50 protein-coding genes and 6 pseudogenes are annotated in these 57,671 nt (G+C 42.3%); 21 read left to right on the top strand and 35 right to left on the bottom strand.

The genetic code is table 11. The features are described from left to right. Nucleotides 1–2,570, bottom strand: a 2,570-nt coding sequence (locus tag V7K60_RS03710) for a CHAT domain-containing protein (protein WP_334923038.1), incomplete at its 3' end; no start/stop codon positions are given. Nucleotides 2,571–2,651: 81 nt separating this feature from the next. Beyond that, the gene (locus V7K60_RS03715) at nucleotides 2,652–2,978 is read right to left on the bottom strand and encodes a hypothetical protein (protein ID WP_334923039.1); all 327 of its coding nucleotides are present in this window, start codon (nucleotides 2,976–2,978) and stop codon (nucleotides 2,652–2,654) included. A 336-nt stretch (nucleotides 2,979–3,314) separates the two neighbouring features. Between V7K60_RS03715 and V7K60_RS03720 the strand changes: the two genes are divergently transcribed. Together V7K60_RS03720 and V7K60_RS03725 are read left to right on the top strand one after the other, a co-directional pair. After that, nucleotides 3,315–4,019, top strand: coding sequence for a mobilization protein (locus V7K60_RS03720; protein ID WP_334923040.1), 705 nt, complete (start codon nucleotides 3,315–3,317; stop codon nucleotides 4,017–4,019). 185 nt (nucleotides 4,020–4,204) lie between these two features. Next, nucleotides 4,205–4,927 (top strand): class I SAM-dependent methyltransferase, encoded by a 723-nt coding sequence (locus V7K60_RS03725; protein ID WP_334923041.1) that lies wholly within the window; start codon nucleotides 4,205–4,207, stop codon nucleotides 4,925–4,927. A gap of 8 nt (nucleotides 4,928–4,935) precedes the next feature. Here the strand turns inward: V7K60_RS03725 and V7K60_RS03730 are convergent, their stop codons facing one another. The 3 genes from V7K60_RS03730 to V7K60_RS03740 all read right to left on the bottom strand — a co-directional run bounded on the left by V7K60_RS03730 (nucleotide 4,936) and on the right by V7K60_RS03740 (nucleotide 7,188). Then, nucleotides 4,936–5,493: a YidH family protein gene (locus V7K60_RS03730; RefSeq protein WP_334923042.1), complete on the bottom strand. Its 558-nt coding sequence runs from the start codon at nucleotides 5,491–5,493 to the stop codon at nucleotides 4,936–4,938. Nucleotides 5,494–5,759: 266 nt separating this feature from the next. Next, on the bottom strand, nucleotides 5,760–6,464 hold the full coding sequence (locus tag V7K60_RS03735) for a hypothetical protein (protein ID WP_334923043.1): 705 nt from the start codon (nucleotides 6,462–6,464) through the stop codon (nucleotides 5,760–5,762). 13 nt (nucleotides 6,465–6,477) lie between these two features. Beyond that, nucleotides 6,478–7,188, bottom strand: a complete 711-nt coding sequence (locus V7K60_RS03740; protein WP_334923044.1) for a cadmium resistance transporter — start codon at nucleotides 7,186–7,188, stop codon at nucleotides 6,478–6,480. Nucleotides 7,189–7,406: 218 nt separating this feature from the next. Between V7K60_RS03740 and V7K60_RS03745 the strand changes: the two genes are divergently transcribed. Beyond that, nucleotides 7,407–8,417 (top strand): LysR substrate-binding domain-containing protein, encoded by a 1,011-nt coding sequence (locus V7K60_RS03745; RefSeq protein ID WP_334923045.1) that lies wholly within the window; start codon nucleotides 7,407–7,409, stop codon nucleotides 8,415–8,417. Between the two features lie 139 nt (nucleotides 8,418–8,556). Here V7K60_RS03745 and V7K60_RS03750 read toward each other — a convergent pair whose 3' ends face one another. The 4 genes and pseudogenes from V7K60_RS03750 to V7K60_RS03765 form a co-directional block, all read right to left on the bottom strand. After that, entirely contained in the window at nucleotides 8,557–8,925 is a 369-nt protein-coding gene (locus tag V7K60_RS03750; protein WP_334923046.1) for a pentapeptide repeat-containing protein, read from the bottom strand. Next, nucleotides 8,915–9,229, bottom strand: coding sequence for a hypothetical protein (locus V7K60_RS03755; RefSeq protein WP_334923047.1), 315 nt, complete (start codon nucleotides 9,227–9,229; stop codon nucleotides 8,915–8,917). The genes V7K60_RS03750 and V7K60_RS03755 overlap by 11 nt, the downstream gene beginning before the upstream one ends. Nucleotides 9,230–9,376: 147 nt before the next feature. Then, nucleotides 9,377–9,907 carry a hypothetical protein gene (locus V7K60_RS03760; protein ID WP_334923049.1) on the bottom strand — a complete coding sequence of 177 codons (531 nt, stop codon included), beginning with the start codon at nucleotides 9,905–9,907 and terminating at the stop codon, nucleotides 9,377–9,379. A 220-nt stretch (nucleotides 9,908–10,127) separates the two neighbouring features. Next, nucleotides 10,128–10,307: pseudogene (locus tag V7K60_RS03765) on the bottom strand (hypothetical protein); the annotation flags it as partial. Between the two features lie 141 nt (nucleotides 10,308–10,448). Between V7K60_RS03765 and V7K60_RS35080 the strand changes: the two are divergent. The 5 genes and pseudogenes from V7K60_RS35080 (at nucleotide 10,449) to V7K60_RS03795 (ending at nucleotide 14,923) form a co-directional block, all read left to right on the top strand. After that, nucleotides 10,449–11,792, top strand: a pseudogene (locus V7K60_RS35080) (AAA-like domain-containing protein). Beyond that, nucleotides 11,789–13,571: pseudogene (locus V7K60_RS35085) on the top strand (ATP-binding protein); the annotation flags it as partial. The pseudogenes V7K60_RS35080 and V7K60_RS35085, both read left to right, overlap by 4 nt. Then, nucleotides 13,561–14,106 (top strand): annotated as a pseudogene (locus tag V7K60_RS03785) (response regulator). The pseudogenes V7K60_RS35085 and V7K60_RS03785, both read left to right, overlap by 11 nt. Then, nucleotides 14,069–14,491: a hypothetical protein gene (locus V7K60_RS03790; protein ID WP_334923054.1), complete on the top strand. Its 423-nt coding sequence runs from the start codon at nucleotides 14,069–14,071 to the stop codon at nucleotides 14,489–14,491. The pseudogene V7K60_RS03785 and the gene V7K60_RS03790 overlap by 38 nt, the downstream one beginning before the upstream one ends. A gap of 39 nt (nucleotides 14,492–14,530) precedes the next feature. Continuing rightward, a complete protein-coding gene (locus V7K60_RS03795; protein ID WP_334923056.1) occupies nucleotides 14,531–14,923 on the top strand; it encodes a GGDEF domain-containing protein in 393 nt (130 codons plus the stop codon). Between the two features lie 75 nt (nucleotides 14,924–14,998). Here V7K60_RS03795 and aat read toward each other — a convergent pair whose 3' ends face one another. Then, entirely contained in the window at nucleotides 14,999–15,574 is a 576-nt protein-coding gene (gene aat / locus V7K60_RS03800) for a leucyl/phenylalanyl-tRNA--protein transferase (RefSeq protein ID WP_334923058.1), read from the bottom strand. 103 nt (nucleotides 15,575–15,677) lie between these two features. Here aat and V7K60_RS03805 point away from each other — a divergent pair, with 103 nt between their 5' ends. After that, entirely contained in the window at nucleotides 15,678–16,007 is a 330-nt protein-coding gene (locus tag V7K60_RS03805; protein WP_012410384.1) for a hypothetical protein, read from the top strand. Nucleotides 16,008–16,069: 62 nt separating this feature from the next. On the opposite strand, the gene rpsN is transcribed toward V7K60_RS03805, so the two are convergent. From rpsN to V7K60_RS03835, 6 genes are all read right to left on the bottom strand, one after another. Next, entirely contained in the window at nucleotides 16,070–16,372 is a 303-nt protein-coding gene (rpsN, locus tag V7K60_RS03810) for a 30S ribosomal protein S14 (protein WP_292869287.1), read from the bottom strand. Between the two features lie 37 nt (nucleotides 16,373–16,409). Continuing rightward, nucleotides 16,410–17,138: an endonuclease III gene (gene nth, locus V7K60_RS03815; RefSeq protein ID WP_334923060.1), complete on the bottom strand. Its 729-nt coding sequence runs from the start codon at nucleotides 17,136–17,138 to the stop codon at nucleotides 16,410–16,412. After that, complete coding sequence (gene rseP, locus V7K60_RS03820; RefSeq protein ID WP_334923062.1) at nucleotides 17,114–18,214, bottom strand: RIP metalloprotease RseP; 1,101 nt, start codon at nucleotides 18,212–18,214, stop codon at nucleotides 17,114–17,116. The genes nth and rseP overlap by 25 nt, the downstream gene beginning before the upstream one ends. A 103-nt stretch (nucleotides 18,215–18,317) precedes the next feature. After that, a complete protein-coding gene (serS, locus tag V7K60_RS03825; protein ID WP_334923064.1) occupies nucleotides 18,318–19,598 on the bottom strand; it encodes a serine--tRNA ligase in 1,281 nt (426 codons plus the stop codon). Nucleotides 19,599–19,791: 193 nt separating this feature from the next. Further along, on the bottom strand, nucleotides 19,792–20,133 hold the full coding sequence (locus V7K60_RS03830; RefSeq protein ID WP_292869300.1) for a hypothetical protein: 342 nt from the start codon (nucleotides 20,131–20,133) through the stop codon (nucleotides 19,792–19,794). Between the two features lie 317 nt (nucleotides 20,134–20,450). Then, complete coding sequence (locus V7K60_RS03835) at nucleotides 20,451–21,029, bottom strand: DUF3611 family protein (RefSeq protein ID WP_334923069.1); 579 nt, start codon at nucleotides 21,027–21,029, stop codon at nucleotides 20,451–20,453. 620 nt (nucleotides 21,030–21,649) lie between these two features. Here V7K60_RS03835 and V7K60_RS03840 point away from each other — a divergent pair. Both V7K60_RS03840 and V7K60_RS03845 read left to right on the top strand, forming a co-directional pair. Next, a complete protein-coding gene (locus V7K60_RS03840) occupies nucleotides 21,650–21,997 on the top strand; it encodes a PadR family transcriptional regulator (RefSeq protein WP_334719820.1) in 348 nt (115 codons plus the stop codon). Between the two features lie 52 nt (nucleotides 21,998–22,049). Beyond that, nucleotides 22,050–22,580: a cofactor assembly of complex C subunit B gene (locus tag V7K60_RS03845; protein ID WP_334923071.1), complete on the top strand. Its 531-nt coding sequence runs from the start codon at nucleotides 22,050–22,052 to the stop codon at nucleotides 22,578–22,580. A 449-nt stretch (nucleotides 22,581–23,029) separates the two neighbouring features. Here V7K60_RS03845 and V7K60_RS03850 read toward each other — a convergent pair whose 3' ends face one another. Next, the gene (locus tag V7K60_RS03850) at nucleotides 23,030–23,347 is read right to left on the bottom strand and encodes a DUF3155 domain-containing protein (RefSeq protein WP_041566316.1); all 318 of its coding nucleotides are present in this window, start codon (nucleotides 23,345–23,347) and stop codon (nucleotides 23,030–23,032) included. Between the two features lie 288 nt (nucleotides 23,348–23,635). Between V7K60_RS03850 and V7K60_RS03855 the strand changes: the two genes are divergently transcribed. Beyond that, nucleotides 23,636–24,991, top strand: a complete 1,356-nt coding sequence (locus tag V7K60_RS03855; RefSeq protein ID WP_334923073.1) for a GAF domain-containing sensor histidine kinase — start codon at nucleotides 23,636–23,638, stop codon at nucleotides 24,989–24,991. Between the two features lie 245 nt (nucleotides 24,992–25,236). Here V7K60_RS03855 and V7K60_RS03860 read toward each other — a convergent pair whose 3' ends face one another. The 3 genes from V7K60_RS03860 to V7K60_RS03870 all read right to left on the bottom strand — a co-directional run bounded on the left by V7K60_RS03860 (nucleotide 25,237) and on the right by V7K60_RS03870 (nucleotide 28,181). Continuing rightward, nucleotides 25,237–26,124, bottom strand: a complete 888-nt coding sequence (locus V7K60_RS03860; RefSeq protein WP_334923075.1) for an aldo/keto reductase family oxidoreductase — start codon at nucleotides 26,122–26,124, stop codon at nucleotides 25,237–25,239. Nucleotides 26,125–26,369: 245 nt separating this feature from the next. Further along, nucleotides 26,370–27,125 carry an SDR family oxidoreductase gene (locus V7K60_RS03865; RefSeq protein ID WP_334923076.1) on the bottom strand — a complete coding sequence of 252 codons (756 nt, stop codon included), beginning with the start codon at nucleotides 27,123–27,125 and terminating at the stop codon, nucleotides 26,370–26,372. A gap of 90 nt (nucleotides 27,126–27,215) precedes the next feature. After that, nucleotides 27,216–28,181 (bottom strand): quinone oxidoreductase family protein, encoded by a 966-nt coding sequence (locus V7K60_RS03870; RefSeq protein ID WP_334923077.1) that lies wholly within the window; start codon nucleotides 28,179–28,181, stop codon nucleotides 27,216–27,218. A gap of 343 nt (nucleotides 28,182–28,524) precedes the next feature. Between V7K60_RS03870 and V7K60_RS03875 the strand changes: the two genes are divergently transcribed. Next, the gene (locus tag V7K60_RS03875) at nucleotides 28,525–29,382 is read left to right on the top strand and encodes an AraC family transcriptional regulator (protein ID WP_334923078.1); all 858 of its coding nucleotides are present in this window, start codon (nucleotides 28,525–28,527) and stop codon (nucleotides 29,380–29,382) included. Nucleotides 29,383–29,774: 392 nt separating this feature from the next. On the opposite strand, the gene V7K60_RS03880 is transcribed toward V7K60_RS03875, so the two are convergent. From V7K60_RS03880 to V7K60_RS03895, 5 genes and pseudogenes are all read right to left on the bottom strand, one after another. Beyond that, nucleotides 29,775–31,016: an S-layer homology domain-containing protein gene (locus V7K60_RS03880; RefSeq protein ID WP_334923079.1), complete on the bottom strand. Its 1,242-nt coding sequence runs from the start codon at nucleotides 31,014–31,016 to the stop codon at nucleotides 29,775–29,777. Nucleotides 31,017–31,429: 413 nt separating this feature from the next. Further along, nucleotides 31,430–32,059, bottom strand: a pseudogene (locus V7K60_RS03885) (S-layer homology domain-containing protein); the annotation flags it as partial. Between the two features lie 366 nt (nucleotides 32,060–32,425). Continuing rightward, nucleotides 32,426–33,436 (bottom strand): annotated as a pseudogene (locus V7K60_RS35090) (right-handed parallel beta-helix repeat-containing protein); the annotation flags it as partial. 268 nt (nucleotides 33,437–33,704) lie between these two features. Next, nucleotides 33,705–34,427, bottom strand: coding sequence for a conjugal transfer protein TrbI (locus tag V7K60_RS03890; protein WP_334923080.1), 723 nt, complete (start codon nucleotides 34,425–34,427; stop codon nucleotides 33,705–33,707). A gap of 392 nt (nucleotides 34,428–34,819) precedes the next feature. Then, nucleotides 34,820–37,096 carry an NACHT domain-containing protein gene (locus V7K60_RS03895; RefSeq protein WP_334923082.1) on the bottom strand — a complete coding sequence of 759 codons (2,277 nt, stop codon included), beginning with the start codon at nucleotides 37,094–37,096 and terminating at the stop codon, nucleotides 34,820–34,822. A gap of 162 nt (nucleotides 37,097–37,258) precedes the next feature. Here V7K60_RS03895 and V7K60_RS03900 point away from each other — a divergent pair, with 162 nt between their 5' ends. Both V7K60_RS03900 and V7K60_RS03905 read left to right on the top strand, forming a co-directional pair. Continuing rightward, entirely contained in the window at nucleotides 37,259–37,447 is a 189-nt protein-coding gene (locus V7K60_RS03900) for a hypothetical protein (protein ID WP_334923083.1), read from the top strand. A 380-nt stretch (nucleotides 37,448–37,827) separates the two neighbouring features. Then, nucleotides 37,828–40,854, top strand: a complete 3,027-nt coding sequence (locus tag V7K60_RS03905) for an SMC family ATPase (RefSeq protein WP_334923085.1) — start codon at nucleotides 37,828–37,830, stop codon at nucleotides 40,852–40,854. 50 nt (nucleotides 40,855–40,904) lie between these two features. Here the strand turns inward: V7K60_RS03905 and V7K60_RS03910 are convergent, their stop codons facing one another. Continuing rightward, the gene (locus V7K60_RS03910) at nucleotides 40,905–42,326 is read right to left on the bottom strand and encodes a peptidoglycan-binding protein (protein ID WP_334923087.1); all 1,422 of its coding nucleotides are present in this window, start codon (nucleotides 42,324–42,326) and stop codon (nucleotides 40,905–40,907) included. Nucleotides 42,327–42,594: 268 nt separating this feature from the next. On the opposite strand from V7K60_RS03910, the gene V7K60_RS03915 reads away from it, so the two are divergent. Beyond that, nucleotides 42,595–44,361, top strand: coding sequence for an MHYT domain-containing protein (locus V7K60_RS03915; protein ID WP_334923089.1), 1,767 nt, complete (start codon nucleotides 42,595–42,597; stop codon nucleotides 44,359–44,361). 76 nt (nucleotides 44,362–44,437) lie between these two features. Here the strand turns inward: V7K60_RS03915 and V7K60_RS03920 are convergent, their stop codons facing one another. Further along, nucleotides 44,438–44,947 carry an SH3 domain-containing protein gene (locus V7K60_RS03920; protein WP_334923114.1) on the bottom strand — a complete coding sequence of 170 codons (510 nt, stop codon included), beginning with the start codon at nucleotides 44,945–44,947 and terminating at the stop codon, nucleotides 44,438–44,440. 288 nt (nucleotides 44,948–45,235) lie between these two features. Further along, nucleotides 45,236–46,747 (bottom strand): AAA family ATPase, encoded by a 1,512-nt coding sequence (locus tag V7K60_RS03925; protein WP_334923091.1) that lies wholly within the window; start codon nucleotides 46,745–46,747, stop codon nucleotides 45,236–45,238. 312 nt (nucleotides 46,748–47,059) lie between these two features. Here V7K60_RS03925 and V7K60_RS03930 point away from each other — a divergent pair, with 312 nt between their 5' ends. Both V7K60_RS03930 and V7K60_RS03935 read left to right on the top strand, forming a co-directional pair. Then, complete coding sequence (locus V7K60_RS03930; protein ID WP_334923093.1) at nucleotides 47,060–47,512, top strand: hypothetical protein; 453 nt, start codon at nucleotides 47,060–47,062, stop codon at nucleotides 47,510–47,512. Between the two features lie 9 nt (nucleotides 47,513–47,521). Beyond that, nucleotides 47,522–49,636, top strand: coding sequence for an NACHT domain-containing protein (locus tag V7K60_RS03935; RefSeq protein ID WP_334923095.1), 2,115 nt, complete (start codon nucleotides 47,522–47,524; stop codon nucleotides 49,634–49,636). Between the two features lie 191 nt (nucleotides 49,637–49,827). On the opposite strand, the gene V7K60_RS03940 is transcribed toward V7K60_RS03935, so the two are convergent. From V7K60_RS03940 to V7K60_RS03970, 7 genes are all read right to left on the bottom strand, one after another. After that, the gene (locus V7K60_RS03940; RefSeq protein ID WP_334923097.1) at nucleotides 49,828–50,343 is read right to left on the bottom strand and encodes a YceD family protein; all 516 of its coding nucleotides are present in this window, start codon (nucleotides 50,341–50,343) and stop codon (nucleotides 49,828–49,830) included. A gap of 154 nt (nucleotides 50,344–50,497) precedes the next feature. Then, nucleotides 50,498–51,025 (bottom strand): Jag family protein, encoded by a 528-nt coding sequence (locus tag V7K60_RS03945; RefSeq protein WP_334923099.1) that lies wholly within the window; start codon nucleotides 51,023–51,025, stop codon nucleotides 50,498–50,500. Continuing rightward, nucleotides 51,022–52,173 (bottom strand): membrane protein insertase YidC, encoded by a 1,152-nt coding sequence (gene yidC / locus V7K60_RS03950; protein ID WP_334923101.1) that lies wholly within the window; start codon nucleotides 52,171–52,173, stop codon nucleotides 51,022–51,024. Before yidC ends, V7K60_RS03945 begins: the two co-directional genes overlap by 4 nt. 154 nt (nucleotides 52,174–52,327) lie before the next feature. After that, nucleotides 52,328–52,720 (bottom strand): PH domain-containing protein, encoded by a 393-nt coding sequence (locus V7K60_RS03955; RefSeq protein WP_334923102.1) that lies wholly within the window; start codon nucleotides 52,718–52,720, stop codon nucleotides 52,328–52,330. Next, nucleotides 52,707–53,129 carry a ribonuclease P protein component gene (rnpA, locus tag V7K60_RS03960; RefSeq protein WP_334923104.1) on the bottom strand — a complete coding sequence of 141 codons (423 nt, stop codon included), beginning with the start codon at nucleotides 53,127–53,129 and terminating at the stop codon, nucleotides 52,707–52,709. Before rnpA ends, V7K60_RS03955 begins: the two co-directional genes overlap by 14 nt. A gap of 26 nt (nucleotides 53,130–53,155) precedes the next feature. Next, on the bottom strand, nucleotides 53,156–53,290 hold the full coding sequence (gene rpmH / locus V7K60_RS03965; RefSeq protein WP_099102484.1) for a 50S ribosomal protein L34: 135 nt from the start codon (nucleotides 53,288–53,290) through the stop codon (nucleotides 53,156–53,158). A gap of 113 nt (nucleotides 53,291–53,403) precedes the next feature. Further along, on the bottom strand, nucleotides 53,404–53,916 hold the full coding sequence (locus V7K60_RS03970) for a DUF2808 domain-containing protein (protein ID WP_334923106.1): 513 nt from the start codon (nucleotides 53,914–53,916) through the stop codon (nucleotides 53,404–53,406). 813 nt (nucleotides 53,917–54,729) lie between these two features. Here V7K60_RS03970 and V7K60_RS03975 point away from each other — a divergent pair. Genes V7K60_RS03975 through V7K60_RS03985 form a run of 3 tightly spaced genes read left to right on the top strand, consistent with a single transcriptional unit; the run spans nucleotide 54,730 to nucleotide 57,625 of the window. Then, nucleotides 54,730–55,896 (top strand): Re/Si-specific NAD(P)(+) transhydrogenase subunit alpha, encoded by a 1,167-nt coding sequence (locus V7K60_RS03975; RefSeq protein ID WP_334923108.1) that lies wholly within the window; start codon nucleotides 54,730–54,732, stop codon nucleotides 55,894–55,896. Between the two features lie 32 nt (nucleotides 55,897–55,928). Beyond that, nucleotides 55,929–56,222 (top strand): NAD(P) transhydrogenase subunit alpha, encoded by a 294-nt coding sequence (locus V7K60_RS03980; RefSeq protein WP_273766159.1) that lies wholly within the window; start codon nucleotides 55,929–55,931, stop codon nucleotides 56,220–56,222. After that, nucleotides 56,219–57,625, top strand: coding sequence for an NAD(P)(+) transhydrogenase (Re/Si-specific) subunit beta (locus V7K60_RS03985; protein ID WP_334923110.1), 1,407 nt, complete (start codon nucleotides 56,219–56,221; stop codon nucleotides 57,623–57,625). Before V7K60_RS03980 ends, V7K60_RS03985 begins: the two co-directional genes overlap by 4 nt. The last annotated feature ends 46 nt before the right edge of the window (nucleotides 57,626–57,671 follow it).

The raw sequence follows: 57,671 nt of genomic DNA on the forward strand, positions 1-57,671 counted from the left end.
GCCTTGCCTTGGACATTGCCGATTTGTTCTTTGATAGCAAGGGATTGTTGATAAAGGGCGATCGCTTCTTCGATTTCTCCGCTATTGGCTTTGAGTATTCCTAAATGGTGACTAATTGATGCTTGTTCTTGTTTATCTTCTAAGGGACAAAGGCTTAATGCTTGTTGATAATGCTTCAGTGCCTGAGCAACCTCACCAACTTGGCTCTCACAATAAGCCATCTCTTTAAGAACGCGATAATCTTCAGTAATTTCTAAGGTTGATTTGCACAGTTGCACTGCTTCCCTAAATCGACTTTGATGCCACCAGTGATTTGCTAAACTGCTTGCTAATTCTGCAACTTTTTTTTCTTCCTTCCCCAACAAAGCCAGCCGATGAATTTCTAAGTGTTGTTCCTCACTTGCGGTTTCCGCTTCTTCCCACCACAGACGATACAACACCTCAGCCGCTTGCCTATGCAAAGCTTCCCCATCTTCCGCTAACTGCACTGGCAAAATGCGCGGCACTCGTAACGCCTGATCGTGGCTCACTTCCAACAGCCCCAACGCCACTGCTCGGCTAATATAATGTTCCAAATTGGGGATATTCTCACAAACTGCGGCTAAAGCTTCCCTTGGTACTGGTAACTCAAACACCAAACCCCGTGACAACATTTCCCGCATGGTTGTATCCATCTGTTGCAACAGTGCCTCTGCCAAAACTTGCTCTCGCAACTCCACCGGATCTGCTGCCAACCGATTTAAAATTGCCGCCACATCAACAGTTGTATTTTGCAGAATCTTATCCAACCATTCCAGCAAGCGGGGATTACCATCCGCCAACTTCTGCGCCTGCGATTTTAATACCTCATCCACCTGAGATTTAGCACTAAAGGCTGTGAGGCGATCGCACTTTTTTTGCAAATCTGCGCCTTGCAGTGCATCCAACGGCTGCTTTTGGAAATACTGCAACTGAGTAAATTCAAAATCGTAACGACAGGTAATAATGATGCGGTGGGAAGTGGAATTTTCTCTAATTGCCCAAACTAAAGCCGTCAACACCTCTGCTGCAACCGTAAGCAGCACATAACTCTCATTGCGGGGTTCTAAATTCACTTCAAAGTTATCTAGCACCAATAAAAATGGCTTTGCTCCCTCATGCAACTGCTGAAAAACTCGCCGCAGCCGAAATCTTAATTCTTCATCGTAATTTTGTAAGCTTTTGCGTTGTTCATTGTCATCCAACTTTTCCGCCAAGCGACTCACCAAACTAGCCTCATCAATTCTCCCCACCCAAACGACGCGCTCAAAATTCGGCAGTCTGTCACACAGCCTAGCTGCTAAACTACTTTTACCCAAACCGCCCATACCATAAATCAACACCCCCACTTCATCGCTTGATTGTGTGAGCACTCGCAAACAATTTTGCAATTGACGGCGACGACCAACAAAACTCTCCCGCGTCGCGACTTTCACCTTACCCGCAAGGTCTAAAAACTGGGTAGAAACAGAAGGCGGTGGTGCTGGTTTACGTCCACGAGTCCGCAAGGGTGTGACTAATGAACCTGGTAAATTGCCTGCTGCATACAGCCGCAACAAATGCCAATCCCGCGCCTTGTTCTCAATTAATGCTTGGTAAGTACTAGCAACAGCCTCAGTGATTTGCTTTCCAGCTGACAATTCTTGATACAATGCGGCAGCTGCGGCTGTCGCATCAGGATCTAAAACCTTTTGACCCCAACCCAAAACCGCTTTTGCACCCGATTGCAGTAATTCTTCAGCCATTGACGGCACAGAACCGGAATTGCCTGCTTGCCCAGTGCGACAACCAGAGAGGAAGATCAGTTTAGGCAGTCGAAATTGTAATTCTTGAGCTATATTCCCAGCACTTGCATAGAAAGCTTCACCGATTTCGGTTTCTGTAATGAAGCGGGGTTGCCCATCTTGTAAAGTAGCATGACCCGTCAGGTGTAAAACATCAAAATAATCACTGTCGTAACCATCGACTAAATAACCCAACTCCAACAAATAGCCGCTTTCTTCCACCGTCAGGGCTAAAGGTTGCCGCGCCGTTGCTTCTAAAATTCGTGCTTCCTCCCCCTCAAAATCCAGTACAGGTTCTACATCCAGGGGCGAAGTAGCCATAAACAAAACTTGCAGCGCCCGGTTTTCTGCTTCCCCTTCAATGGTCAATTTTTTTACCGTGCTATCTGACACCCAACGCACCGGGACAATAGCCGGGACTCGCTGCACCAAAAAGCTAACGCCATCGTGCAGCACTTCCCAAGGGAGATGGGCAAGTTTTTCTGTTGCGGCGATCGCTAACACAATCCCCTCATGCCGATACTTATCTAGTAAGGGTTGCAGAGTGCGATCGCTCCCATCCAACCAGTTATACAACCGCCGCCCAGTTACTTTATAATCCTCTGGTAAATCTGCAACGTAATAATCTCGTTCCGCCAACTGAATCAAATCGGCGATTTCTGTTAGAGGAAGCGATCGCTTTTGATACTGGTTTGGATTCTCAATAAAGTAACGTAACTCTACGTAATTGTCATTAACTGGTTTGAGGCCGAGGTGGAGGGTTTGCACGTTCTCAATCTTGAGACTTTAGTATTTACCCCAAGTCTACCACCCCCAATTCCGTAGCAACAGACGCGATTAATCGCGTCTCTACGATTCTAAAATTTGGCGAATCTGTTCCAAGGTTGCATCCTCTAAAAGAAGTCGCCTACCATTGCGCCCGACAATCAACACCTTTTCAATTTTTTTACCAGACTGTTTGGCTTTATACTCTTGATACCACTTGCGGATTTGTTCAGCAATGGCGATCGCACCCCCAACAATACCAACGATGGTAGCAACTGTTGCTGTTACTCCTTCTCTTTCCGCTGCATCTGAACTGACTGCATAGTTACCAGATATACCAGGAATTGCCAAAAGCGCCTCTGTTGCTGCGATCGCATCTTTACCCTCAATCGCCAACTGAATTTCTGCCATAGTGTTGATCTGCAAGTAACTCCAGGCTTATTTTAAACAACATCCCAAAGCAATTTCTTCTAAAAATTCCTAATTCTTGTCGTCAAGAATGTCTGGAAACCTAAATTTTCGGTTTCTAGTTCTCAATCAACTTATAACAAGGGGCTTAAGCCCCTTGTTTTGTCTTAGTCTGCGCAGACTGACTTTAACTGTGTAAAATGAGACTGTTGAAAAACTATATCCAAATCACGGTTATACTTTCTCATAAAACCACCAAAATACTTGGGGGCAATGGCCAAAAAGTTCTTAGTTTAGGAAAGATATATCAGACTTTAATAACTATTAGAGGTGGCTGTAATGCCGACGATTCATTTTGTGGATGGTGAAAAAGGCGGGGTAGGAAAGTCTCTCTTTGCCAGGACAATGATTCAGTATTGTCTGGATAAGAGAATCCCATTTGTACCAGTGGAGACAGATAGATCGAATCCAGATGTTGCAGGGGTATATAAGGAGATATGTAAGTATGCTGTGTTTAGTGAGAATGAACGACAGGCAAATAAGGCAGATAGAATATTTGAGTGGGCGATAGAGAAGCCGGTAATTGTGAATTTAGCCGCACAATCGCATAGAGCAGTACAAGCGTGGATTGAATCTAATCAATTACTTGAACTAGGAAGTTCGCAGGGAGTTTTGTTTTGCAAATGGTTTGTATCAACAGGAGGATATGACAGCATCAACCTGTTTACTCAGTCAGTGAATACTTACGGTGATAAAATTCCTCATATTCTGGTGAGGAATTTAGGGCTGTGTGATGATTGGGAGCATCTAGAGTCAGACTCCAACTATCAGAACATAGTAAATAAATATCAGATAAAAGTTATAGATTTTCCAAAGTTAGCATACAGAGAAAGAAACATAATTGACCAAAATCGCCTGACTTTTGCCGAGGCTAGAGAGTATAAAGAATTTGGAATAATTGGGAAACAGAGAATAGTGAATTTTCTGAAGCTTGCTTATGGTGCTTTTGAGAAAGTAGGTATCTGGTATGAAAAAGTTGAGTAGCAGTCATTAGTCACTTGTACTGAGCGTAGTCGAAGTATTTGTCCGAAGTCATTGGTCATTACTACCAATGACTTCGGACAAACCTTAGCAGGAGATTGGATGGGGTGCGATGGTGTACCCGCCCGCCGTAGGCGATCGCTTTGCGAATTTGACTACAATGCTTAGAAAGAGTAGCAAAAACCTAAATGTCTAAAAAGTCTGATTCTCAGTTTCAAAATCTCTTTAGTTCACCCAAATCAACTAACTGGGACGAAAGATTAGCTCAAATAGCTTATCGCTTTAACCGAGAATATCAACGCGAAACCTTTGAACTCCCAGCGGAAGTACAGGCGATGCCGATATTCCGTGAGTGGATTGCTGGGAGTTTCTCAGGAAGAATTGCTTCCCCTTTTTGGGAAATTGTTAAACCTCAAAAAAACCAACACTGTATAGATATTGGCTGTGGTATCAGCTTTTTAATCTATCCTTGGCGGGATTGGCAAGCATTTTTTCATGGGCAAGAAATTAGTAATGTGGCACGCGATACCCTGAATTCTCGTGGACCGCAGTTGAATTCTAAGCTGTTCAAAGGTGTTGAGTTGGGAGCAGCCCATCAGTTAAACTATTCATCAGAGCAATTTGACCTGGCGATTGCCACAGGATTTAGCTGCTATTTTCCCCTCGAATATTGGAATGCTGTACTAGCAGAAGTCAAGCGGGTGTTAAAACCAGGCGGACATTTTGTATTTGACGTTCTCAATCCAGAACAACCTTTAGCGGAAGATTGGGCAGTTCTGGAAACCTATTTAGGGGCTGAGGTGTTTTTAGAGCCTTTGGCTAAGTGGGAAAAAACGATTAAAGCCGCTGGTGCTAAAGTCGTAACGCATAAATCAGGGGAATTATTCGAGTTGTATAAGGTGCGATTTTAAAAATCTTATTACTCAGGGATAAGTGGACTCATTGGATCTAAAGAAGTTGTAAAAACAAAATAGATTACCCCAGCGCCGAGAATCATCACAGCCAAACTAAACAGTAACACCCATCGGTCTGTTGGTTCGTAAGTATCTTCTTCAATATCACGACGGACAGCAAAATAGTGTACTGTTGAGAGCCACACCGTGATTAAACCCACCAGCGAGAAGACTAAACCTAACTTCCAGCCGTTACCAGGACGGGGTACTAAAGGTACTTGGAAGGCACGCAAACGCACGATGACGACACCAAAACCTAAGAGAGCGATCCCTGTCCGCATCCAAGCGAGGTAGGTACGCTCATTTGCCAAGTGATCTCGGATTCTGGACGGATTCAGTCGTCCTGCCTTTTTTTTATCTTGATCTTCTTCTGTAGGTTTCAATTTTAACTGCATCAATAACACCCTTATCCCCAAAGCGGCTTTTCTCAAAAAAATGCGGAGGTAGTAGGAAATCTCTTTCCAGATGACTTGCAGCCAGCGCAATAGTTGCGCTACTGAAATATGCCTGTTGTGATTGTACATTTTTTCCAAAATTTATTTTAATGCAGATATCGAAATAAAACAAGCCTGACTAAATAATTCGGAATTCGTAATTGATGTTATGGAGTAACTGTAAGTAATAAGGATTCATAAAGAAAACAGCCAATTTCAGAGAGATTTTTCACCAGTGTTTGTCCTGTTTTTCTCTGAAATTGGCTGTTACCCTGTTGAAATTGAGAACAATCTATAAACAGTTACAAGTCTAAATTTTTTACCATACGCCTAGTAACTGTTTAGTGTTCAATGATTTAAGACTTCATGGTAGGCGCGTTGGAAACGCGTGTATTTATTATAGCCTGTGAGACATTTGGAATAAACCAGTTAACCTCATTAGCTTTGACAATTTGAGCATTAGGAATGTTGATTTCAATTGCAGCAGTATCTAGATTAGTCTTAATCGCTAACTTACTGCCATCAGGTATTTTAATAGCTACTGCCTCTGGAAATTCTTGAGCTTGTCCATCTGCGGTTAAACCTGCAATTGTGGCATCATTTGGCAGATAGAAACCATCACAATCCCAGTTATTTCTAGTGGATTGACCATCAGCTAGAAAATATAGACCGTTCTCGTATATGGCATCATCATCCTCTTCCTCATTTGGTCTTTTGCCATATACTGCTATGGTGTTACCTGTTTTGTTTTCGCATTGACCCCAATTAATTCCTGTCTCTAAAGCATATTTTTGGAATGTTAACTCATCGATTTTCTGCTGAATTTGCTCTGGTGTAATACCTTCTACTTGAGTTTGGGCTTCTTTGACCTTAGTTAGTTCATTAAGTGTTTTCGTGACTTCGATGTAATCAGGATTTTTGCTAAATTTTGGTCTATCAGCAAAAGAAGGTTGAGCAAAGGCGAAATTAGCGACAATCATTAAGAGAATTAGCAGAGATTTCCAGATTTTCATGTTTTGATTCCTGTTGATGGGTAAAAGATTTTGCTGTTGGAAATTCATAATGCACTTCTTTTTAGACAATAAATTTTTCTTGTTCTTCACTTGATGGCTGAGTATTGAAACCTAAAATTAATGAGAATATATAACTAGAAACTACAGATAAAAGAGTCCAAGTAACATTTTCTGTGACAATAAACACGCCCAAACCAATCAAGATACAAGGTACAAAAGTATTGCCATTTTCAGTTAAAAAGTTTGCGATCGCAGGTAAATAGGTTAACTTGTAAGCGGTATAACACCATACACCTACTAGGGTAAAGAATACACTTAGTATCACCAGCAGACTATCTAATTCTGAGTTGGCAAACAGGGGTACATAGACACTGATATTATCACTCCCATTAGCAAAGGCGATCGCAGCTACATTACAAGTTTGTGGAGAGAGAAAACTGCTAACTATAGAGGGACAAGACGGCTCGGTTTCTTCTTCGGCTTCCTCAGATGAATCCTCTTCGCGTTTTAGTAAACCGCTCACACCAATGATTATTGGCATTAAACCAAGTAGTCTAATCCAGTCCTGCGGTATGATTAGTCCACCGAAGAAACCAGGAAGGCTAGCAACGATCAATGCTGCAAAACCGAGATACTGACCAGCAAAGATGTGACGACTGCGAAACGTTGTACTTATTTGTGAAAAAAACAACGTCAGAATGACAATATCATCAATGTTGGTGGCAGTGAATGCGGTAATCCCTGTGGTAATTGCAGTTAATAAATCGTTCATTTGTGGATGTCCTTATATTCATGCTTGGGCATTGGGCATTGGTTGTTCTCCCTCTGCTTCCCCTGCTTCTTTTGCTCTCTACTTGGGCGTTTGATTCCGTGCCTAAGCTTTGATTTATACTTTAGTCAAACTAACCGATAGAATCAAATGCTTTTATTTGTCAAAATGATAAATGAAAGTGATTAAAATTTTGACATTAAGTCTTAGGGATACGATAAATGGCAGGAATGACGCTTGAGCAGCTAAAAATATTTCTGGCTGTGGCGCAGAACTTACACTTTACTCGCGCAGCAGAGGAGCTTTATATTACACAACCTGCCGTCAGTGCAGCGATCCACAACTTAGAGCAAGAATACGGAGTGAAACTATTCCATCGAATTGGTCGCCATATCGAGATTGCTGAAGCGGGTAAATTACTGCAAGTGGAAGCGCAAAAAATTCTCGATCAAGTTTCCTTGACAGAAAGGGGATTGCGAGAATTGAACAATCTGCAACGAGGTGAATTAAAATTAGGGTCGAGTCTGACAATTGGCAACTACTGGCTACCAAGTAAGATTAGTGAGTTTAAGAGCCAATATCCTGGTATCCAGATTGACTGTACCCTTGCCAATGCAGAAACGATTTGTGTCGGTACAGCGATGGGACAGTTTGATTTAGGTTTGGTAGAAGGAGATGTGAAGCCAGCGCTTCAGAATACTCTAGAGTACGAAATAGTGGCGAGCGATCGCTTACAAATTGTGGTTGGTCAAAAACACCCTTGGTTTGAGTGGGGAGAAATTGATTTAAGCCAGCTAACTCAAACTCCTTGGGTAATGCGGGTGCGGGAATCTGGTACACAGCAAAGGTTTGAGGAAGCGTTGCAAAATTGGGGGATCAACCTCAGTGAACTGAATGTAATTTTAGTGTTCACCAGTGGTGAGATGGCAAAAGCCGCGATTGAAAATGGTGTAGGCGCAACTGGAATTTCTGAGTTGATGGTAAAAAAAGAAATCCAGTTGGGGACTCTGCGGGCAATTCGAGTTATTGATAACCGAGAAGGCAACGGTGCGATGCCTACGGCGGTCACTGAGCCTGTCCTGAGCGTAGCCGAAGGGCGCAGCCGAAGTGCGGGCTACGCCTACGCAGAAATAGTTCGACCTTTTTTCAAAATCAAGCATCGTCAGCGTTTTCAAACTGCTCTTTCCAAAGTCTTTGAACAAATGTTGATATCATCTATGTTGGATGGTTAACCTCAACATTTATCAGTTATTTAAAGGAGACTGGGCATTGGGCATCGGCAAAGAGGAGGCAGGAGGCAGAAATTCTTTAATTTTGAATGCGTGAATTTTGAATTGATTTCTCCCTCATCTCCCCTAGTCCCGATCTCCTTCACATCTTCTGCATATTTCTACTGATGGGGTCAAAACCTCTAGAAAACCGCGTACTTTCATCATAGTAAGCGCCAGTTAGATTAGCTCCATACAACTTGGCATAATTGAGTTTTGCTCCTCGGAGATTTGCTTCATTCAGATTGGCACCGCTCAAATTAGCTCTGGTCAAATTCGCTTTGGCTAAATTAGTTCTACTCAAATCTGCTCCCCAGAGTTTAGCTTTAGCTAGGTTAGCTCCACTCAAGTCAGATCCCCATAAGTTAATTCCAGGCAAATCGGCTCCAATCAGCTTGTCCCGACTCAAGTTGACAGCTGGAAAATATCTTTCTCCTGCGGCAAAACGCCTTTTTAATTCTTCAGCATTCATGCGTCACGTTGACCTTCTTTAGCAATACAGAAGTTATTTGTTCCCATTCCTGGCTTAGTTCTCCTGAAAATTCTGGCTGACGACTGCGTTGATACCAGAAATGGGCATTTTTCAAATCGCCTTCTTTGCGGTGCAGATAAGCATGAACCCAGGCACTGTCAGCATCACTGGCATTTGCAACTATTTCATCAGCCTTGCTCCAATCACCTTTGTTGTCATACCACATTGCTTGCAGCCCTTTTGGTAGTGTCTGAGGACATGGGCGCTGCTTTTTGATCAATCGCAGGAATTCCTCTGTATTCACGATCGCCACCTAACAAGAATCAAACTTCTATCTCTAAGATACTCCTCAGTTTCAGGGGAGGATGGCGAGATAAAGAAGACAAGAGATACAAGAGATAATTATTAAACAAGTTTCTTCCCAATCTCCAATCCCCAATCCCTTTCACATCTACTTAACTGGAATAACTTCAAACTGGAAAGTACCGATCAAACGGTTATCAATATAGACTTCTATTCTATGCTTACCAACTGGATCGCCAGGGGCGATTGTCCAAAAATTTTCAATTACACCTTCTGGAGCCGACTGTGTGCGCCGTGTTACAGATGTCTTACCGTCTACTGATATTGAGAAATCTTCACCATTATCTGTACCCCAAGTTTCTGGAGGTTTTGGTAAATACAAGACTTCACGCCATTTCACTTCACCTTGGTAGTTTTTGAGTTTAATCCGCCACCCGTAGGTGTTTCCTTCCTGAAGTGGCACTCTTGTTGTCTGGAAAATGGTAACGTTTCCTTTGGAGTCAACTCTCTTCAAACCAAACTCGGTGTTACTGACAGTAATCTGTTTTGCATTCGTTGATGCCAGAGATGATATGGCATTTTCTACCAAAACAGAAGTAGCGTTGATTGGCTCAGAACCGATGACCCCAGATATTAGCCAAAAAGCAGCTAGCACAGCAGTAGTAGTCCAAATTCTCATTAGTATAGTTTTCCTGTCAGACTTTTGGTACTTATTCAAGTAATCTGCCATATTTTCCGGGTCAAGGTTAGCGATGATTAGACAAAGACGAAATTGCTTTCATAAATTTGGCGGATTTACAGCTATTTTCAGGTAAATAGACCACGCAGTAGGGGCACAGCAATGCTGTGCCCTTACGACAGATGTGGTTCAAATACATAAAAACTGCTGTAATCAACCTACTGACTTTGGTCAACATCCAATCTAAAATCAGTAAATCATAATCTTTGTGAAAGGCAAACCATTGCGCCGCTGTTTCTCCATCTGCGTAGGCGTAGCCCGCCCTTCGGCTGCGCCCTTCTCTACGAGAGGCTGCGCCAACGGCTACGCTCAAGACAGGCTCAGTGACCGCTGTAGGCATCGCATTTACTGCATACCCATTCATCACCGTCTTACTCTACGAGACACTTCACGAATGCGACAGTGTGGCATGGATATAGTATCCTGAATTCTGAATTCTGACTCCTTCTTTATATCTTCCTTTTCTAATCACACTTTGCACATGAGATACCAAGTTGGCGGTAGCCTCCACAGTGACGATCCTACTTATGTTGTGCGTCAAGCTGACGAAAAACTTTATAACAGTCTCAAAGATGGTGATTTTTGCTACGTCTTCAACTCTCGCCAAATGGGTAAATCATCCCTACTACAGCGAATAAGTCGTCGTCTCAAGTCAGAAGGCTATAAATGTGTTTACTTAGACGTGACGCAATTGGGTAGCGAGGATACCACATTAGCACAATGGTATAAAGGAATCATTATCAACATGTTCTACGGGTTAAATCTGGCGGAACACGCCAACTTTAAGCAATGGTGGAATATGCAAACAGGTCTTTCTCCTGTACAAAAACTACACCAGTTTGTTGAGGAAGTATTGCTGCTAAATGTTAAGAGCGATTGTGAAGGAGGCGGCGAAGCTAAAGGCATTTTCATTTTAATTGATTAAATTGATAGTTTGCTGAGTTTGAATTTTTCGGTCAATGACTTTTTTGCCTGGATTCGTCATTGCTACAATCAGCAGGCAGACGATCCGAATTTTCAACGCCTGGGATTTGCATTGTTTGGAGTCGCCAGTCCATCTGACTTAATTGCTGACAAACGTCGGACACCTTTTAACATTGGGACAGCTATAGAGTTATACGGCTTTCGATTGGATGAAGCTAGCCCATTGCTAAATGGGTTACAGGGAGCAATCAGTCAACCAGAAGTGGTGCTACAAGAGGTGATCTATTGGACAGGGGGACAACCGTTTCTCACTCAAAAGCTTTGTCAATTAGTTCTCCAAGCTGCTTTAAAGACATCAGAGCAGAAAATTGTCCTATCTGCAAAAACTGAGGCGTATTGGGTAGAAGAATTGGTGCGATCGCACATTATCCAACACTGGGAATCACAAGATGAACCCGAACACCTCCGCACGATTCGCGATCGCCTACTTTTCAACCAACAACAAGCCGGACGGTTGTTAGCTCTTTATCAACAGGTATTGCAAGCAGAGGAAATAGAGGACGCAAAGAATGAAGACACTAGCGACTCTTGCTATCCTTTACCTCCAATATCTCCCGTGCCTACCGATGATAGCCGAGAACAGACGGAGCTTTTACTATCGGGATTGGTCGAGAAGCGCAACGGCTATCTCAGAATTAAAAATCCCATCTACCGGAGTATTTTTAATGCTGAATGGGTGTTAAAGCAGTTAGACAATCTGTGCCCTTATTCACAGCCATTCAATGCTTGGGTAGCATCGGGCTTTCAAGATGAGTCACGCCTGCTGCGGGGAAATGGGTTACAAGAGGTCTTGGACTGGACTCAGCGTAAAAATCTCAGCGATTATAACACTGGAAAATAGTGATCGCTCGTTTGCAATATAAACCTTGGTCTATGTTGTTTGCACAACCCCTTGCCGTTGCTCTAGCACCTGTTGAAAAGCAAATTCGTGACGCAATTTTTGTATTTGCATTTATCGCTGGACTAGTGACAATCATCGCTTTTGCCATTGGACAACTGCTAACAAAACCAATAATTCATCTTACCAATATAGTTTTCCAGTTTACTGCAGGTAACTTAGATATCCGTGCCAAAAATAACTCAAAAGACGAAATAGGTCAACTGGCAAAATCGTTTAATAATATGGCACTTCAGTTACAAACATCTTTTGAAACTTTGGAACAATGGGTACAGGAGAGAACAGCAGAGTTAGCCATTGCTAAAGAAAAAGCCAAAGTAGCAAATCAAGCTAAAAGTTTATTTATTACTAATATGAGTCATGAATTGCGATCGCCCCTCAATGCTGTTCTAGGTTTTTCTCAATTAATGTTACGCGCTAAAAACTTGCCTGCCAATCATTATGAAAATGCTGGGATCATTTATCACAGTGGTAATTATTTACTAACGCTGATTAATAATATTCTCGATTTATCAAAAATAGAAGCGGGTAAAACTACTCTTCACCCCAGAGACTTGGACCTGTGTCATTTGCTGGATGACTTAGAAGATATGCTGTATTTACAGGCAAGTAATCAAGGTTTAAATTTAATATTTCAACGTAATGAAAATCTCCCATTTTATATTTGCACAGATGAGTAAAAACTGTGGTAAGTATTGATTAATTTGATTAGTAATGCCATTAAGTTTACTCAAAAAGGAACAATTAGTCTAACAGTAAATAATACTAATGAAGAAATCACAGATATTTTAACTCTTGATTTTAAAGTCTGTGATACAGGAGTGGGGATTGCAGCCGCAGAATTACCTAAACTATTTAATGCTTTTTCTCAAGCACAAGCTGGAAAAGAATCCCAAGAAGAAACGGGTTTAGGTTTAGCAATTAGTCGTAAGTTTATTCAGTTAATGGGAGGAGATATTTCTGTTGAAACTAAATTAGGAGTAGGGACAACTTTTAAATTTTATATTCAAGCAAAATTACGTCAATAAACCAATAAAAATATTTTAGAAGCACATCCAAAAGTATTAAAACTTGCATTAGGACAACCTATATATAAACTATTAATAGTAGATGATAAAGCAATTAATCGCCAATTATTAATTAAACTTTTACAATCGTTAGGTTTTGAGATGAAAGAAGCTAGAATGGCAAAGAAGCGATCGCTATTTGGAATGAATGGGAACCCCACCTGATTTGGATGGATATGCGAATGCCTGTCATGGACGGTTACGAAGCTACAAAATATATCAAGTTCACTACCAAGGGGAATGCTACAGCTATAATTGCTCTGACGGCGAGTGTTTTAGAAGAAGAAAAAGCAATCGTCCTTTCAGCCGGGTGTGATGACTTTCTCCGCAAACCTTTTGCAGAACATACAATTTTTGACACACTAGCCAAATATCTTGGTATCAAATATATATTTGCTGAAAATAATTATTTAAATTTGGAATATACAGAAAAAATCTTTTAACATCTAACAATCTAATTTATATGTCTCAAGAATGGATTAATCACTTCTATGAAGCTGCTTTATAAGCAAATACTAATCGTATCATAGAATTAATTAGAGATATTCCCAAAACAGAAACTTTTTTAATTCAATCTTTAACAAAACTTGCTCATCAATTTGAATTTGAGGAATTAGTTGATTTAGCCGAACCCCTGATAAGCAATGAATTTTGATTTTGATAAAGAAAATAAAGGTAATATTCTCCTAGTAGACGACAGTCCCAAAAATTTACATTTATTAAGTGATTCTCTGGTCAAACTCGGCTACACTGTTCGCAGCGTCACAAGTGGGCGTATGGCACTAAAAACAGTAAAGGCGAAGCGACCAGATATCATTCTTTTAGATATCAAGATGCCATAAATGGATGGCTATCAAGTTTGTATAATTCTGAAAGCAGATAAAGTTCTGCGCACCATTCCCATTATTTTTATCAGTGCTTTAGATGATGTTTTCGATAAAGTGATAGCCTTTGAGTCAGGGGGCATAGACTATATCACCAAACCCTTTCAGATGGAAGAAGTTGTAGCGCGTCTAGAAAATCAGTTAACCATTCAACGCCAGCAACGGCTTCTAGAACAAGAAAATATTAAGCGTAGGGAAACAGAAGAGATACTGTATCAGTCTAGGGCAATGCTAGCCAGTATTTTAAATACTGGATGGTATTGCCGCTATGCAAGCTGTCTGCAACTCTGCAACTGGGGACATTGAGGATTTCTGTTGCTTAGTTATTAATCCTGTTATTGCTAAAGCCTTCGGAAGTAAATGTGAAGAAATAATCGGCAAATTAGTACTCAAAAAACTTTTAGCCTGTCTAGAACCAGAACTTTTTAATCACTTCGTTAATCTTGTTGAAACGGGGGAAGCTTTAAAACAAGATTTCTACCATCCATTAGGCAATTCTTGCTGGTATCACTTTGTTGCAGTCAAACTAGATGATGGTTTTGCTATTACCATACGCGACATCACTGGACGTAAACAAATTGAATTGGCTCTCCAAGATGCAAATCAGAAACTAGAACAACTGGCAAATTTCGATAGCTTGACTCAGGTGGCTAACCGTCGTTGCTTTGATGCACAACTGCAAGTAGAATAGAGACGCCTTGCACGAGAACAACAACCTTTGTCACTGATTATGTTTGACGTTGATAAATTCAAACTTTACAACGATTACTATGGTCATCTTGCAGGCGATAATTGTCTAATGAGGATAGCGCAAACAGTGCAACAGACAATTCATCGTCCAGCCGATTTAGTGGCACGTTATGGTGGAGAAGAATTTTTGGTACTCTTGCCCAATACTGACTTAGCGGGAGCGATTAAAGTAACGCAAAGTATTCAGCAAGCAATTCATGCTCTGGCTATTCCCCATATACAGTCTGATGTCAAGAATATGATCACCGTTAGTTTAGGAATTACCTCTGGCATACCCATTTGGAACATCAAGCCAGATATACTCATTGCCTCAGCAGATAAAGCACTGTACCATGCCAAACAAAATGGGCGCGATCGCTATTGTAATGATTAAAACATTTTTTATGGCAATACCTTCATTCCCGGCAGTACTACATCAGTAACAATTACATCCGGCTTTTCTGCAAAATTATACTAAGTTATAAGTACGTTGCAACGCTTGCTCAAGTAAAGATTGATATTCTTCATCCCCAACCCGATAAGCACCAAACCTTTCCAAATGCGGATTCATCATTTGGGCATCAAAAAACACAAATTCCCTCTGACGCAATCTTTCTACCAACTTTACCATCGCCACCTTTGAGCCTTCTGGGATGCGGTAAAACATCGACTCGCCAATAAAAGCCCCACCAATCACAATCCCTAAAATTCCCCCAGCTAATTCGTCACCTTGCCAAGTTTCAAAACTATAAGCGTAACCCTTCTGGTAAAGCAGCCAGTAAATCTTTTGCAACTCCGGTGAAATCCAAGTTGTCTCTCTGTCAGCACAGCCAGCCACTACAGCCTGAAAGTCTCGATTAATCGCCACAGTAAACCGCTCTTGATTCAGAACGCGCTGCAAAGACTTGGGGTAGCGAAACCTCTCATCCAAAGGAATCAAAGTCCGATTGCAACTTGCGTACCAACTCAAGCGATCGCGCTCATCAGCCATGAGAAAATAGCCTTGTGCATAGCCCTCAACAATAGCGGCGATATCATATTGCATAAATAAATATAAAAAAACACTCTTAGAAACGCAATTTGATGCTAAAAAGTCAACCTCAGCGTTCCTCTGCGTTTCCCTCCGCGTCCCTCTGCGTTAAAAAAAAATGACTCAACCAATTCCACCCATCACCCTACCACCCCCTGAAAACCCCCTGCTCGAAGGTGAATGGTTAAGAGAACGCTTACAACGGTGGCTAGATACAGAATTTATCCCTGAAGCAGTCAACCAAAATATAGCCCAACGAGCCGCACAGATTTTTGTGCGTCAACGGATGGAAGGAGAAAATGACCTTGGTTCTCTGGTAATTGCTATTGTCACAGAGATGCAGTCCTATGATTTTTCCAATAGCTTCTACGGAGAGTTTGCGATCGCCAACGCCGTCAGCGATCTACTCTTAGAAAGTCTGGGAATTGATAAGTGTTGTGGTCAATAATTTTTGTCATTAGTCATTTGTGCTTTGTCCTTTGCAAATGACTAATGACTAATGACTCTTGACTACCAACTAGCCTTAACAACTCCAGGTAAAAGACCTTCATGCGCCCATTCTCGCAGTACGTTTCGAGATAACCCAAAATCGCGGTAAACACCTCTAGAACGACCAGTCAACCAGCAACGGTTGCGGTGGCGGGTGGGCGCACTATTCCGGGGTAGCTGTTGAATCTTCCGGTGGATTTCTAGCTTATCCAAAGGAGATGCTGCACTTCTAAACTCTTCCAAAAGAGCTTCTCGCTTGTCAGCATACTTTTCTATCAACTTGGTGCGCTTTTTCTCGCGCTCAATCAAGCTCTTTTTTGCCATATATTCTCTAACTTATTTAAAGACACCGTTTTCCATTCTACAGTCTCTCCATCAATTCTGGAGTTACTTGTGTCGCTGACCCTACAACCACTGGCTTATTTGCAGCAGGACATAAATCGGCAAGCTCACAAGCAACACAGACGGGAGAGCGGGCTTTACAAATAGCACGGCCGTGATAAATCAGCCGAATTGACCAATTTTCCCAATCAGGCTGAGGCAATAAACCCATTAAATCTTGCTCAATCCGAAGGGGATCTTTTGCTTCAGTTAAACCCAAACGTTCGCACAGGCGCTTAACGTGAGTATCTACTGTCACCCCAACATTAATGCCATAAGCATGACCCAGGACGACATTTGCTGTCTTGCGCGCCACACCTGGAAGCTTTAATAATTGCTCCATTTGGTTAGGGACAACAGAGTTAAACTCAGTGACAATCATCCGACAGGCGGCTTGAATGTTCTTGGCTTTATTGCGATAAAATCCGGTTGAACGCACCAAGTTTTCTAATTCTACTAAGTCAGCGATCGCTAAACTCTCAGCATCAGGAAACTTACCAAATAAAGCTGGTGTCACCTTATTTACCCGCTCATCAGTACACTGAGCAGAGAGAATAGTTGCCACTAACAGTTGTACTGGCGTTGAGTAGTTCAAAGAGCAAGTAGCATCTGGATAAAGACGCTTCAGACGAGCTAAAACTTCTAGCGCCCGTTGCTTTTTAGATAACGATTTGCGGGTAATGCTCACTGGAACAATTTTTGTACCCACTCCAATTGGCTAGTTAATTGGGTGGTTTCTTTGACTATGAGAAAAATTCCTAACCCTAAGAGTAACACCAAACCGGTTTGCATTACACCTTCTTGAATACGGGCGGGTACAGGCTTACCGCGTAAACCTTCAATCAGTAGAAAAGCGAGTTGTCCACCATCCAAAGCTGGCAAAGGCAAAATGTTGATAATAGCCAAGTTAATGCTGATAATTGCCGCAAAAGATAACAAGTTTACGGTATTGTCCTCAGCTAATTTTGCACCTATTTTAACAATATTAACTGGCCCAGAAACTTGTCCAGCAGTTTGTTGAAAGTTGGTAATTAACTGCCCAAAACCGCTGAGTGTCCCAACAAATAATTGTTGAAATCTGTTAGCAGCAATGCCAAAAATTTCAAAAGGACTATTAGGACGGCGATAAACTGCTGTAGCATTTGGACTAAGTGCCACACCAACTACACCTTTGCCATCGGCTCCTAGTTTTGGCGTTAATTTCAGGGTTTGTTGTTGGTTTTCACGCAGAATTTTCAGTTCGATTTGCTGATTGGGATGAGTTTGAATTTCTTTAGTCAGCAAAGGAGTTGATTTATCAGAAGCCGGGAGTTCTTGACCGTTAACAGCCAGAATAATATCTCCTTCTCGAATTCCTGCTTGATAGGCAACAGATTCTTGATTAACAGGCTGTACAACGACACCAGCTTGATAGTTTAATTCCTTGGGAATGCCAACAATACCCAATTGCAGAGCCAACACCAAGTAGGCAAATATTAAATTGGCGATCACTCCGGCACTGATGACAATCGCCCGGTCTAAAACTGGACGGTTACGCAGCAGATTTGGGTCATTGGGTGGAACATCGCTATCGGGATCATCATCGGGAAAGCCCACAAAGCCGCCCAAGGGAAAGGCGCGGACAGCATATTCGGTTTGTGAACCTTGGTACTTCAAAAGAACTGGGCCAAAACCTAAAGAAAAACGGTTAACGAGAATGCCTTGAGAACGTGCTGCAACAAAATGTCCCAACTCGTGTACCAAGATCAAAACAGCCAAGACTGCGATCGCTGCTAAAACTGACATAGAGTAAATTAGTGAAGATATTAAGCTATAGTTATCTCCATTCTAATTGGGCATTGGGCATTGGGCATGGGGCATGGGGCATGGGTAAAAGACTAAGAACAAATTACAAAACTTCACGTCCCAAGTAAGGTTGCAACACTTCTGGTATCTTCACCGTCCCATCAGGTTGTTGATAATTCTCCAAAATTGCTGCCATCGTCCTTCCCACTGCCAAACCCGAACCATTTAGAGTGTGTACAAACTGAGTACCTTTCTTCCCCGCCTCTTTGAAGCGAATATCAGCCCGTCGTGCCTGGAAATCTATAGTATTGGAACAACTAGAAATTTCGCGGTATTTGCCAGAAGAGGGCAACCAAACCTCTAAATCATAAGTTTTGGTAGAGGCAACTCCCAAATCCCCAGTACTTAAATTTACTACTCGGTAAGGCAACTGCAACCCCTGTAAAATTGCTTCTGCATTCTCCACCAGTTTCTCCAGTTCATCAAAAGACGTACTGGGTTCGACAAACTTCACCATTTCCACCTTGTTAAATTGATGGAGGCGAATTAATCCCCGCATATCGCGCCCATAACTACCAGCTTCACGGCGAAAACAGGGAGTAAAAGCGCAGTGGTAAATAGGTAAGTCTTCAGCAGCGAGAATTTCACCCCGATAGAGGTTGGTAAGTGGAACTTCTGCTGTAGGAATCAGCCATAAGTCATCATCAGCGCATTTAAAGCTTTCTTCCGCAAACTTGGGTAACTGACCGGTTGCTGTCAAAGACTCAGTATTCACTAACAGCGGCGGACTGACTTCTACATATCCAGCTTGAGTATGGAGAGTCAACATAAATTGAATTAATGCCCTCTCCAATGCCGCACCAGCGCCCATCAGCGTCACAAAGCGACTTTGGGCAACTTTTACAGCTCGTTCAACATTGAGAATACCCAGCTTTTCGCCAATTTCCCAGTGAGGAAGAATATTCGGGTTTTGGGGAATGTACTCATCACCCCAACGCCGCACCTCTACGTTATCTTCCTCATTCTTACCAAAGGGTGTAGAGTCGCTTGGCAAGTTGGGAAGCGCCAACACAAGTTGAGCAATTTCAGCTTTGAGGTCTTTTTCTTGGGGTTCGAGTTGACTCAACGTCGCTTTGAGAGAGTTACCTTCATCCCGCAAAGCTTGAATTTCTGGATCTTGAGGATTGATCCCAGATTTAATCTTCTGGCCAACAATTTTACCAATTTCGTTGCTCCGGGCTTGAAGTTGACTACGCGTCCCTTCAAGTTCCCGTTGTTGCCGATCTAACAGTAATATCGGTTCGATGTCGTATTTACCACTACGACTATTCAATCGTTCTTGAACTAATTGCGGATTTTCCCGTATTTGCTTAATATCCAGCACAGATTTTTCTCAGTTTTTAGCCTAAAATCTTCCTGTCAATACAGTTAACATATAAGCATTTAGCATATAGTAATTTTGCTTGGCTGTAACTGCAAAAACAAAGTTTATTAGAAAAATCAGTCTCAATCTCTGAGCAAGATTTTACCCTAGCATCACTGCCAGGGCTAAGAAACTATATAATGCATTAAACTAATCATGAATTCGTATTTTGAGTCACTGTCGTTTCAGAAACCTGAGCAAGACTCTGATCATTACCATTATTGTTATCAACGGCTGCAAACGTCCTTTGAGTGATATTCGGTGGTTCCTTATCGTCTCTAGTTTGTCCAGGTGAAGGTAACCAGTATGCAAGCACACCTGATAAACCACCCCAGTAAAGCGCAATATTCTTGTCGTCCTCTGCTGGCGAGCCAAGCTTGAAAATGCACAGCCCCAACACGATGCTACTAAAGAAAACCTGTACGCCAAATCTCCATACGTCTTGATTAAATTTCTGTGCTGGTTGATTTCTCATGGTGTCAAATTGATTTTTCATGGTGTCAGACTTCTAAAAAAGGTACATATTATCCCTGTGCTAGTTTTGGCATCACCTACTACTACAGCTTGGCAAAATTCCTAATTACGTTCGCAGCTTTACAGGGATCTTGTTACGCACAGCGTGCCGCTCTCCTGACTCGCTAACGTAATTTGTAATTCCTATACCGCAAGCGTTCCATTGATTTGAATTACGCAGTGCTGTACTAGTAAGATGTTTTTCAAGGATTATGTAGTTGTCTTCACACCCAGTTTTGTCCGTTTCGGAAAAATTCTGATTAACTTCTTTAGACTTTGGAAAACTCAGCACTGATAATATTAGGGTCGGTTAATCCGATTGAGCAACCAAAGTGACGCAATAAGCCCTGCAAAGTGGGCTGAGACGGTGTTAGTGTTTGCCTGTACTACAAGCATATCTAGACCGCTAATAATTCGGGTAGGGTCAAAAAATTGGGTAGTTATAGCTTGGGGAGAAATGGATCTTGCTACCAGTGTTCCAACGATCGCTTGCGCCCCCAAAAGAGTCACTAGGGTTCCTCCTAAATTCACCCACACCCCTAAGCGTAATACTTGCACAGTTTCGCTTTTCCGAGGCCGATTGCTGGGATTGGAGGATTCCAATTGCTTGCCAATCCTTGTGTAACGGTAAGCTAAATAAATACCCCCAGCTAAAACAACCAGTCCACAAATTGCTAAAAATACGCCAAAGCCAGTTCCAGGATTATTACTAGAACTGCCAGTTCTTTGATTAAAGATGGCGAACAGCAGCACAATTATGCTAGAAACAACGCCTAGTACTAGCTGAATCCAGAAGCTAATCCAACCTGTAAGGCGAAAAGTTTGGGCAATTGCCCTAAGAGTTGAGGAAGATGATGGGGCATCGGGAGTTTGTGACATAGCGATCGCCAATGTGCTGGGTGCTTGATTAAGGGACGCGAAGACGAGGGGACACGAAGAGTTCTTTTCCTAGTCTTTAGAGCCTTCTTTGATAAATTTACTATCACACTTGCCAAATAAGACAAGAAATTCTGCGATCGAGGAAATCAGAAATGGTTACTGCTTAAGTGTGTATACCGACGTAGCAGATCAATCCCAGATATATCCTTTAGCTTAAGATTTTAGAATTTGCATTGGGAAAATCACTGTAAAACAAAGTGTTTATTAAGTTTTACAGACAAAATAGCATTTTACCTGTAAAATTTCTTCGATGGCATTTTATTGCTTAAGCAGTTCTAACTAGCTCGGCATCACTTAACACCAAGATAGTGACTTCCTCACTGTCTATTTGCTCCTCACCACACTGTATCGAGCTTGAGTGGGAGTACATTATTTTGTACTCCTAAAACTCGCAAACTCGCCCCACAACTTCACAGGCGTGGGTAATTGTTTGATGTTTACGCAATGGATATCTAGTCTAAGTAGCTTTATATGTATTACTCATGTAGTAGTAGCACTGTATACTGGCTACAAGGATTGTAGACTTTACCCTAAGGCCTTTTTTTAGCCATTCACTAACCATGAAACTTGAGGATATATATCAATTTTTTGAGAATCCTCCGCCAACTTACCTTTGTCAGGAACTAGCAGTTTGTTACATACTGTCTGTTTTATTACAAGGTGAATCCTACGGAACCGAGTTGATCGAGCAATTAGAAACTGAGTATCCCGTCTATCGGCTTTCAGATACCGTACTTTACAGTGCAATCAAATTTCTAGAAGACCAAAGGGCAATCACTGGATATTGGAAGAAACTCGAAGGACGGGGACGCCCCAGGCGGATGTACCAAGTTTCTCCCGAATGGCAAGTTCAAGCTCAGGATTTAGCTTTTCAATGGCTTGACTACATCAACGGGAGGAAAAAGTAACGAATAATTGATAATGAATAAGTCTCCTCCAGTCAAACACTAACAATTAGTTATGGATACTGCTATTCTGCCATCTACGTTCCTGCTAACCTTGTTGTTATCGGTTGGGCTGTTTTTCTTTATTCGTGCCTCGACTAAAGACCGTACAGAAATGGCCCAACTAGTATCTGAGCAAGATGAAGCTGTTTTAATGTCTCAATTAAAAGAGTATTTTCGATCGCGGTCTTACCAAGTGGCAGTGGTAGACCGAGAACAAAATCAGGTAACTTTTGAAGGTAATATTCGCCCCAGCTGGTTCTTAGCTATATTTCTAACTTTACTGACAGCTACTGGGATTGTTTGTCTATCTTTGGTCGCATCCCTGCTTTTTCCTAGCCTCAGTACCCTTGTTCTGGCGATGGTACTGCTGTCGCCTTTAAGTGGTCTATTTTATTGGAAAAAATCTGGAAGACTTGAGAAGGTGTCGCTCAAAGTAGAAACAACTCAGAGCGAACAAACCTCCTCAAGTAAGATCACTGTAGTTGCCCATCGAGATGAACTCAGTGAGTTACAGAGGACTCTACAGCTCAAGCCTGGGAAATAATTGTTGATTCTTACGACCATCTCTTAACTATGATATGCAGACTTCTGACCTAACCTACTCTTTAGGCAATGGAAAGTAGTCAGGAGAAAATCAAGACTGCTGCTTTGCCAGTTTTCCCCACGACCTAAATCGTGGGGAAAAATTTAAATTCATTAACTTAAATTCATTGACAGAGCTTACTTAACCATTTACGGCATAAGAGCGCAACTTTACTCTTCCTTTTAGACGCGCTTGGCTCTATACCCACTTCCTTCTGCATCATCAAAGTAGTATCAACCCATGCAATCTAGCGTGGTTTGAGACAAGTTAACTTTCCAACTACCTGGACTAGATTTACTGGCAAATCAGCTACAAACTAAAAAAAAATTAAATTTTGCATAAACTTAGCAATTTTGCCAGTTAATAATAGTCAGGAGCCACATTCAATGCCCAAGATGACCATCTATGGTTCACCGACTAGCTAAAGCAAGAGGTTCTTGACCTGGTGAAGGTTCTAACACCCTCAAACTAGGAAACAAGAAATGGTTTTCCTCTACGTATTGAGCACCAAACAGTCCCTTTTCTGCCCAGAAATAACGATCTGTAGTGTGTTCATTTCGCTTTACAAGTAGCAACGCCGGTGGCAAAATCCCTTCAGCTTGAATGAATCTTCTCGCTGCTGTCACAGGCTTTTCTTCGCCACTTTCGATGCTATATTGAGGCACGTGCTCCAAAATGCGCCGTCCTTCCTGACGACGACGACTCTTCCTTTTGCGTCTCCTTGCCAATCTATTGTCCTCCTCTTTCAAGCTTATAGATTGTAGTGATAGCTACAAAATACGTCGTCATTATATAGGTTCTAGTTCAGAATATCAATAGTTTTTAACCTTTTAATATAAGAAAGTTAATATATTTGAAACATAGAGAAAACAAAATTACCTAAGAATATAATCTCCTAGTACAAACCATCTCTAAGAAAATTTTAGTTAAGCTTTATTAAATGAGTGAGGTAAAAATTTAAGTATCCTCTCTTACATCATGCCTCAAAATCTATAATCTTGAGCAAAAGCTAAAAAATGTTAATGTCTGCCAGTTCCGATTTTCTTGCTCTGTGTCGAGAGCAAATAGCGCTACTAACCCAAGGGCTGGGAGCAACTTTGAGTATTGTATACCTAACACAAGAATTGGTAGATACTCCTTCCGGCGATGCCAAACTGATTCCTGTGGTGATTTACCCGGAAACAGCATTATTGCCACCAGGGGAGGAAACTATCGAAGCGACGGCATACAAGCAGCTTCAAGTTGGAAATGCGTTTATATTACCCAATCATCAGGGAAGGTTATTGACAGCAGGTTCAGAATCTTCAACTTCGTCACGTGAGTCTGAAATACCAGATGCGTCTCAACCCGATCTTAAAGAGGAATACCTACTTAGTAGTAACCAAATTGTTTTACCTCTGATTTATGAGGGTGTGATGATGGGGTTACTGGTGACACGCAGGAAAGACCGGGCATGGAATGAACACGAGCAAAGTCAGATTCAACGGATAGCCCAAACATTAGCGATCGCTTGTATTTTAGATCAGCGACGAGCATGGTTTGAGCAGCAGTTACATGAACAACAAATACTCCAAGAAAAACAGCGGGATTTGTTGGATAACCTGTTGCATCAGTTTCGTAACCCATTAACGGCGTTGCGGACTTTTGGCAAACTGCTATTGAAGCGACTACGACCAGCAGACGCTAACCGAGATGTGGCAAATAGTATTGTCAGAGAAAGCGATCGCCTTAAAGAATTACTGCAACAATTTGAACAAGTAATTGACTTGACAGAGGCAGATTTAGCACCACTACATCTACCGGAAGAAGGAGTATTTGTAGAAGCAACTATCCAAAAATCCGCTAAACCGCCGCTATTATTACCGGGAACGCGAGATAAAGCAGTTGACTGCTCCCTAGCAGATATATTAGAACCATTATTAATATCAGCCAAAGCGATCGCCCAAGAGCGAAAGCTAAAACTAATAACTGAAATTCAAGAAAATTCATCTCTAGTACGTGCCAATGTCAAAGCATTACGAGAGGTGTTAACCAACATCATCGATAATGCTTTGAAATATACTCCCACTGGCGGCAAAATTTTGATTCAGGCTGGGCAAGAAAAAGCTAATTTTCAAGGAATAATCATTAGTGATAACGGGCCTGGCATTCCACCCCAGGATTTACAACATCTTGGAGAACGGCATTATCGGGGTGTACAAGCGCAAACAGAAATCCCTGGCACAGGTTTGGGGTTAGCGATCGCTAAACAATTAATAGAGCAAATGCAGGGCGAAATCGAGGTTTTCAGCCCTGCAATCAACTCTAAGCTAACTTCACCCGATGCGCCGGGAACTACGTTTATTATTTGGTTGCCGGAAGTTGAGAATTAGTCTATTGAGAACGGGTTATCCCATTTTCCTTTAACCTTTAACGATCAATCAGATTCTTTAGTAAGCTGATGCGCGTCTAGATTGTACATTTTTGCACTTAGACCGTCCTAAGTCAATTAGTTATCTGGACTTTGAAATACAAATGACTAATGACCAATGACAACCTTCACTGCTAAGTCAAGCCGCAACTTAATTGACTTCATTAGTTCTTCGCTGAAGTGACTTAGCCTTGGACAATAATGTTTTCACTGAACCGCAGTTGTAGCGATCGCGTCGATATCTGTGATCGTTTGCAGTGAAAGTTGCAGATCTGCTGCTTTGATGTTTTCGTGCAGATGACTAATGGATGACGTTCCGGGAATTAACAGGATGTTCGGCGATCTCTGAAGCAGCCATGCCAAGGCGACCTGCATCGGTGTGGCTCCAAGTGATGCTGCGACAGCATCGAGCGCTGACGATTGCAACGGATTGAACCCGCCCAGTGGGAAGAACGGCACATAAGCAATTCCTTGCTTCGCGAGGTCGTCAATGAAAGCGTCATCTTCCCGGTGCGCTACGTTGTACTGATTCTGCACGCAGACAATTTCTGTGATAGTTTGCGCTTTTGCCAATTGTTCAGGAGTGACGTTGCTCAGACCCAGGTGACGGATCAACCCCTGTTTTTTGAGTTCGACTAGGGTCGTCAGCGGCTCTGTAAGAGAACCCTCCGATAGTCCATGACCGTCACCCATCAGTCGGAGATTAACAACATCGATTGTCTCGAGTCCGAGGTTACGCAGGTTGTCATGAATCGCTTCGGTCAGTTCCTGCTGCGACATCGCGGGAACCCACGATCCATCTTCAGGACGACGCGCCCCGACCTTGGTGACAATCACCAAATCTTTCGGGTAGGGATGCAGTGCTTTTCGGATAATCTGATTCGTGATGTGAGGTCCGTAGAAGTCGCTGGTATCGATATGATTAATGCCAAGTGCGATCGCTTCGCGCAAAACAGCAACGGCTGCATCCATATCTCGCGGCGCACCCCATACATTTGGACCGGCGAGTTGCATGGCACCATAGCCTGTGCGCTTCACTGTGATTGAAGTGTTCGGCAACGTAAAAGTGCCGCCAAGGTTCGTTTGCTCAGACATATTGCTATTTTCTCCAAGAATTTTTTAGTGATTTAACGAAAGCAATTTTGAGAATCCATTTCTCATTGAGGGACTTCCAAAAAATAAATTATCCAATTTACTCAGATAATATTTTTCTCCCCCAGCTAAGAGCTCCCTGCCCCCCTGCCTCCACAGCGATAGGATATTTTTTTAGTCGGAAGTCCCTGATGTCGCTGCGTGCGATCAAAGCCCTCTCTTGCTGATCGATAGATTCTTATCGCTTGTCATTGTTCGTTGCGGCTAGCGAATATTTGCTCATAGTCACCGTTCCGTTCGGCAAATCGTAGTGCTTTAGCACGATCAACCAGGATTTCGCCGTGGGGCGGGTTTGGAGTGCTGAGAATCTGCATCACTTCAGCAATATAGTCAGCCAGTGGCATTGCGGCAGGATCAGTCGCCTGACTTGCCCCGCCAAGCTCCGTCTGTACATAGGGTGGAACAAGTTCGAGAACCTCCACGGAGGTTTCCCGGAGCTGAACGCGGAGCGACTGCAACCAGGAGTGCAGAAAAGCCTTGCTCGCGCAATAGGTCGGGTATGGACTGATGGGAAGGAAAGCCAAGCCGGAGGTCGTGGTGATGATCGTTGAATGCGGTTGCTGTTTGAGAGTCGGGAGGAGTAACGCCGTGAGGTGAAGCACACCGACAATGTTTGTCTGAATCGTAGACTGTATCACGGAGAAATCGATCGAGTCTGAGGTGAGGTCTTCCGTCTTACTAATTCCGGCATTATTGATCAGAATATTGAGTTTAGGGAACTGCTCTCGAATGCGGGAGGCAAAGGCTTCGATGTCCGCCGGGTCTTGGACATCAAGTTGAATCCCGTGCATCCCGGAGTGAGCGGTGGTGATTTCGTCGAGGAGTTGCTGACGGCGACCTGCGATGATGACTTGATTCCCGCGTTGATAGAACGCCTCGGCAAGCGCACGACCGATGCCGCTTGTGCCTCCAGTGATCAGGATGGTGTTGTCCGTCAGATTCATAGGTATTTTTCCTGCAAAGATGTCAAAATGAATGATGTCAGAGTTTGTTGAGAGTAAAGTTGTTGTAAAAGCCGGAAATTCAATCAGCGCTTATTCGCCGCTCACGCGCAACACGATTTTGCCCAGATAGTGCTGTTTCATCGCATACTGCGCTTGTGCCGCCTCTTCCAGCGTAAACGTCTGGGCGATGTGAACTTGAAACTCACCGATACCGATCAATCGGTTAAGTTCGTCTAACAATATCGGGTCGGCGAAGCCATTTGCCTTCTTGAGTTCCACCCCGTCGGGCGCTTTGGGTTCGGGCATCACGCCATTAGGAAAGGCGATGATTCCGCCCTGACGCACCAAACTCAGCGTGGATTGAACGGTGTAGCCGCCCACCAGCACCAGCGCCGCATCGAAGCCGTCGGGTGCAAAGGCGCGGGCACGTTGGGCAATGTCGTCGCTGTGTCCGTCCACCACTTCATCAGCACCCAATTGCTTAACCAACGCTACGCCGTCTGCACCCGATGCGATCGCAAACACGTGTGCCCCCATACGTTTAGCCAGTTGCAGCGCGACGTGACCGACGCCACCACTCGCGCCCCACAGCATTAATTTGGTTTCGCTGCCTATCCCCAGCGCCTGCAAATTGTTTAGCGCTGTTATACCAGCAATGGGTAGCCCGCCTGCCATCAGCATATCGAGACCATCGGGCATCGGCGCGACCGTTTTCTCGGATACGACGACGTACTGGGCATAGCTGCCGCCCTTGTCGTTCATGAAGCTCTGGGCGTAAACGCGATCGCCAACAGCAAAACGCTCAACGCCATCGCCAATCGCAACAATAGTGCCTGCACATTCGCCGCCCAGCACACGCGGAAAGTGAACTTCGTTATATACCAGATCACCTTCACGCTCCATTTCATCCCAGATGCCAACTCCGGCGATCTCGATGCGAATCAAAACTTCGCCCGCGTCCACTGTGGGCACGGGTAAGGTGTGCAAAGTCAGCTTGTCAGCATGACCGAACTCGTTAACAGCTATTGCTTTCATTTGTTGGGGAGTGTTTTGCACAAATAGGTTCTCCTGCTAATTACTCGAATTGTTATTGAGGGGTTTGGAGGCGTAAAACTGCTGAGAAAGTTTGTTTGGACGAATTGTCATTTCCTCCAAAAATTTTTTAATCGTTATTGTTCTTTGGACTCTTTAAGGTCTTGCTTGAGATGCTTTCATCCTACGAATTCGATCCAGTGTTTCCAATGCCTAAAGCTCTTTGATATTTGCCTAATTCTCCAACATGGAACTCGAAGACGTGTATAATCGGGTAGGGCGTTGAGTGAGTTAAGGTTTTACTATGACAGTCGAAATCCTCAATTCTGATCTCGTTGCAGATCAGTGCCAAGCATTGGCGGCATTAGTGGCGCGGCACACCGGATCTAGTGGCAACCTGATCTATCCAACTGCGATCGCACCCTTAAGCTTTTCGCGCTCGGATGCGTCCTCTGCCATCATCTACCAGGATTATGAACCGCGTGTTGCTATTCTGGTTCAAGGCAAGAAAAACATAGTGTTGGGGGAGGAAACGTATCCATATGAGGCAGGGCAATGTCTTGTTGTCTCAGTTGATCTCCCCATCGGTGGGTGTATTGTTGAGGCGACAACTGATCAGCCGTATTTAGGATTAAAGCTGACCCTAGACCCAATGCAACTCTGTGAGATGGTTGCTCAAATGAATTTCAGTTCAGCGAAGAAAGAGAACTCTGTCCGAGGCTTGTTTGTAAGTAACGCTGATCCCACGTTGCTGGACTGTGCCCTTCGCCTCATTAAGCTTTTAGATACACCCCAAGATATTCCTATGCTGGCACCGATGATCATTCGGGAACTCTACTACCGTCTACTGATAGGGGAACAAAGTGAAGCCGTGCGCCAAATTGCTACTTCTGGCAGCAGTATGCAGCGAATTGCTGAAGCGATCAAACGGATTAAGTCTAAGTTTACTCAGCCGATGCGAGTCGAGGACTTAGCAAAGCAGGTGAGAATGTCTACTTCGTCGTTTCATCAGCACTTCAAGCAAGTGACCTCAATGAGTCCACTTCAATATCAAAAGCAGTTAAGACTGTTAGAAGCCCGTCGCCTGATGCTGACGGAAGATTGTGATGCAACCTCTGCTGCCTACGAGGTTGGGTACGAAAGTCCCTCACAGTTCAGCCGGGAATATTCACGCCTGTTCGGTGCGCCACCGATGCGAGACATCGAACGGTTACGAACGGCTTGACTTAGACTTTTTTCAAAGATGGAATAAAAAACAATAGAGCGATGTCTACAACAAGCTAATGTAGTGTCTACGCTTATGGTCGTGATGGAGAACTCCAACAAAGTCGCCTGAAATCCTTATTCTTTCCTCAATTTTCAAAACTTTTTAGTCTACTGAAAGTACCAATCATTGAAATTATTTTTTTTAATAATACCTATAAAATTAGTCTTGTCTCACCTCTAAAGCGCTATTATTACTCTCATAAATGAATAAAAAACGGCGTAAAAAATTTGCTTAACTTAAATTTAGTTTAAGCAATTTTCTAAATATTTTAAGTTTGATAAAAAACTAGCGTAAGTGCTGCATACAGCATTTACGCTATTCTTACAATTCGGCTTTAGATGTACTAATGACTACTTAAGTGAAACCAACAAGTTTTGATTGATGGTCATTTGCAAATCGGTATTTGGGTCAATGGCGATTAAGTCAACACTTTTCTTACCGAAGAACAGACCAACCAACGCACCGATACCAGCACCACCCAAGACTTCTTCTGTGGCAATGGCGCGATCGCCAGTGACAGCAGATACTGCAGTTGCTGCACCTGCGCCTAATACAGTATTTTTGATAATTGAACCAACACTAGTACCCTTCTTGACGGTTTCAGTTTTGGTAATCACTTCAGAACTAGCATTAAGCTGATACTCTTGACCACTGCCCAAAACTAATTTCTCGGCAACGAATTGAGAACCGCCTGTAGCAGGTTTGAGTTGACCAACAACTTGGCTACCAGCCGGAATCACTACAGATCCGTCTTGTGTCACCACGTTTTGGGATACTGTCAATGTCAAGGGCGATGTTTCATCCTTTGTAACTAGAATTTTTTCTGCCTTGTCATACTTCACAGGAATAGCAGTCCCTTGAGGAATTGTGACTGATACTGGTGTTGGAGTAGTAGACCCGACAGCCACAACATAAGGCGAGTTAATTGCTGAGGCTTGATTAGAACTAACTAATGCTTGGTAGATAAAAGCTGCTACCTGGGCGCGAGTGGCGGTTGCAGTTGGATTCAGGAAGTTCACATTCGGATAGTTCACCACAATTTGCTTTTGGGTTGCGGCTGCGATCGGGCTACGGGCATAGCTAGCGATGTTAGAGGCATCGTTGAAGTATTGCAGAGTGCTTTCGGTATTACCGCTAGGAGTATATGCCAGACCGTTAGCGAGGGAAACTAAAACCTGTTCGCGGGGAATAGCTTGATTAGGCTCAAAGCGATTACCCGGATAACCAGATAAGAAACCAATGGTATAAGCTTGCCCAATTGCACTGGATGCCCAATAGTTGCTGGGTACATCAGCAAAATTGATTGGCTGCCGTTGCTGCGCTTTTTGGAAAGCTTTATTGACCATCGCGGCAAATTGAGCGCGTGTCACCGGTTCTTCAGGGCGGAAGCTACCATCAGGAAATCCGGCGATTACACCTCGCTGAGATAATTGTTGAATAAATTGTGCTGCCCAATAGTTAGATGAAACATCAGAAAAAGTTGTTTGAGCTAAAGATGGTGAAGCTGTAATGAAAGGCGCTACAGTACCGACTGTGACGCTCAAAGCCATGAGTGCAGCTGTTCTAGATTGCCAACGATTTAAGTTAAACATTATTTTTTACTCCGGTAAATTATTTTTTTTCTGTTAATTATTTAGACATTTACTAAAGTACAAGGTTCCTAATTTTTTTGCTTTTTGTAAAAACCATTACTTTAGTCATATAGTCATAATTAAAAAATCTATGCTAAACGAACTAGCTAATAGAAGTAATGTAATTACCCTATTACCTATTAGCAAATTTTCAAAAATATAGATACTCAGTAAGACGATACAGAGATATAATAGTTGCTGTTAAATAAACAATTTTATAGTTAAAAGTAAAGGCGATCGCACACTCTAGTTAAGGTAGCGATCGCCTATTAAATAACTATCTAAGTCAACAGATTCTAATTGTGACTAATACAGGTGTTGAAGTAGTAGACCCAACAACTACTGTATATGGCGAGTTAATTACTAGGTTTTAACACAACATAAGGCGAGTTAATTGCTGAGGCTTGATTAGAACTAACTAATGCTTGGTAGATAAAAGCTGCTACTTGGGCGCGAGTAGCAGTTGCAGTTGGATTCAGTAACTTCACATTCGGATAATTTACTACAATTTGCTTTTGGGTTGCTGCTGCGATCGGGCTACGGGCATAGCTAGCGATGTTAGAGGCATCGTTAAAGTATTGCAGAGTGCTTTCGGTATTGCCACTGGGACTATATTTCAGACCGTTAGCGAGGGCAACCAAAACCTGTTCGCGGGGAATAGCTTGATTAGGTTCAAAGCGATTTCCAGGATAACCAGATAAGAAACCAATGGTATAAGCTTGCCCAATCGCACTGGATGCCCAATAGTTGCTGGGTACATCAGCAAAATTGATTGCTGGCCGTTGTTGGGCTTTTTGGAAAGCTTTGTTGACCATCGCGGCAAATTGAGCGCGTGTCACCGGTTCTTCTGGGCGGAAGCTACCATCAGGAAATCCGGCAATTACACCTTGCTGAGACAATTGTTGAATAAATTGTGCCGCCCAATAGTTAGATGAAACATCAGAAAAAGCAGTTTGAGTTGAAGATAGCGGGGAGCATCCCACTTTGATGGGTTTGTCTTGCAAAGGATAATTCACCGACTCGCAAACAAAACCTGCCGACTTAGCCTCTATAGAAGTCCGCGTTGGCGGATTTTGTTTCTCTGGCTGTGATTTCCAATCGTCAGATATTTTTTCGATAGTGGGATGCTTACTTAAAAACTCTGAGTCTGCAACAATATCGTGAGACCCCTTAACACTTATCTTAGAACTATTGAGATAGATATTATAGTCATAAACAACGTTTTTGTTTTTAGTGTTATTATTAATATTTTTCCCAGGAAAAGCATAGAGAATGTTCCTGAGAATTTTGACATCAGATGACGTATGAGCAAATATTTGCCCACCATTAAGTTCTGGACTCTGATTATTTAAAGCAGCTGTGTTATTTACAATATCAACATGATCGCTAAAAAATGCATGAATCCCTGATCCACCATTATTAAATGCAAGATTGTTTTGAACTAAAGTACGTCCTTTATATGCACCCAATTTGGAGTTATCTTGATTTCTTGTACTATCGATAATAATGCCATTACCGTCTGTAATCTTTCCGACTGCAATCCAAGGGATGTACATGCGATTGTTGTAGGTCTTGTTGTTGGTAACAAACATCTTGTATCCCTGATTGTTGTCAGAATTCCAATTATTCAACATTGAAATCCCACTAGAACCATAAACACCATACCAGGCATTATTAAATACCACATTCTTATCTATTGTCACATAGTCTGCTTGAATCGCTGAAATACCTGCTCCTCCACAGTCATGCACTTTGTTGTTCAAAATACGGATGTGATGAACATGACCATTGGTTCGTCCGTCAACGTTGATACAGTTTCCATTCGTCAGTGGGTTTAGTTTGTTAGTCTTCTCACTCATCGCATAATCAAGGGTTATATTGGCATTGTTTCCTATAACCTCTAGCCCGTTGATCTCGATATATGAAGCTTTATTTGAAATCGTGATCCCATTCCATGTATTGTGCTGAATTTTTGGGAAATGCCCAGGATATGCTTTATACTTAATCCATGCATTTGCAGTTCCAGAACGTTTAATATTTACTACATTTCCAGCTTTGCCTGTATTTGTGTATACTCCGTTCATAATCAACACTGTATCGCCAGGGTTGGTAAGGTCTGCTGCCTTTTGAATTGTCCTAAAAGCTGATGAAGTAGAGAGTCCGCTATTATTGTCGTTTCCACTACCACCGACATAGTATGTTTTCGGTGTTGAATTCTGGCTGATTAGGTTGTCTTGGCTGGATAGATTCATTTCCTTGTTTGTGGATAGGTGACGGACGTTTTCTACTAAAGATACTTTTATATTGTCTCCCGGAACCAAAAGACTTAATATTACCGGAATTGCAAGATATGTACTTAAACCGAAACCTTGAATTACCATAAGAATAGGCTCCTCAATCACTACTACTTAAAAAAAGTATCAGGATATTCCATAATTTTGAATACTCTTTTAGATACAGAATACAATAGAGCCAACTTTTAAATAAGTATTCCAATAAATATCAATACTGATTAAGACGATATAGAGGTGGAATAGTTGCTGTTCAACATAATTTTTTAGGGTTAAAAATAAAGGCGATCGCACACTCTAGTTAAGTGGCGATCGCATATCAGGGATAATTAAATTCACAACTTGAATGAAGTTAAATTTAGTAGCGCGATCTTGGTACTAAATTCAAGTTAGAATCCAGTGTAAGCCTTAAATCCTGTGCAGGTCTGAGGACAAAAGCATTTCCTTCTTTTTTCCGCAACAGGACACTCGCACCCGCACCCGCAGCCGCACCGAGAACAGGTTTTAAATCGTCAATTCTGCGATTACCAGTAACTAGTGAACCTAATAGACCAGCGCCCCCACCAATAGCTGCGTCAGTTAAAACCTGACTGGTGTTGGGCCCCTGTTTAACTCTTTGAGTTGTGGTGTATGTCCGAGAAGTTGCATTAATCGACTGACGCTGACCGTTAGAAAATTCTAATTCTTGAGCGACAAACTTTACACCTTTTCCTTGATTATCATCTGTATTTCTTGTATCTCTTGAATAACTATCTAAGTCAACAGATTCTAGCCGTCCATGTACTTTAGTACCAGCAGGAATCAAGACGTTTCTATTTCTGTCGATAATGTCGTTGGCTATTCTCAAGGTTAGAGATTTACTTTCCCCAGGAGCAATAGTAATTGTCTCTTTTTCGTAGGTGACAGGAAGAGCAACTCCAGAAGGAATGGTAGCGTTTCCGTATTCCCCAGTTCTGTTTTGATCAATTCTGTATTGTGCATTAGCAGGAGCCAAGCTCAACAGCGGGCTAATGACGCTTGTAGTAACAGCCATTGCCATAAGTGCAGCAGTTCCAGATTTCCATTGATGTAAGCGAGTCATAAGAGGGTTATCCTTTATGTATGTGATGTATGTAATGACGAGGATTCACTGAGTTTGTTTCTGACTGTTTTTAAACCTGTCTATAGGCGTATATAAGTACTTATTATGATGGGTAGTCTGTGCGATCGCGTAGGCGTAGACCGTCGAAGATATCGCTGTTCAGAATTTGTATCGTGCTAATGTGCGTTACTAAAATTAGAAGCGAGACACTCATTAAGACGCAAAATGAGTATTATTTTGTTTCCGAATGCTGTTTTATTATTTATGTCCACATATCTTAAGCCACCAAATAGAGGCGAATAGGCTAACTGCGAACTATTACTTTTATTATAAATTTATTTGCTAGGAATTAGAAAATATTTTCGCTTTCTTAACAAATGATTTAGTATCTGCTATGTGTGTATTAAAGATTGTTGCTGATGCTGTTTTATCTCTGCGATCGGTAATAGCAAGGTATCTTCTATTTGCTGTCGCACTTCACGGCTGACATAACAATCACTATTCAGGCAATCCACCAATAATAAATTGGCATTGTAATACTTGTTAAGTAATCCTTTCTGGTGCTTGCTTAACTGCCAATCACTATCAATTCTGCGATACCTCATTATTACTGCTCTTAATTGCTGAGTCCAATTTTGACCGTTTGTTTTCCACCATTGTTCATGGATTTTCAAGTCTGTTTTTGTTTCAGGTAGTTGGTTTATGAGTGGTAGTAATGCTGATTTTAGACCGAAAATAAGACTGTAAGTTAATTTACTAATATAATCATCTTTTCTATACTTAAAATTAAAAAGAAGTTGAAGTCGAGGACTAAGTATAAAATTAAACTCAATATAATCTCTAGTATCGTCGTTATGAATGACAGTCCAGAATCCAGGGTAAGAGATAAGACAAAAATCAAGGTCTATTCCTATACAGCTATTACTAAGAGAAAGATTACGCCCCAGTATAAAAGCAAAGTAAAACTCGCGAATAACTGCTAACTGGTAAGGAACGTTAACTGAAAGAGATTTTTTACTTATCCACTTTAGAAACTGCTGCAATTTATTATCATTAGCTAAAAGCGAATCGACTTGATTTTTCATCAATAACAATACACGATCCGCATTTGGCGACATTCCAACTGCTAGCAATAAAACTTCCCGCCAGCGTTTTTCAGTGATGTGGCTAACAAGATTTTGCAGTGCTTCCTCTGATGACTGTCTCACAACCACAAATTCTCTAGCTGTGAAATACTCATGAAATGTGAGGTGAGAAAATGAATAAATCCTTTTTGCTCTTGCTACAACTAGTCCATGATGATATTCAATTAAACCCAAAACTTGCTCACTGTCAACTTGCAATGCTTCTTCGTCAGTATTAGCACCGGGTAAATTACGGATGTATTCTGTAATATATTGCTCTGCTACTTTCTGCTTGAAGAAATATTCACTCCTTTCAAAAGTAGTCAACGCCATTTTGCTGAGTAAATCTTCTTTGCGTTGGACTGATAGCTTTTTGTAAATCTGATTGCGTTCAATTCCCCGATTGGCATCCCATTTTTTTAATAACGCATCCAGTCCTTCTTTATATAACTCAGAACGATTTGCAGGGAAATCTCCTGACTCTTCAAACGCTAAACAAAGCAATGTCAGCAGCAGAGGACTTGCAGCAAGTTGTTTGATTCGGCTATTCTCTTCAAGACGTTTGATAAAAGTCTCTGGTTTTACAGCTTTATCCTTAAACCAGTTATTGGCAAAGTTGGAAATTTGGTCATCGTCAAAATCAGCAACTTCTACCTCTGTAAACTTCTCAAAAATATACTCTCGTGCTGCAATTCGGCAGGTCATCACAAACTGATTTTTTGAGTAACGATCAGAAAACTCACGAATTTCCTTTAAGATGCGATCGCTATCCTCTTCTCTAACCTCATCCAACCCATCGAGTAAAACTAATGCCTTGCCATACGTTAGGACATCTCGGATAGAAGAGATAGGATTTATACGTTCTTCGGTGATGTATTCTAGCAATCGGGGTTGGTTTGCAGCTTCCGCAAAGTTCTTGAGGGTAACAAAAATCGGTACACGTTCAGCCTGAAACTCACCTTCAATAAAATGAATCGCTAAATACTTCAAAAATGTGGTTTTACCTGCTCCTGGTTTCCCCAAAATCATCAGCTTGGAATATTTCTCAACCGCTTCCAGTCCCGGCACTCGTTTTTCAGTAATTTTATTGAGTCCAAAGAGTCCAAAATCCTGGCTGCTACAGTGTAATAATTCATCTTTTAGTGGTTGTCGCCCAGTGATTTTTTCGAGGATATTAACGCTGGTATAAATGTCATTCAACCCAATGGGTTGACTCATATCTAGCACTCGCATCGTGCCACAGCATTGTTTAATGAGGGGTTTCATCTTTTCGCGTACCCTTTGCACTATCGCATCAATATCAATGCTGTTGTCTTGACTTACCTCTGGTTCAGCAACTATTTCTTCCCACTCTAGGTCTAGCCTGTCGCAAATGTGGACAAAAAGATTGCGGTCAACAGGTTTACCTGTAAAGAATTTTCCAATCGGCTGGCGAGTTACTTCTAACTCTTCAGCTAATGCTTTTTGAATTAAGGAATAACGAATTAAAGCTCTTTTTGCTTTTTGGATACCTTCTGGAGAACAGGAAAGCGATCGCCCGGACATAAGCTAACCATCACACTTTTGCTGATTCTAACTACCAATTTGGCAATTCATCCTTATCGCATACACAAGTCACTCATATCTCAAACCTGTATTTAAGCCTAGAACAAACACTCACCTGTCAAAGTATGGATGTAGTGATTCAAACAATTTGGGAGGGAGTCAATGTTATCCAATAAATTTCCTTCGAGAGATGAAGTGCTGGCTGTTGTAACGCTGATTATGGTGATTGGTTCTTTAACCCTTGCAGTTATCGACGAGAAGAGTCGCCCTCCATTTCTAGATTTAACCAAATTTGCTGTCGGTACATATATTGGATTGTTGATACCTCGGTCAAAGTCAAGCGATGTCTAAGACGGGCTACGCCTACGCAACTAGCCAATGACAAATTCTGTCTTTGCGACTATAACAATCCTAAATAATTCCTCACAGACAAGATCCCCGACAACTTTTACGAAGTCAGGGATCTGTAACTTTCAATTCTCATAAATTAAATAAGAACGTTTTCTTCTCAGTCAACAGAAAAAAATAACGAAAAGCCTCCAGAAGAATTTCATTTTTCTTTGAAGACAGCAAAACTTTTTCATGCAACAAGAAAAATTCACTCATCATATTGTAAATTTTTGTAAAATTGATGTCTTCAAGACTAGAAACCTGATATTTAGATAGCTAAACTAACAAACAGTGCATCTGTACTGTTATTTATTAAAAGTAGATGTGGCGCTATAGCCTGAATGATCCCAGTACAACTTATCCTGAAAAACTTTCTCAGTTACCGTGATGCAACTTTAGATTTTGGCGGTTTGCATACGGCTTGTATTTGTGGTTCCAATGGTGCGGGTAAATCTTCTCTTTTGGAAGCAATTACTTGGGCAATTTGGGGTGAAAGCCGCGCCACTGCAGAAGATGATGTCATCTATTCTGGTGCAAAAGAAGTTCGGGTTGATTTTACTTTCAAAAGTAACCAGCAAAAATATCGGGTGATTCGTACCCGAATTCGGGGAGGTACTAGCGTCCTCGAATTTCAAATAGAAATCCCATCTGGGTTTCGCTCACTCACTTGCAAAGGGGTAAGAGCAACACAGGATTTGATTTTAGAACACATCAAACTTGATTATGATACTTTTATTAATTCTGCCTACTTACGTCAAGGTCGTGCAGATGAATTCATGCTCAAGCGTCCCACAGAACGCAAAGAAATTTTAGCGGAGTTGTTGAAACTCAATCAGTATGATGATTTGGAAGAACGAGCAAAGGAATCTTCTCGTCAGTTCAAAGCACAGGCAGTAGAGTTAGAGCGTTCTTTGGAGTCGATTAAAATTCAGCTGCAACAACGCGAAATCACCCAAGCGCAAAGAGTCGAGTTAGAAGCCGAACTCAACCAACTGCAACAGGTACAAGCTTTTGATAATATTCAATTACAAAGTTTGCAAGTTGTCCAGCACCAGCGCCAAAATTGGGAACAACAACTTAGCTTTATAAAGCAGCAATACCAAAATCTTACCCAAGATTGCGATCGCCTCCAACAAGAACAATCAGCTATTGGCTCTCAGCTATCAGATTTAGAAAAAATATTACACCAAGAAGCTGAGATTAAAGCTGGATACGCCCAATATCAAAGTCTACAATCTCAAGAAGAAGCCTTTGCTGTCAAATTTGAAGAACACACCCGCGCTGGGCAGAATCGCCAACAAAAGCAACAACAGCTTACCAAACAAATTCACGAAATCGAACGGCAACTGCAACAAGCCCAAGCGCAGCTAGAAGCTTTACAGCAACAAGAGCGAGACATTCAGCAAACTCTCACTAAGTCGGGTGAAGTAGAAGCCGCTTTGTCACAACTAGCCGCAGCTCGTCACCATGTTGCTCGTTTAGATCAACTGCAAATGCAAGTTACGCCCTTATTGCAACAACGAGCAACTTTACAAAGCCAACTCGATCGCACTCATGCTGGTTTAGTAGCGCGACTCGAACAACTCCAAAGTACTGAAAACCAATTGCAACGCCAGCACGGCCGCCAACCGCAACTACAACAAGCGGTGATGGATGTAGCAATCCAGATTGAGGAACTGGAGAAAAAGCGGGTTTATCTGCAACGAGTCCAAGAAAAAGGGCAAGAAAGGCGGCACTTTATCGAACGTCTGCAAGCTCATCAACGGGATTATGAAAAACTGCTGGGAGAATTAGAGCAAAAATTGCAAATGCTGCAAAATCCTGAAGCACTTTGTCCATTATGTGAGCGTCCTTTAGACGAACATCACTGGAGTCGGGTAGTGGAAAAGACCCAAAGTGAGTTAGAGGATACTCAAGGGCAGTTTTGGGTAGTTCGAGAACAATTGGCTGTGTCTGACAAAGAAATTCAGACACTCAGGCAGGAATATCGCGATATATCCCAACAATTGGCGGGTTACGATGGTTTACGCGAACAACGGGGACAGTTAGCAGCACAGTTAGAAGCGACAACTGATGTGCAACAACAGTTACAGCAAATTGCTGCTGAAAAACAGCATTTAGAGCGATCGCTCCAAGCTGGTGATTACGCTCCCGATAAACAAGTCGAACTCCGGCAGCTAGAGCAATACTTGCAACAAGTTAATTATAATGAACAAGACCACGCCCTCGCCCGGAGTGAAGTTGAGCGGTGGCGATGGGCAGAAATTAAACAAGGGCAAATTAAAGATGCAACTAAGCGACAAGCGCAACTATTAGCCCGTAAACCAGAACTTCAATCCCAAATTGCCCAATTACAAGCCAGAATCCAGCAGGATCAGATTGATTCTGAATGTGCTAAACAAATCGCAGCTCTTGAGCGTCACATTACTGAAATTGGCTACAGTTCCGAGCAGCACAACAATCTGCGTATGGCTGCAAAGAAAGCTCAATCTTGGCATTTGCGGTATCAACAACTGCTATCAGCCCAGCAGCAGTATCCACAACTCCAAACGAGGTTGCAAGAGTTAGAGGAGTCTAGAAGCGCCAGAGTAACGGAGCGCCAAAAACTCGGCGGCCAAATCGAAAGCATTATTGGGCAACTACAAGCAACAGCTAACCCATCTGCCCAAATTCAAAGTTTAGAGCAGCAGTTAGCAATACGTAGACGGCAACTCGATGAGCAAATAGCTAAGTTGGGGCGTTTAGAACAACTGGTGCATCAACTGGAAACGCTACAAATTCAATATGAACAACAGCAGCAGCAATTACAATCTTGCAAGCAGGAATATCGGGTTTATCAGGAATTAGCGCAAGCTTTTGGTAAAAATGGTATCCAAGCACTGATGATTGAGAATGTATTGCCACAACTGGAAGCCGAAACAAATCAACTACTTTCGCGGCTGAGTGGGAATCAGTTTCATGTACAATTTATTACTCAAAAAGCTGGTCGCAGTGCTAAATCAACCAAGAAAAATGCCAAGCTGATAGACACCTTAGATATTTTAATCGCCGATTCTAGAGGAACACGAGCTTATGAAACTTACTCTGGTGGGGAAGCTTTCAGAATTAACTTTGCCATCCGTTTAGCTTTGGCAAAATTATTAGCGCAACGGGCGGGGGCGGCGTTGCAATTGTTGATTGTAGATGAAGGTTTTGGTACACAGGATGCCGAAGGATGCGATCGCTTGATTGCCGCGATTAATGCGATCGCTTCCGATTTTGCTTGCATCCTCACCGTTACCCATATGCCCCACCTCAAAGAAGCCTTCCAAGCCAGGATTGAAGTGAATAAAACTCAAGAAGGTTCGCAGTTGAGCTTGTCAATTTAATTACGAATTACGTAGCTTGCTTCTCGCCTTTGGCAAGTATTACGAATTAGTTAATTGTATTTTACCCGTGCATCAAGACCTAATGAGCGGAGTTTTTTCGTTAGCGTTTCTGCTTGGGCGCGATCGCTAAATGCTCCAGCATTCACATAATCCCCTAAATTGGATTGCTCTGTGACAGCGTTGGGTATATATTGTTGCACTTTACTTAGAGTATCATTATTGGAAATGGGAATTATTACTCTGTAAGGATTATTAGCAACTAATGTGTTGCCATTGGTAACAGGTACTACATAGTCATTGGCAGGAGGTAATGCATAGCGATTAGTGTCAGCTAATACATAATCATTATTTTGAGTATAATTGCCCCCAGTTGAACCATTTAACCCCAATGCTTCCCAAGTTTGCCAATCTACATTTCCAGTAGAATTAATTCGGGAATATTGCTGGAATGCAATCACAGATTGTCTCGTGGAATCGTTGAAAACTCCATCAGGATTAGTATTAGAGAAAGCCAACTGCACCAAACGCTCTTGAACTAATCTGACATTTTCTCCGCGATCGCCTACAGTAAGATAATTTCTACCTGGTTGTTGAATACCACCTGTGGAGACTCTACGCACTGAGTCCAAAACTTGAGCATTGGCGATACCATCAACAGGTAGTCCATTATTTCGCTGAAATGCAATTACAGCTTCTCTAGTCATTGGGCCAATATTCCCAGTGGCATCAGCATTTAAATAACCTAGCTGCCGCAAACGCACTTGAAGTTCTCTGACTTGTTGAGTGGAAAGACTCGATCTTCCTGAAGTCGGAGAAGAACCCATTAGTGCGTTCCAAGTTTGTTGATTCACAATCCCGTTAGCAGTTATGCGATAACTTCGCTGGAATGCAATTACAGCATCTTTAGTAATTCGTCCAAAATGCCCAGTAGGATTAGTATTAAAGTAGCCTAACTGCCGTAGACGCTGTTGTAATCTTGTGACGGCTGCACCACTTTTGCCTTGAGAAAGAGTAGGATATTGACCAACTGGCGAACGCGATGCTCCACTGATATTTCTATTAGAACTTCTACTTCGACACGCTCGTTGCAAGGCTCGTTGAGTACTAATACCCACAATTCCATCACCTGATATTCTATTGGCTTGCTGGAATTTGATCACAGCATTTTGAGTTAAGCTAGCAAACTTACCTGTCACTGGCCCGTTAAAATAGCCTAACTTTTTTAAACATCTTTGGCTACTGCTAACTTCAGGCCCATTACTTCCTATTTTCTGAAGTGCTAAAGCTTGTCCAGCAATACTCAGAAGCCCCGTAATCAGAGCCACAGACAAAAGACGCATCACCGCACCGCTAGATAAGTTTTTCCAATTCAAAAATTTGAAATTGGCTGCGGTAGGAACAATCTTGACGCTTTCGGATGCCTCGTAGACTGAGGCGAGCTTGGTTAAATAGCTATCTACCCCTGTTTTCACTTGCTTTTTTCAAGTTATTGCTATACAAAATAATACCACTTGCTCTGTATTATGTTTGTTTTTAGTATGATTATTTACAACAAATTCCCCAAGCTGATATGAAATACAAGCTTCTGTAGGGGGAATAATAAGCAATGTAAAGCTTTCGAGGCTTGTTTTCTATTTGCCTGACAAAATTTTTGCTATACCCATTTGGGTTTCGAGCATGAGCAACGCAGACAAATAGTGGGTCTAGTCTTGCATTGAATCGCGGATAATATTCAACCTAATGCTCCACGGTATCTATGATATTCGCTTAGTCTTATTTTCCATTGCCATTGCCATGCTTACGGCTTATACCACACTTGATCTAGCTATAAGAGTAACAGACGCTAAATCGCAGCAAAGGTGGCCGTGGCTGCTAGGGGGAGCGATTGCAATGGGAATCGGTATTTGGGCAATGCATTTTATTGCTATGCTGGCGTTCAGTCTGCCGATTCACATTGACTATGACTGGTTAACAGTTTTGATTTCGGTGCTACCTGCAATTTTCGCTTCTGGATTAGCCCTGTACCTAGTTAGCCAGCCAGAATTTGGTATTTTGCGGTTATTGAGTGGTAGCTTCCTAATGGCCACAGGGATTAGTGCAATGCACTACATTGGTATGGCTGCTATTCGTTTACCAGCCAAAATGTCTTATGACTTGAGTGTGGTTGCACTCTCCATTGCGATCGCTATTCTCATCTCACTGGTTGCCCTCTGGCTAGGGTTTAACCTCAGAGCTAATAGTACAGTAACAGGACGTTTTTTGAGGATTGGTAGTGCAATTATTATGGGTGCTGCCATTCCCTCAATGCACTACACAGGGATGATGGCCACCCATTTTTCAGTCATCGAATCGGTCGAGTTTTCAGCAGTTGATACTGCTGCAACATATTGGATGGCTGCGATTATTGGCTTATTCACATTACTCCTTCTAGGATGGACGCTGCTCACATCTTTTTTCAACGAACAATTGAGTGTTCAACTAGTCAAAACAGCTGATCTTAAAGAAAACGAAGAACGTCTCAAACAAGCCTTACAAAACCAAGAAGCGCTGGCTACTCTAGCTGAGTCTCGGTCTGAAGAATTAGAGATAGCTATGTTGGCACTTCAGAAAGCTCAATTGCAATTTCTTCAAGCAGAAAAAATGTCGTCTTTGGGACAAATAGTAGCGGGAGTTGCTCATGAAATTAACAATCCTGCTAACTTCATTTATGGAAACCTTTTTCATACGGGAATTTATCTGCGGCAACTCTTAGAATTAATTAACACTTATCAGCAACATTATCCGGAACCAGAGCTTGCGGTTCAAGCGAAATTAGAGTCTATTGATTTACCATTCTTGCTAGAAGATTTACCTAAATTACTGAACTCAATGCAAACCGGAGCAGAACGTATTAAGCATATTGTGGAATCCTTGCGTAACTTCTCTCGTCTAGACGAGGCACAATTGAAAGCTGTGGACATCCACGAAGGGCTTAATTCGACACTGCTCATTCTTCAGAATCGTATTAGTTATCCGCCAAACAATCGCCCAGAAATTATTGTAATTAAAGAATATGGTAATTTACCCTTAGTAAATTGCTATCCTGGACAGTTAAACCAAGTATTTTTCAACATCATTGCAAATGCTATTGATGTGTTAGAAGAAAAGCTGAATAGCTTAAAATCAAAGTCCAGTTTTACACCTTTAATTAGGATTAAAACAACCATTAATCAAGTCGGTTGGGTCAACATTCAAATTTTTGACAATGGATCTGGCATTAGTGAAGATGTACAAAATAAAATCTACGATCCCTTTTTCACAACTAAACCAGTTGGACAAGGAACTGGATTAGGATTATCAATTAGCTATCAGATTGTCGTTCAAACACATGGTGGTAGGCTCAACTGTATTTCTGCCAAGGGGCAAGGAACTACTTTTCAAATTGAGCTTCCAATTGATACATTGATACATACTTCCTGTTTTCTAGGAAAGCAATCTCAAGTAGTTACAGATGAAGCTATTGAGTAAATACATCTCATTTTTAGTCTTGTTTTCCTGTTTGTGAGAAATGTTGTGGTTCTACCATTTGCTCTGATTTTTTAGGCTATTGTTGATCGACTTTTTCAGTATTACCTGCTTTTACCCAACCTTCTTGTTCGCTACCTTCCAAACGGATCTTTTGCCAGGATTTGTCGTCGCTTTCTTGCAAAATAATAATTTTTTGATTAAAACCAACTCCACCAATCTTTTCAGCTTCTTGATTTGGTTGCGATCGCAAACTCAAGCCTTCAGCCCAATTAACACGCCCTCGGTAAGCTCCCGATGGTAATGGTTTTGATGATGGGGTAGCCAATGGCCGTCCTGTGGGAGCAGAGGTTGAACTTGGAGATGATTGAGCCTGAGTCCCAGGTGTAAGAGTAGATTTACCTCCTCCAGGCTCAGTTCCTTTAGGAGCTTGGGCTTTCACCGAAGGACTATCGTTGGAATAAATGGGTTTGGCAGGGGCTATGCCGGTGCGATTCATGAAGTAGAGTGCAATTGCAGCACCGCCACCTATTAGCACAGCGATCGCTAAGAAAAACCCCAGTATAAACTTTGTTAAGCCAGACAACATAATTAAAACCTGATTATCAAGAGTCAAGGGTGAAGGTGAGCCAGTCATCTGCGTATTTTCCCCATTGAGGAGAGTGCTGTTTAACTGGCTCTCAAGGGTTACGAGTCGAGAAGCAAGTAACCCATCAGTATAAGAATCAATAGTCCATAATAATTCATCATTAACTATTGACTTTTGACTAACTGATTATTGTAGCTATGCTGAATAGACATCTGGTGAAATTAAATATGCGTTATCCAAAACCTTTGTAGAGACGTAGGAGTGCTACATCTCTACATTTTTTTTGGTTCATGTAGTGCGCCGGAGGCGTTCGCTCAAAGGACTATGTTTAGATGCTAAACGCGCTCTCCCAGCAGCAGCCCATTCTTGGAGTTGCTGAATTTGCTCTACGGCAGTTCGTGCTAAGGGTATAATCTGACTGGCTGCTTCTAAAATGTCGTCGGTAGCAAAGTCGCGGTTTTGGCTAAATCCAATATGCATCGCTTCAATTAAAGTTTGCTCAATCTCTGCCCCAGAAAAATCGGGTGTTTCATAAGCTAACCTTTCGATGTCATAACTTTTCAAGTTATGGGGGCGCAGTCGGGATAAATGAACATCATAAATTGCTTTTCTTTCTTCTTGAGTGGGCAAACCCACAAAGAAAATTTCATCAAATCGCCCCTTGCGGAGCATTTCTGGTGGTAAAGCTTGGATGTCGTTGGCGGTGGCGACGACAAACACGGGTGAGCTTTTTTCGGCTAGCCAATTAATAAAAGTGCCAAACACACGGCTGGCTGTTCCTGCATCACCTTTGCTACCAAGTCCAGCAAAGGCTTTATCTATTTCATCAATCCACAAAATACAGGGAGCAAGGGCTTCAGCTACTTGGATCATTTGGCGAGTCCGAGATTCTGATTCACCCACCAAACCACCAAATAACCTGCCCACATCCAAACGTAGCAGGGGTAAATGCCAGTGATGAGCGATCGCTTTTGCCGTTAACGATTTACCAGTCCCCTGAATACCCACTAACATTAAACCACGGGGGTGCGGTAATCCGTACTGTCGCGCTTTATCAGTAAACGAACCTCCCCGGCGAATCAGCCAGTCTTTCAAGTTATCCAGTCCGCCAATATCAGAAATTTGCTCAGTGGCGGGGTAGAAGTCCAAGATTTGGGTTTGGCGGATAGTTTGGCGCTTTTCTTCCAAAACCAGATCCACGTCTTCTGGTTGCAATTCTCCGTGGGTGGCGATCGCTTTTGCCAAAACCCGGCGAATCCGTTCCATCGAAAGTCCTTGACAAGAGCGCACCAAGTCATCTAAAACTTTGTCAGAAAGGGAGTTACCAGTACTTTGTAGTAAGCGATCTACCTCAGTTTTAATTTCTGGGGCGGCGGGTAAAGGAAACTCGACGACTGTCAGCACTTCCGTTAAGTCGTCAGGGATGGCGATGCGCGGCGACAGTAGGACAATATTTTTTGGTTGCGACTTGAGCAGTCGGGCGAGGTTGCGGAGTTTGCGGGCGATCGCTACATCATCTAAAAAGCGATGATAATCTCGTAAAATCAATACCGCAGGTGCGGAAGCTGGTAATTTTTCGATAAATTCTAAAGCTTGCAACGGGTTACGTCGCCCAAACCCAACATCATTGGGGTTTCCTTGGTAGCCATCGACAAAATCCCAAGTATAGACTGGGCGATTACCCTGGTTGGTGGCTTCTTCCCGAATAGCTGCTTCTACCCGCTCCTCTTCATAAGTAGGAATATAAATCAAGGGATAGCGGGCGCGTAGCAGCAGTTTAAACTCTTCACGGAAGTTCATATTTAGCTGTGGTTATTAGTTCTTCTCTCATTGTTCAGGTTTGTACTGTGTCTCACAACTAAAAACGAATATATCTCTTGTTACATAGCTCTACCAAGCAATAAAACTTGAAGAAGCTCTTTACATAAAAGTTGAAGTAAAGCCGCAAAGCTTGCATCCACAGGGAGAAACAAAGAATAAGTGAATTTACTTATCATCACTGAATGTAGTAATTGGCTTACTCTATACGCAATTTTTTTAATTTTCAGGAAAGTTGTTTGCTCAATCTGGATTAGAGCTTAAATAAAGTTATGTTTTTATCAAGCAAATAAAATGGCAAAAAATAACTCACAGCCCCAAAACCCTGGAGGAATGTCCCTCAACATTGGTGGTGGTCAATTTTCAGGTGTTCAAGTTGGACAAGCTGCAGGCGACATGACCCAAAATCAACAAAATACTCAGGGTGGGGTTGAGAAAGAATTGACCTTACCTGAGGTTGCGGAATTAATGGCACAAATCGAATTCATATTTCGTAATTCCGATTTACCAGAAGACCAAAAGAAACAAGCACTGAAACATCTGGATTATGCAAACGACGCAGTTAAAGAAAAAGAACCAGACAAAAACACTGCGGTAACAAGTTTGCAAAAAGCTAGTAAAGTCCTCAAAGAAACTAACGAAACGTTTAATGCAGGGCAAGGGATTTGGCAAAAGTTAGAGCCAATTGCCAAACAATTAGCTCCTTGGTTAGGAGTTGCAGCTAAAAGTCTTTTACTTTTTACATAAAAAAAGGTTATGAATCAAAATCTTAATATTGATGGTGCTTTGATTCGGGAAGCTCAAATTGGACAGGCTGGACGCGACTTGCACCAAATTCAGTACCTAACTGTGAATGAAAGCTTCAGCCTAGCTAAACTAATAGGTCATAGGCAGGTAAAAGCTCCTTCAGGGAAAGAGGAGTACCGTTTCCGAGAAGTTTTACTTAATAAAGTCAAACAGTATTGGATTAAAGGCGTACTAGAAAAATCTTTGTATACCAAAAGTCTAATTGATCTGGGACTGGAAGAACGATTAGACGCAGTAAAGCGCCCATCTAACATTGTCCAAGAAATTCCTAATGAGTCTGGGCAAACCTTACCTGAAGGGAAAAGTATCTCTGATGTCTTCAATCAGATGGGAAAAGGACGAACCTTATTGATTTTAGGAGAACCTGGTGCGGGTAAAACGATCACTCTCCTGAAGCTAGCACAAGAATTAATTGCTCGTACCGAAAAAGATTTGAGCCAACCTATTCCAGTAGTACTGAACTTATCTTCTTGGGGAAATAAACAACAAACAATTGCTGATTGGCTGATTGAGGAATTGAATAGTACATATCAAATTTCTAAGGCGCTTGGTAAAGTCTGGATTGAAGATCAACAACTATTACTGCTGCTAGATGGTTTAGATGAGGTGAAAATTGAGCGTCGGGAAAGCTGCATTAGAGCCATCAACGAATTTATGCAGGAACATGGGTTGATCGAGATTGTGGTGACAAGCCGTATCCGAGATTATGAAGCTCTCTCTACTCGTTTACAATTGCAAGGTGCTATCTGCATCCAATCTTTGACATTTCAGCAAGTTAAACAATATTTAAACAGGGCTGGTGAACAACTGGAAGCAGTAAAAACATTGCTTCAAGAAGACACTACATTGCAAGAGTTAGCTAAGTCTCCCCTGACTTTAAGCGTCATGACTCTGGCTTATAAAGGTAAGAAACTTGAAGATTTACCTAATACAGGTTCTAAAGAAGAACGCCGAAAGCACCTGTTCGATGCTTATATTGAACGGATGTTTAAGCGTCGTAAATATGAGCCAAGATACTCAAAAGTGCAAGCAATGCGCTGGCTAATTTGGCTAGCACAGCAGATGTTTCAGAAGTCTCAAACGGTCTTTCTTATTGAAAGAATACAGCCTACCTGGTTGTCAAATCGATTCCAAAAAATACTTTATCAATCTCTAAATTACTTATTTATAGTAATAATTAGTGGGTTAATTGGCCATTTAATAAGTAAATCAATAAATGGAGTATATCTTGGTGTAATCACTGGTGTACTAACTGTATGTTTTAGTACTACAGAAATAAAACCAGTTGAAACTTTGAGATGGTCTTGGCAAGAAGCCAGAAAGTTTCTGAAGGATGGACTACTATGGGGATTAGCTTTGGGGCTGATTGTAGGGCTGGGTTTTAAGCTAGTTACCGCTCCATTTGATCTCCAAGCTGGGCTGCAATTAGGGTTAGTATATGGGCTAATTAGTGGACTTATTTTAGGGTTGTTAAGTGGACTGAGAGGCCCAGAGATAGAGATAAGAACAATTCCTAATCAAGGGATTTGGAACTCAGTTAGGAATGCCGGAATAATGGGATTGATTGGTGGATTCCTCGGATTGCTTGGCGGATTAATTGGTGGACAAATCTTCGCAAAACCAGGATGGCTGCAATTGGGTTTAGTGTTTGGGCTTGTCTCTGGGCTTGTGTTTGGGGGTGGTCAAGCCTGCCTACAACACTTTACCTTACGCACCATTCTTTACAGCAAGAATTACATACCTCGAAACTATGTCCGCTTTCTCGATTATGCGACTGAACACATCTTTTTGCAAAAGGTTGGAGGTAGTTACATTTTTATCCATCGAATGCTGCTGGAGCATTTTGCCCAAATGGAGCCAGTATTTATTCAACCAACTTCACAACCAATTCATCAGTCTACTGATAGGAATAATGCACTCACTGAATTTAATTCAACCAACAATTTTAACAGAAGCACTCCATCTCAAACTCCACTTGAAAAAAATATAGTATGTACCAATTGTAGTTGCACTAATCCGGCGAATTTCAACTTCTGTACCAAGTGCGGGAGACGATTAAATTAACCACTTAGCCGAGACTAAATTAAATATAATCATAATGATAAATAAAGAACCTTATTTGCTCGTTTGTATTTATTATTGTGGTTAAATACTTTCAGTTCATAGCTTTACTGTGTACCATACAGGTATAATAATTAGCTAATTAAAATAAACGCGCTATTAGTAGCGCGTTAACGAAGTTGAAAGTGATTTGTCTATCCCGGAAGTTGCTTTTTCAGTGCTTCTAGAGAAGCCCAACGGTAATCAAGAGTTTCAGAATTATCAGAACTATCGACAGTACTACTTACAGGAATACCTGGACAATTGCGATCGCATAATTGGCGCTGCGGTATTGCCAAACACATCTGCTCATATAGCCATTCGTTGGGATAAAAATAACCATCGGGCGGTAAGCTTTCCAGCAAATCTTCCATAACCACTTCCCTTTCTAAAGGCAAGTCATTTGCCTGATTTGCAGTTTCGTCTAACCAAATGATTTCCTTCGTATCAAGCCCTAAACGGCGATTGTATTGCTGCAAGCAGCGGTTGCAGGTACAAGTAATAATTGTTTCTGCTTGAGCGGAGACTTGCAGGTAATTGCCATGATGTTGCACGCGCAGATGACCGCGAACTGGTGTTAACGTTTCCAGACCAGGTAGAAATTCCTTAACTTGAACTTCCTCTGTTCGCTCCGATGCTCTAATTAGCTGCGGAATATAAATTGCGTCCATAGGATTTGTGAGACATCCTCACTAAAATTTATCTTGATTACCAGTAATTATACTGATATTGAGTTTTTATTTTATCCCTTAAGAACAAGAGAAATTTTGAAATTATATATGGTTATGAGTTTTCAATTAACTCCAAACTCATAACTCTAAACACCTAACTCCTAACTCCTTCCAACGAAGCTGGACAGACAACTAAATGACGATGTGGCTCTTTACCGCGACTGAAGGTTTCTAAATCTCCAAATTCCTTCAAGAAGGTATGAACTTGACGCCGTTCAGCAGAACTAAGAGATTTGATTTCCACTTCTCTACCAGAAAAGCGCACTTCATCGGCTGCTGCTTCTGCTAATGCGCGAATTTCGGCTTCTCTTTTGACCCGGTAGCCATTTAACTCAATGGTGTAAGAGGCTTGTTCTTCTGGGGATTGACTGAGGTTTAGAACCGAATTTGCTAGATACTGAATCGCATCTAGCACAGAACCATCAGCACCGATTAATAGCTGGATTTGTTCTGATGTCAAATTGGTTTGGTCAATTGTCAACCAGTAGTTATCTGGTTCCGGGGAATCGCCCTCTTGAGATTGGGCAGTTTCTAAATGACCCTGAATCTCAGATGGTATTCCAGTGAGTTCTAGGAGTGTTTTTAACCACTGCTGACCTCGCTGCATCGGAATATTGCTCATGATCCCCCTGTAGCCTTTTTCTTGGCACTTTTTGGTTCAAATGGGAGTGCCTTTTGTTCTGTAACTGCGGCTTCTTTCTCCTGGGTTTCCACGATTTTTTGCAGTTCTTCTGGTAGAGGCTCGCGGGAGAGAAGATAAGTTTGTGCGGTTTGGAATATATTACCAATCACCATATACATCAGCACTCCAGCTGGCAGGGGGAAGAATAAAAACATCCCAGAAAAGATGACTGGAGTGATTTTGTTAACTGTATCCTGCTGCGGATTGCCACCACTGGAATTTTGCCCAGAAAGCATTTGGCTAACATAAAGGCTGATTCCAAAGAAGACAATCATGGCGACGATATCCCAGTGGATTGTGCCATCTGCATCTTGTGCGCCAACCCTGCCTAAAGCATCAATAAATAGAAAGCCTTTTTCTGCTGCTAGTCCAGGAATTGTTCCTTGAATAGTAACTTCTCCCGGTTGCAAGGCTTCTACATTACCCTGAGCATCAATTTTTATCCTATCTTCACCCTTGGTAATTTTCCAATCAGGAATCAGCTTATTTTCTGGGTGTTCTGCTAAAAGCACCTGGAATGGTTTACCTTCAACAGTCTGATACTGTATCTTGGTTTGTTCTCCCACCGCTAATTTATTTCCGCTGGGAATAATGGCAGCTACTTTAACGTGTTCCCCATCTGCAACGTAAATATTTTGAGGAGCAGTGGCAAAGGCTTGCGGTTGAATTTGTTCGATTTGTTCTGCAGGAAGAATTTGCAGGTTGACGCTGTAGTTCGCACTTGCGAAAGGCGAACCCCGCAAGGTGGCGAACAGCGCTAACAAGACTGGCATTTGCACTAGTAATGGAAAACAGCCTGCCAAGGGGTTGCCAAATTCTTTTTGGACATTGACCATTTCCTCTTGCTGCTTTTGCGGTTCATCCTTATAGCGCTCTTTGATTTCTGCCATCCGCTTCTGCATTAGAGGTTGTACAATTCGCATTTTCCGCATGTTGCGAATTGAGCCAGCACTCAGGGGATAGAGCGCGAAGCGGACTATCAAGGTCAAAGCAACGATCGCTAATCCGTAGCTAGGCACAATACCATAGAAGAAATCTATGATTGGCAGCATCACGTTGTTCGAGAGAAAGCCGATACCAAAATCCATTATTCTGAATTCAACCTGAGGTACTGTAAACTGAATCTAATTTATCTAAATCATGATTTGTCGGCGACTATCTTTCGCTACGGATAGCCGCACATTTAAATGGAGCATTGGGAATTGGGCATTGGTTCATCTCCCTCATCTTCCCCTGCTGCCATCACTTGTTAGCAGTGGCGCTAAATTCGGGATTTTTCGCAGCAATTCTTTCGTTGATGTAGTCATAGACTTCCCGAAAATTGGGAATTGCACGCAATTCGAGACGACTGCCGTTTTTTAAGGTGATCGCCATATCTCCCCAAAAGCCAATGCCACGGGGAACTTTGACGATTTTGACAATTTCTGAGTAAATTACGTCAGTGCGATCGCGTCCCTGCCAACCTCCAATCACAGTAATTCGGCGATCAGTGATGCGGAAACGCAGCCACAATGCCCTGACAATTGCCCCAACTGCTAATGGTATCCCGACAATGGTTAGCCCAATTAGCAGGTTGACAATTAAATCCCCAACATGGGGGCCACCTTCATAATAAACATCTTCACGAATTCCCATCGAACACCTCAGCTTGTGCCAACAACTGCTCTAATTCTTGCAGAAATTGTGGGCTTACGCACTTAGATTCTGCTGCTGTAGGTTTGACAATGAATACTAGCCGCCATCCTGGTGATAATTTTGGCAGCAAGTTATGTAAAGCAGCAGTCATTTGCCGTTTGATTCGGTTGCGAACCACTGCCCTTTTGCTGACTTTTGTGCTAATCGAAATGCCAATCAGCGTGCTGGCAAGATGTGCTGAGTCAGTTGCTTGTGTAGTCTGAGTGGCAGTGTCCAAAGAAGGTTTTGTTGAACATAACGGTTTTAAGGCTCTCAATGTTAAGTAAGAACCATGACGCCGAATTCCTTCTCGGAAAACTGCCTGGAAATCCTTTCGGGATTTTAGCCGATTTGCTTTGGGCAAAGCCACAGATGCTCTTTTAGCTTAAATATGCCCTAAACGCTCAGACGGTGACGTCCTTTTTTTCTTCTGGCGCTAATCACGTTTCTACCGTCTGGTGTCCGCATCCTGGCGCGAAAACCAGAGGTTCTTTTTCTCTTACGGCTAGTGCCGCCCAGTGTTCTTTTCATACTGTTCTCCTCTTAGGTGATTTTTATAAAAACTCACAATCTCTAATTGTATCACTTTGTGAGGGAATTGGGAATTGCCGATTGGTTACATCCCTACTCCCTATTCCCTATTCTTAATTGATGCTCAAAATCCATGTTCCCATGTAGCGCAGTAGTGGCACATCGCCAGGAGAGAGAACTTGACAGTTAAAATAGTAAACTCCGCCGAAGGATGGGTTTTTCACGTTAGATAACACTACCTCGACTGTGCTACCTGCTGGCACTGGCTCTTGAGGAAAAATATTAATCAGTTTACCTTCTTTGTCCCACTTCACCTCAGAAAGCGGAACTGCTTTGCCTTTGACTCGGACTTCAATTTTTTTCTGGTCAAAAGTTCCTTTGTAATAATCAGGGTAGGTAATTGCAAATTGACCAACCGCTAATTTCATTCTTTTGGCTGGAATTCTTAATATATAACGATCCCAACCATTAGCTTGTCCCCCAAAATCTAACCTAAAGGGTAGCTGATTTTCTTGTTTGACGCCGCTAAACAGCGTAAATCCAGGTAAACTTTGTGCCCAAGTCAAGGCTGGTAATCCAGTTACCAAAAAGCTAGTCACGGCTAAAGCAGAAAGTAAACGTCGCATAATTGGGCTTCCTCTACCAAAATATAAATCTGTTATCTAAAAATAACTGTGTGTTAGTATTCTTTACTAAACTTTACTACTGGCTTCCTGACAATGGACGTTTAATTTCCAAAAAAGTGCCATCCTGCCTGAAGTTTAGGCAACAGTCAAGTTACTTAGTATTAAAATAAACGTATATTAAATTTACTTCATTACCCTTGTGTAGCCTTGATTTGATTACTAAGTTGGTCAAATTTGAACTAAATAGAAACACAGTTGGGGTTGGATTGTGTTGACAAATATGTATAAGTGTATCTAAATTTGAGAATTTTGTTATAAAAATTGAGCCGGGTCATCAGCGATCGCCAGTTAAGTTGGGCTAAATTGATTAAAATAAGTTGGATTGGAATCGAAGTCGTAATTATTAAAATTTGATTGGGAAATTATAAAGCTTTCAAAATTCGGTCAAGATTACTCTATAAGAAAGGAATACCAAAATTTCTCAATCCCGAAAACAAGTTAAAGATAAAGATGCAAAATTTGGGAATCAATTTAGGATGTGCAATACGTAACCCTGTTTGCAACTATCTGAAAATATGACATCTGCGAGCGGCAAAGCGGAAAGTCTGAGCGGAGGTTCCCTCCAATCAGAATTTTACAAGAAAATGAGGCTTTGTCTGGAGAGCTAAGAATGGGAGAGGAAAGATTCAAGGTTCAATCTACAAGTAAAATTCATGGCTGATGTTCCTGCCTAAGTACTATGAGCGCGGAACATCCCTCATCTGGACAATCGCTTACTTAGCAGAGATTAGGTATTTATCTTCAGGAGATTTCATGAGAATAGCAGTTGCTAAAGAAATTGAAGTTTGTGAACGTCGTGTGGCATTAATTCCTGACACCGTTGCTCGATTGATAAAACAAGGTTTGGAAGTCTGGGTAGAAGCGGGTGCAGGAGAGCGATCCTTTTTCAACGATACTGACTATGAAGCAGCAGGAGCCACAATAATCAGCGATACTGCCAAATTATGGGGCGAAACAGATATTTTGCTGAAAGTCAGCCCACCGCAAGAACGAGAAGATGGACGCTCAGAAATTGATTTGTTAAAAGAAGGGGCTGTTTTAGTCAGTTTCCTCAATCCCTTGGGAAATCCTGTTGTAGCGCAGCAACTGGCAAATCGCAAAGTCACAGCTTTGAGTATGGAGATGATCCCCCGTACCACCAGGGCGCAAAGTATGGATGCTTTGTCCTCGCAAGCTTCATTAGCAGGTTACAAAGCAGTATTAATTGCGGCAGCTGCATTACCGAAATACTTCCCGATGTTAACCACAGCCGCAGGCACGATCGCTCCAGCGAAAGTATTTATTATGGGTGCTGGTGTCGCCGGATTGCAAGCGATCGCCACCGCCAGACGTTTGGGAGCAGTGGTAGAAGCCTTTGATATTCGTCCCGCCGTCAAAGAAGAAGTGCAAAGCTTAGGGGCAAAATTTGTTGAAGTCAAATTAGAAGAAGAAACTGTCGCCGCAGGTGGTTACGCCAAGGAAATCTCTGAGGCTAGCAAACAACGTACCCAAGAAGTTGTCGCCGAACACGTCAAAAATTCTGATGTTGTAATTACCACCGCTCAAGTACCTGGGAGACAAGCACCACGGCTAGTTACAGAAGAAATGGTGGCACAAATGAAACCCGGTTCAGTGATTGTGGATTTGGCTGCTGATCAGGGTGGTAACTGCGCCTGCACAGAACCCGGAAAAGATATTGTGTGGAACGGCGTGACAATTATCGGCCCGATCAATCTCCCATCATCGATGCCAATTCACGCCAGCCAATTGTATGCCAAGAACGTAACTTCGTTGATGCAACTGCTAATTAAAGACAAAGCTTTGCAGGTTGACTTTAGCGACGACATCGTTGATGCAGCTTGCGTTACCCACGCTGGTGAAATTCGCAATCAACGAGTGCGGGATGCGCTACAAGCTTTGAGCAGTGTTGGAGCAGGTTAGTAGCCAAATATACTATAAGGAGTTTTGATTTCATGACAGAGGCATTACTTGCTGCTTTGTTTGTATTTGTTTTGGCATCTTTTATCGGCTTTGAAGTCATCAACAAAATACCACCAACTTTACACACGCCCTTAATGTCAGGCTCAAACGCAATTTCTGGCATTTCGGTACTTGGGGCAATAGTAGCCTCAGGTGCTAGAGAAACAAGTGTGTCAGTGATTCTCGGTTTGATTGCTGTGGTATTGGCAACTGTTAACGTTATTGGTGGCTTCCTTGTCACAGACAGAATGCTGCAAATGTTCAAGAAAAAGGAGATTAAGGCGTGAGCGACTTTTTACCAACTGGCATTCAGCTGACGTACTTAGTCGCTGCATCGTTATTCATTTTGGGCTTGAAAAAGCTGGGATCACCAGCTACAGCTAGGAACGGTAATCTCGTTGCCTCTGTAGGAATGCTGCTGGCGATCGCAGCAACAATGTTAGATCAGCATGTGTTGAACTACGAGATGATATTGTTGGGCTTGGCGATTGGATCGGGAATTGGTGCGATCGTTGCCTACAAAGTCCAAATGACCGAAATGCCCCAAATGGTGGGTTTACTCAACGGCTTGGGCGGTGCGGCTTCGGCTTTAGTAGCCGTTGCCGAATTCTGGCGGTTGTTAGATAGTTCTCAGCCGATACCCTTAGATGTCAACATTTCCATACTTTTGGACGTGTTAATCGGTGGTATTACCTTCACAGGTAGTTTTCTAGCCTTTGCCAAATTGCAAGGTTTAATCAGCGGTTCCCCGATTACATTTCCTTTCCAGCAACCATTTAATCTCTTGCTTCTGGCTGCTTATGTAGTCGGCAGTGTCTATTTAATCATTACACCAGATAGCTTACCCATATTCTTAGGAGTGGTAGCTGTTTCCTTGGTGCTGGGCGTGATGTTCGTCATCCCGATTGGTGGCGGCGATATGCCAGTGGTAATCTCGCTGTTGAACTCGTTGTCAGGTGTGGCGGCGGCGGCGGCTGGGTTCGTGGTGATGAACAATATGTTAATCATCGCTGGTGCTTTGGTAGGAGCATCTGGCTTAATCCTCACTGAGATTATGTGTAAAGCGATGAACCGCTCCTTATTTAGTGTGCTGTTCAGCGCTTTTGGTACAGGATCTACTTCTGGTAGTGGTGCTGCTAGTGGTGGTGCAACTGATCAAAGCGTCCGCAGCATCGATCCCGAAGAAGGGGCGATGATGTTGGGTTATGCCCGTTCTGTGGTAATTGTGCCCGGTTATGGTATGGCAGTTGCCCAAGCGCAACATAGCGTTCGGGAATTGTCAGATCAGCTAGAAAAAATGGGCGTTGATGTCAAGTATGCCATTCACCCCGTTGCTGGGAGAATGCCGGGACACATGAATGTGTTGCTGGCTGAGGCAAATGTGCCTTATACCCAGTTGTACGACATGGATGATATTAATCCCCAGTTTGAGCAAGCGGATGTGGCTTTAGTAATTGGGGCGAATGATGTGGTAAATCCGGCAGCGCGGAGTGATACAAATAGCCCGATTTATGGTATGCCGATTTTGGAAGTTGATCGGGCGAAGCAGACGATTGTGATTAAGCGCGGGATGAGTACGGGTTTTGCCGGTGTAGAAAATGAGTTGTTCTACAAGGATAAAACTACGATGCTTTTTGGTAGCGCTAAGGATATGGTGGCGAAGTTGGTTTCGGAAGTGAAGCAACTTTAACGAACCGCAAAGGGTGCAAAGTAAAGAAAGAATTTAGAGAGTTTGC

The sequence above is a fragment of the Nostoc sp. genome (genome assembly GCF_036917555.1).
Classification (GTDB): Bacteria; Cyanobacteriota; Cyanobacteriia; order Cyanobacteriales; family Nostocaceae; genus Nostoc.

Excerpts from the sequence above, each read along its gene's own strand:
- V7K60_RS03715 (WP_334923039.1), bottom strand. The coding sequence starts at position 2,978 with ATGGCAGAAATTCAGTTGGCGATTGAGGGTAAAGATGCGATCGCAGCA.
- V7K60_RS03720 (WP_334923040.1), top strand. The coding sequence starts at position 3,315 with ATGCCGACGATTCATTTTGTGGATGGTGAAAAAGGCGGGGTAGGAAAG.
- V7K60_RS03725 (WP_334923041.1), top strand. The coding sequence starts at position 4,205 with ATGTCTAAAAAGTCTGATTCTCAGTTTCAAAATCTCTTTAGTTCACCC.
- V7K60_RS03730 (WP_334923042.1), bottom strand. The coding sequence starts at position 5,493 with ATGTACAATCACAACAGGCATATTTCAGTAGCGCAACTATTGCGCTGG.
- V7K60_RS03735 (WP_334923043.1), bottom strand. The coding sequence starts at position 6,464 with ATGAATTTCCAACAGCAAAATCTTTTACCCATCAACAGGAATCAAAAC.
- V7K60_RS03740 (WP_334923044.1), bottom strand. The coding sequence starts at position 7,188 with ATGAACGATTTATTAACTGCAATTACCACAGGGATTACCGCATTCACT.
- V7K60_RS03745 (WP_334923045.1), top strand. The coding sequence starts at position 7,407 with ATGGCAGGAATGACGCTTGAGCAGCTAAAAATATTTCTGGCTGTGGCG.
- V7K60_RS03750 (WP_334923046.1), bottom strand. The coding sequence starts at position 8,925 with ATGAATGCTGAAGAATTAAAAAGGCGTTTTGCCGCAGGAGAAAGATAT.
- V7K60_RS03760 (WP_334923049.1), bottom strand. The coding sequence starts at position 9,907 with ATGAGAATTTGGACTACTACTGCTGTGCTAGCTGCTTTTTGGCTAATA.
- V7K60_RS03790 (WP_334923054.1), top strand. The coding sequence starts at position 14,069 with ATGCAAGCTGTCTGCAACTCTGCAACTGGGGACATTGAGGATTTCTGT.
- V7K60_RS03795 (WP_334923056.1), top strand. The coding sequence starts at position 14,531 with ATGTTTGACGTTGATAAATTCAAACTTTACAACGATTACTATGGTCAT.
- aat (WP_334923058.1), bottom strand. The coding sequence starts at position 15,574 with ATGCAATATGATATCGCCGCTATTGTTGAGGGCTATGCACAAGGCTAT.
- V7K60_RS03805 (WP_012410384.1), top strand. The coding sequence starts at position 15,678 with ATGACTCAACCAATTCCACCCATCACCCTACCACCCCCTGAAAACCCC.
- rpsN (WP_292869287.1), bottom strand. The coding sequence starts at position 16,372 with ATGGCAAAAAAGAGCTTGATTGAGCGCGAGAAAAAGCGCACCAAGTTG.
- rseP (WP_334923062.1), bottom strand. The coding sequence starts at position 18,214 with ATGTCAGTTTTAGCAGCGATCGCAGTCTTGGCTGTTTTGATCTTGGTA.
- V7K60_RS03830 (WP_292869300.1), bottom strand. The coding sequence starts at position 20,133 with ATGAAAAATCAATTTGACACCATGAGAAATCAACCAGCACAGAAATTT.
- V7K60_RS03835 (WP_334923069.1), bottom strand. The coding sequence starts at position 21,029 with ATGTCACAAACTCCCGATGCCCCATCATCTTCCTCAACTCTTAGGGCA.
- V7K60_RS03840 (WP_334719820.1), top strand. The coding sequence starts at position 21,650 with ATGAAACTTGAGGATATATATCAATTTTTTGAGAATCCTCCGCCAACT.
- V7K60_RS03845 (WP_334923071.1), top strand. The coding sequence starts at position 22,050 with ATGGATACTGCTATTCTGCCATCTACGTTCCTGCTAACCTTGTTGTTA.
- V7K60_RS03855 (WP_334923073.1), top strand. The coding sequence starts at position 23,636 with ATGTTAATGTCTGCCAGTTCCGATTTTCTTGCTCTGTGTCGAGAGCAA.
- V7K60_RS03860 (WP_334923075.1), bottom strand. The coding sequence starts at position 26,124 with ATGTCTGAGCAAACGAACCTTGGCGGCACTTTTACGTTGCCGAACACT.
- V7K60_RS03865 (WP_334923076.1), bottom strand. The coding sequence starts at position 27,125 with ATGAATCTGACGGACAACACCATCCTGATCACTGGAGGCACAAGCGGC.
- V7K60_RS03880 (WP_334923079.1), bottom strand. The coding sequence starts at position 31,016 with ATGTTTAACTTAAATCGTTGGCAATCTAGAACAGCTGCACTCATGGCT.
- V7K60_RS03890 (WP_334923080.1), bottom strand. The coding sequence starts at position 34,427 with ATGACTCGCTTACATCAATGGAAATCTGGAACTGCTGCACTTATGGCA.
- V7K60_RS03895 (WP_334923082.1), bottom strand. The coding sequence starts at position 37,096 with ATGTCCGGGCGATCGCTTTCCTGTTCTCCAGAAGGTATCCAAAAAGCA.
- V7K60_RS03900 (WP_334923083.1), top strand. The coding sequence starts at position 37,259 with ATGTTATCCAATAAATTTCCTTCGAGAGATGAAGTGCTGGCTGTTGTA.
- V7K60_RS03905 (WP_334923085.1), top strand. The coding sequence starts at position 37,828 with ATGATCCCAGTACAACTTATCCTGAAAAACTTTCTCAGTTACCGTGAT.
- V7K60_RS03915 (WP_334923089.1), top strand. The coding sequence starts at position 42,595 with ATGCTCCACGGTATCTATGATATTCGCTTAGTCTTATTTTCCATTGCC.
- V7K60_RS03920 (WP_334923114.1), bottom strand. The coding sequence starts at position 44,947 with ATGTTGTCTGGCTTAACAAAGTTTATACTGGGGTTTTTCTTAGCGATC.
- V7K60_RS03925 (WP_334923091.1), bottom strand. The coding sequence starts at position 46,747 with ATGAACTTCCGTGAAGAGTTTAAACTGCTGCTACGCGCCCGCTATCCC.
- V7K60_RS03930 (WP_334923093.1), top strand. The coding sequence starts at position 47,060 with ATGGCAAAAAATAACTCACAGCCCCAAAACCCTGGAGGAATGTCCCTC.
- V7K60_RS03935 (WP_334923095.1), top strand. The coding sequence starts at position 47,522 with ATGAATCAAAATCTTAATATTGATGGTGCTTTGATTCGGGAAGCTCAA.
- V7K60_RS03940 (WP_334923097.1), bottom strand. The coding sequence starts at position 50,343 with ATGGACGCAATTTATATTCCGCAGCTAATTAGAGCATCGGAGCGAACA.
- V7K60_RS03945 (WP_334923099.1), bottom strand. The coding sequence starts at position 51,025 with ATGAGCAATATTCCGATGCAGCGAGGTCAGCAGTGGTTAAAAACACTC.
- yidC (WP_334923101.1), bottom strand. The coding sequence starts at position 52,173 with ATGGATTTTGGTATCGGCTTTCTCTCGAACAACGTGATGCTGCCAATC.
- V7K60_RS03955 (WP_334923102.1), bottom strand. The coding sequence starts at position 52,720 with ATGGGAATTCGTGAAGATGTTTATTATGAAGGTGGCCCCCATGTTGGG.
- rpmH (WP_099102484.1), bottom strand. The coding sequence starts at position 53,290 with ATGAAAAGAACACTGGGCGGCACTAGCCGTAAGAGAAAAAGAACCTCT.
- V7K60_RS03970 (WP_334923106.1), bottom strand. The coding sequence starts at position 53,916 with ATGCGACGTTTACTTTCTGCTTTAGCCGTGACTAGCTTTTTGGTAACT.
- V7K60_RS03975 (WP_334923108.1), top strand. The coding sequence starts at position 54,730 with ATGAGAATAGCAGTTGCTAAAGAAATTGAAGTTTGTGAACGTCGTGTG.
- V7K60_RS03980 (WP_273766159.1), top strand. The coding sequence starts at position 55,929 with ATGACAGAGGCATTACTTGCTGCTTTGTTTGTATTTGTTTTGGCATCT.